This window comes from Candidatus Villigracilis affinis, from assembly GCF_016705895.1.
GTDB lineage: Bacteria > Chloroflexota > Anaerolineae > Anaerolineales > Villigracilaceae > Villigracilis > Villigracilis affinis.
In genome coordinates this window covers 112,931-167,656 of the sequence record NZ_JADJKT010000027.1, presented here as the reverse complement: position 1 = coordinate 167,656, position 54,726 = coordinate 112,931, and the positions used below count along the sequence as shown (strand labels likewise).

The 54,726-nt window shown below is 51.3% G+C and carries 47 protein-coding genes and 1 other annotated feature (1 of these 48 running past the window's edge); of the genes, 30 read left to right on the top strand and 17 right to left on the bottom strand.

The genetic code is table 11. The features are described from left to right. The coding region (locus tag IPI86_RS13250) for a hypothetical protein (protein WP_345298485.1) at positions 1–905 on the top strand (905 nt) is incomplete at its 5' end. A gap of 713 nt (positions 906–1,618) precedes the next feature. After that, a complete protein-coding gene (locus IPI86_RS13245) occupies positions 1,619–2,380 on the top strand; it encodes a tryptophan-rich sensory protein (RefSeq protein ID WP_345298484.1) in 762 nt (253 codons plus the stop codon). Positions 2,381–2,463: 83 nt separating this feature from the next. On the opposite strand, the gene IPI86_RS13240 is transcribed toward IPI86_RS13245, so the two are convergent. Then, positions 2,464–3,444 carry a fasciclin domain-containing protein gene (locus IPI86_RS13240; protein ID WP_345298483.1) on the bottom strand — a complete coding sequence of 327 codons (981 nt, stop codon included), beginning with the start codon at positions 3,442–3,444 and terminating at the stop codon, positions 2,464–2,466. A gap of 375 nt (positions 3,445–3,819) precedes the next feature. Between IPI86_RS13240 and IPI86_RS13235 the strand changes: the two genes are divergently transcribed. The 3 genes from IPI86_RS13235 (at position 3,820) to IPI86_RS13225 (ending at position 6,776) form a co-directional block, all read left to right on the top strand. Further along, positions 3,820–4,599, top strand: a complete 780-nt coding sequence (locus IPI86_RS13235; RefSeq protein ID WP_345298482.1) for a hypothetical protein — start codon at positions 3,820–3,822, stop codon at positions 4,597–4,599. Beyond that, positions 4,592–5,299 (top strand): hypothetical protein, encoded by a 708-nt coding sequence (locus IPI86_RS13230; protein ID WP_345298481.1) that lies wholly within the window; start codon positions 4,592–4,594, stop codon positions 5,297–5,299. The genes IPI86_RS13235 and IPI86_RS13230 overlap by 8 nt, the downstream gene beginning before the upstream one ends. Positions 5,300–5,528: 229 nt before the next feature. After that, positions 5,529–6,776, top strand: coding sequence for a hypothetical protein (locus tag IPI86_RS13225; RefSeq protein ID WP_345298480.1), 1,248 nt, complete (start codon positions 5,529–5,531; stop codon positions 6,774–6,776). Here the strand turns inward: IPI86_RS13225 and IPI86_RS13220 are convergent. Both IPI86_RS13220 and IPI86_RS13215 read right to left on the bottom strand, forming a co-directional pair. After that, complete coding sequence (locus tag IPI86_RS13220) at positions 6,773–7,585, bottom strand: hypothetical protein (protein WP_345298479.1); 813 nt, start codon at positions 7,583–7,585, stop codon at positions 6,773–6,775. The two genes, IPI86_RS13225 and IPI86_RS13220, sit on opposite strands and share 4 nt — an antisense overlap. Positions 7,586–7,704: 119 nt before the next feature. Beyond that, on the bottom strand, positions 7,705–9,786 hold the full coding sequence (locus tag IPI86_RS13215; RefSeq protein ID WP_345298478.1) for a right-handed parallel beta-helix repeat-containing protein: 2,082 nt from the start codon (positions 9,784–9,786) through the stop codon (positions 7,705–7,707). Positions 9,787–10,040: 254 nt separating this feature from the next. On the opposite strand from IPI86_RS13215, the gene IPI86_RS13210 reads away from it, so the two are divergent. The 3 genes from IPI86_RS13210 (at position 10,041) to IPI86_RS13200 (ending at position 11,712) form a co-directional block, all read left to right on the top strand. Then, a complete protein-coding gene (locus IPI86_RS13210) occupies positions 10,041–10,565 on the top strand; it encodes a hypothetical protein (RefSeq protein ID WP_345298477.1) in 525 nt (174 codons plus the stop codon). A gap of 105 nt (positions 10,566–10,670) precedes the next feature. Then, a complete protein-coding gene (locus IPI86_RS13205; protein ID WP_345298476.1) occupies positions 10,671–11,075 on the top strand; it encodes a hypothetical protein in 405 nt (134 codons plus the stop codon). Positions 11,076–11,217: 142 nt separating this feature from the next. Continuing rightward, positions 11,218–11,712, top strand: coding sequence for a cytochrome b/b6 domain-containing protein (locus tag IPI86_RS13200; RefSeq protein WP_345298475.1), 495 nt, complete (start codon positions 11,218–11,220; stop codon positions 11,710–11,712). Positions 11,713–11,770: 58 nt separating this feature from the next. On the opposite strand, the gene IPI86_RS13195 is transcribed toward IPI86_RS13200, so the two are convergent. From IPI86_RS13195 to IPI86_RS13180, 4 genes are read right to left on the bottom strand one after another with little or no spacing between them, the layout of a single operon-like run. Beyond that, positions 11,771–12,550, bottom strand: coding sequence for a hypothetical protein (locus tag IPI86_RS13195; protein WP_345298474.1), 780 nt, complete (start codon positions 12,548–12,550; stop codon positions 11,771–11,773). Next, positions 12,547–13,164, bottom strand: coding sequence for a CPBP family glutamic-type intramembrane protease (locus IPI86_RS13190; RefSeq protein ID WP_345298473.1), 618 nt, complete (start codon positions 13,162–13,164; stop codon positions 12,547–12,549). Before IPI86_RS13190 ends, IPI86_RS13195 begins: the two co-directional genes overlap by 4 nt. Before the next feature lie 56 nt (positions 13,165–13,220). After that, positions 13,221–14,144: a mevalonate kinase gene (gene mvk / locus IPI86_RS13185; protein ID WP_345298472.1), complete on the bottom strand. Its 924-nt coding sequence runs from the start codon at positions 14,142–14,144 to the stop codon at positions 13,221–13,223. Then, the gene (locus IPI86_RS13180; RefSeq protein ID WP_345298471.1) at positions 14,141–15,013 is read right to left on the bottom strand and encodes a decaprenyl-phosphate phosphoribosyltransferase; all 873 of its coding nucleotides are present in this window, start codon (positions 15,011–15,013) and stop codon (positions 14,141–14,143) included. Before IPI86_RS13180 ends, mvk begins: the two co-directional genes overlap by 4 nt. 74 nt (positions 15,014–15,087) lie before the next feature. On the opposite strand from IPI86_RS13180, the gene IPI86_RS13175 reads away from it, so the two are divergent. Next, positions 15,088–15,924: a TlyA family RNA methyltransferase gene (locus IPI86_RS13175; RefSeq protein WP_345298470.1), complete on the top strand. Its 837-nt coding sequence runs from the start codon at positions 15,088–15,090 to the stop codon at positions 15,922–15,924. Positions 15,925–15,985: 61 nt separating this feature from the next. After that, complete coding sequence (locus tag IPI86_RS13170; RefSeq protein WP_345298469.1) at positions 15,986–16,408, top strand: zf-TFIIB domain-containing protein; 423 nt, start codon at positions 15,986–15,988, stop codon at positions 16,406–16,408. A 3-nt stretch (positions 16,409–16,411) separates the two neighbouring features. Here the strand turns inward: IPI86_RS13170 and IPI86_RS13165 are convergent, their stop codons facing one another. Both IPI86_RS13165 and IPI86_RS13160 read right to left on the bottom strand, forming a co-directional pair. Continuing rightward, positions 16,412–17,566: a glycosyltransferase family 87 protein gene (locus IPI86_RS13165; RefSeq protein ID WP_345298468.1), complete on the bottom strand. Its 1,155-nt coding sequence runs from the start codon at positions 17,564–17,566 to the stop codon at positions 16,412–16,414. Positions 17,567–17,633: 67 nt separating this feature from the next. After that, positions 17,634–20,537 carry a cation-translocating P-type ATPase gene (locus IPI86_RS13160; protein ID WP_345298467.1) on the bottom strand — a complete coding sequence of 968 codons (2,904 nt, stop codon included), beginning with the start codon at positions 20,535–20,537 and terminating at the stop codon, positions 17,634–17,636. A 276-nt stretch (positions 20,538–20,813) separates the two neighbouring features. On the opposite strand from IPI86_RS13160, the gene IPI86_RS13155 reads away from it, so the two are divergent. The 5 genes from IPI86_RS13155 to IPI86_RS13135 all read left to right on the top strand — a co-directional run bounded on the left by IPI86_RS13155 (position 20,814) and on the right by IPI86_RS13135 (position 26,235). Next, positions 20,814–21,422, top strand: coding sequence for a hypothetical protein (locus IPI86_RS13155; protein ID WP_345298466.1), 609 nt, complete (start codon positions 20,814–20,816; stop codon positions 21,420–21,422). Between the two features lie 8 nt (positions 21,423–21,430). After that, positions 21,431–22,579, top strand: coding sequence for an MFS transporter (locus tag IPI86_RS13150; RefSeq protein ID WP_345298465.1), 1,149 nt, complete (start codon positions 21,431–21,433; stop codon positions 22,577–22,579). A 19-nt stretch (positions 22,580–22,598) separates the two neighbouring features. Then, entirely contained in the window at positions 22,599–23,132 is a 534-nt protein-coding gene (locus IPI86_RS13145; RefSeq protein ID WP_345298464.1) for a GNAT family N-acetyltransferase, read from the top strand. A gap of 167 nt (positions 23,133–23,299) precedes the next feature. Further along, positions 23,300–25,309 (top strand): ribosomal protection-like ABC-F family protein, encoded by a 2,010-nt coding sequence (abc-f, locus tag IPI86_RS13140; RefSeq protein WP_345298463.1) that lies wholly within the window; start codon positions 23,300–23,302, stop codon positions 25,307–25,309. 29 nt (positions 25,310–25,338) lie between these two features. Continuing rightward, positions 25,339–26,235 (top strand): cyclase family protein, encoded by an 897-nt coding sequence (locus IPI86_RS13135; protein ID WP_345298462.1) that lies wholly within the window; start codon positions 25,339–25,341, stop codon positions 26,233–26,235. 91 nt (positions 26,236–26,326) lie between these two features. Here IPI86_RS13135 and IPI86_RS13130 read toward each other — a convergent pair whose 3' ends face one another. Next, the gene (locus IPI86_RS13130; protein ID WP_345298461.1) at positions 26,327–26,731 is read right to left on the bottom strand and encodes a DUF4332 domain-containing protein; all 405 of its coding nucleotides are present in this window, start codon (positions 26,729–26,731) and stop codon (positions 26,327–26,329) included. 234 nt (positions 26,732–26,965) lie between these two features. Here IPI86_RS13130 and IPI86_RS13125 point away from each other — a divergent pair, with 234 nt between their 5' ends. The 4 genes from IPI86_RS13125 (at position 26,966) to IPI86_RS13110 (ending at position 29,153) form a co-directional block, all read left to right on the top strand. Then, entirely contained in the window at positions 26,966–27,277 is a 312-nt protein-coding gene (locus tag IPI86_RS13125; protein ID WP_345298460.1) for a YciI family protein, read from the top strand. 9 nt (positions 27,278–27,286) lie between these two features. Continuing rightward, positions 27,287–27,778 (top strand): hypothetical protein, encoded by a 492-nt coding sequence (locus tag IPI86_RS13120; protein ID WP_345298459.1) that lies wholly within the window; start codon positions 27,287–27,289, stop codon positions 27,776–27,778. Continuing rightward, on the top strand, positions 27,775–28,095 hold the full coding sequence (locus IPI86_RS13115) for a hypothetical protein (protein WP_345298458.1): 321 nt from the start codon (positions 27,775–27,777) through the stop codon (positions 28,093–28,095). Before IPI86_RS13120 ends, IPI86_RS13115 begins: the two co-directional genes overlap by 4 nt. 164 nt (positions 28,096–28,259) lie before the next feature. Next, complete coding sequence (locus IPI86_RS13110; RefSeq protein ID WP_345298457.1) at positions 28,260–29,153, top strand: GAF domain-containing protein; 894 nt, start codon at positions 28,260–28,262, stop codon at positions 29,151–29,153. A gap of 4 nt (positions 29,154–29,157) precedes the next feature. Here IPI86_RS13110 and IPI86_RS13105 read toward each other — a convergent pair whose 3' ends face one another. Beyond that, a complete protein-coding gene (locus IPI86_RS13105) occupies positions 29,158–29,898 on the bottom strand; it encodes a VIT1/CCC1 transporter family protein (protein WP_345298456.1) in 741 nt (246 codons plus the stop codon). 150 nt (positions 29,899–30,048) lie between these two features. On the opposite strand from IPI86_RS13105, the gene IPI86_RS13100 reads away from it, so the two are divergent. The 7 genes from IPI86_RS13100 to IPI86_RS13070 all read left to right on the top strand — a co-directional run bounded on the left by IPI86_RS13100 (position 30,049) and on the right by IPI86_RS13070 (position 36,917). Beyond that, positions 30,049–30,801 (top strand): hypothetical protein, encoded by a 753-nt coding sequence (locus IPI86_RS13100; protein WP_345298455.1) that lies wholly within the window; start codon positions 30,049–30,051, stop codon positions 30,799–30,801. A gap of 193 nt (positions 30,802–30,994) precedes the next feature. Further along, a complete protein-coding gene (locus IPI86_RS13095) occupies positions 30,995–31,927 on the top strand; it encodes a hypothetical protein (protein WP_345298454.1) in 933 nt (310 codons plus the stop codon). Between the two features lie 28 nt (positions 31,928–31,955). Continuing rightward, positions 31,956–32,207 (top strand) — a binding site (T-box leader). 110 nt (positions 32,208–32,317) lie between these two features. After that, positions 32,318–33,376 carry a phenylalanine--tRNA ligase subunit alpha gene (pheS, locus tag IPI86_RS13090; protein ID WP_345298453.1) on the top strand — a complete coding sequence of 353 codons (1,059 nt, stop codon included), beginning with the start codon at positions 32,318–32,320 and terminating at the stop codon, positions 33,374–33,376. A gap of 38 nt (positions 33,377–33,414) precedes the next feature. Next, positions 33,415–33,747 carry a four helix bundle protein gene (locus IPI86_RS13085; RefSeq protein WP_345298452.1) on the top strand — a complete coding sequence of 111 codons (333 nt, stop codon included), beginning with the start codon at positions 33,415–33,417 and terminating at the stop codon, positions 33,745–33,747. A gap of 169 nt (positions 33,748–33,916) precedes the next feature. Beyond that, positions 33,917–34,588, top strand: a complete 672-nt coding sequence (locus IPI86_RS13080; protein ID WP_345298451.1) for a hypothetical protein — start codon at positions 33,917–33,919, stop codon at positions 34,586–34,588. Positions 34,589–34,682: 94 nt separating this feature from the next. After that, on the top strand, positions 34,683–36,536 hold the full coding sequence (locus IPI86_RS13075) for a phenylalanine--tRNA ligase subunit beta (RefSeq protein WP_345298450.1): 1,854 nt from the start codon (positions 34,683–34,685) through the stop codon (positions 36,534–36,536). Between the two features lie 87 nt (positions 36,537–36,623). Next, entirely contained in the window at positions 36,624–36,917 is a 294-nt protein-coding gene (locus IPI86_RS13070; RefSeq protein WP_345298449.1) for a hypothetical protein, read from the top strand. A gap of 53 nt (positions 36,918–36,970) precedes the next feature. On the opposite strand, the gene IPI86_RS13065 is transcribed toward IPI86_RS13070, so the two are convergent. From IPI86_RS13065 to IPI86_RS13040, 6 genes are all read right to left on the bottom strand, one after another. After that, positions 36,971–37,600 (bottom strand): NBR1-Ig-like domain-containing protein, encoded by a 630-nt coding sequence (locus IPI86_RS13065; RefSeq protein WP_345298448.1) that lies wholly within the window; start codon positions 37,598–37,600, stop codon positions 36,971–36,973. Between the two features lie 20 nt (positions 37,601–37,620). Then, the gene (locus IPI86_RS13060) at positions 37,621–38,265 is read right to left on the bottom strand and encodes an NBR1-Ig-like domain-containing protein (RefSeq protein ID WP_345298447.1); all 645 of its coding nucleotides are present in this window, start codon (positions 38,263–38,265) and stop codon (positions 37,621–37,623) included. A gap of 33 nt (positions 38,266–38,298) precedes the next feature. Continuing rightward, the gene (ablA, locus tag IPI86_RS13055) at positions 38,299–39,630 is read right to left on the bottom strand and encodes a lysine 2,3-aminomutase (protein ID WP_345298446.1); all 1,332 of its coding nucleotides are present in this window, start codon (positions 39,628–39,630) and stop codon (positions 38,299–38,301) included. A 330-nt stretch (positions 39,631–39,960) separates the two neighbouring features. Next, positions 39,961–44,205 (bottom strand): DNA-directed RNA polymerase subunit beta', encoded by a 4,245-nt coding sequence (gene rpoC, locus IPI86_RS13050; RefSeq protein ID WP_345298445.1) that lies wholly within the window; start codon positions 44,203–44,205, stop codon positions 39,961–39,963. 209 nt (positions 44,206–44,414) lie between these two features. Further along, positions 44,415–47,567 (bottom strand): transglycosylase domain-containing protein, encoded by a 3,153-nt coding sequence (locus IPI86_RS13045; RefSeq protein ID WP_345298444.1) that lies wholly within the window; start codon positions 47,565–47,567, stop codon positions 44,415–44,417. Positions 47,568–47,681: 114 nt separating this feature from the next. Beyond that, positions 47,682–48,131 (bottom strand): MaoC/PaaZ C-terminal domain-containing protein, encoded by a 450-nt coding sequence (locus tag IPI86_RS13040; protein ID WP_345298443.1) that lies wholly within the window; start codon positions 48,129–48,131, stop codon positions 47,682–47,684. 113 nt (positions 48,132–48,244) lie between these two features. Between IPI86_RS13040 and IPI86_RS13035 the strand changes: the two genes are divergently transcribed. The 4 genes from IPI86_RS13035 to IPI86_RS13020 form a co-directional block, all read left to right on the top strand. Beyond that, on the top strand, positions 48,245–50,629 hold the full coding sequence (locus IPI86_RS13035) for a hypothetical protein (RefSeq protein WP_345298442.1): 2,385 nt from the start codon (positions 48,245–48,247) through the stop codon (positions 50,627–50,629). A 129-nt stretch (positions 50,630–50,758) separates the two neighbouring features. Beyond that, positions 50,759–52,444 (top strand): sugar phosphorylase, encoded by a 1,686-nt coding sequence (locus IPI86_RS13030; protein WP_345298441.1) that lies wholly within the window; start codon positions 50,759–50,761, stop codon positions 52,442–52,444. A gap of 33 nt (positions 52,445–52,477) precedes the next feature. Then, a complete protein-coding gene (locus IPI86_RS13025) occupies positions 52,478–53,821 on the top strand; it encodes a glycosyltransferase family 4 protein (RefSeq protein WP_345298440.1) in 1,344 nt (447 codons plus the stop codon). Next, positions 53,818–54,726, top strand: the 5' portion of a protein-coding gene (locus tag IPI86_RS13020; protein WP_345298439.1) for a glycosyltransferase family 4 protein. The gene runs 306 nt beyond the window's last position; 909 of the gene's 1,215 nt are visible here — the first part of the coding sequence; the start codon lies at positions 53,818–53,820; the stop codon falls past the right edge of the window. The genes IPI86_RS13025 and IPI86_RS13020 overlap by 4 nt, the downstream gene beginning before the upstream one ends.

Here is a 54,726-nt window from a genome sequence, read left to right as displayed (position 1 = left end):
CAATGATTTTCCCGAATTTACAGGAAGATGTATACCAAAATTATTCTCGGGGAGATTTGGTTTGTCTAGAAAGTCACTTGCAGGTTCGTGAATTAATAAATGGATTAAAAGAACGACGAGGGTCTACAGAGAAGGCTTATTCTTATCCATTACTTGGTGAAATAGGCATATTTTTTGATTTGCCCTTATTTTCAAGGAATTACTTCACTACAGGCGCAATTATTACTCACCCAGTATTCAATCAAGATAAAGTTGATGTAGCACTTATTGCTCAATTCGTATATGAGGCGTTTATTCTTCTGATACCATACGAGAGGCAAGATATCAATTACGCAACTGACAAGTTTAGAATCAAAATAGATCCATTAAAGAAAGATGGAAAGTTTATAGCAATTTATGATCAAACATATGGAAGTTTACGTTTGACTAGCAGAGTCTTGGAAGAAGATGTCTTGAATCGAATTCTTGTAGAAGCAAAAAATGTTGCTTCAAAACAGGAACTTATAGATGTCAATCAACAAACATTAGATGCGTTTGATTTGCTAATAAAGGCAACCAATAAATCTAAAAACAATCTATCCTTGGGCCAAAAAATTATCCCTTTGCTTGGAAGCAATTATAAACGAGTGATTCTTCCTAAAAGTAAAGGCGTTCTTCTCACTATGAATAACGAGGAATTTACTATTGAAAGAGTTTTCTTGACTCTTGATGGTCTTAAGTATGAAGGAAAAACACCTCACCAACGTTCCGAAAAATTAATGCCAGCAATAGAGCATGTTAAGGAACTACCAGGTGAAAGCAAAGTCGGATATTACAATTTAACAACAGGAATTATTGAGAAATTAACAAAGAAACAGATAGAAGCAATTGAGAAGGAATACAAAGAGAATACTATAGTTGAGTAGAAGAATCGAAAACAGCCCGCAATGGTAGGATGTAGTATGACCTCTTCCCGATCAAGATAATTTTTGAGCTGGGCGATTGACCTCTCCCTGATTAGCGTCATAATCGGCATGTTGACTTGTCCCTCTCCTAAAGGAGAGGGTATTTTTTGTCTTCTTTTCTGCGTGATAAGGTTGAGCTTTCCTAGCCAACGCTTCGTTTGAGGAAGGTTCCAGCCTCTCCCCTTTAGGCGAGACGGGAGAGGGGTTAAAATAACGCCATGAACAAAAAATTCTCGGGAGACAACTTCGGCGGTTTTTTGAAAAGGAAAAAGCTTAAGGGGGCTCCCCCGCTCCGGCAATCGCCGTGGGGTGAAAGTCAATAGGGAGGAACAATTTTACCCTTCCACGCAACGTGACGGGACAAGTTGAAAATCGAAAAATGGAGGTTAATTGGCTGGCATTTAGAGTAAGACAATATGCTCCCTGAAGAGGGATTTTGATTGTGGTCTGTGCCCCCTCCGCCTTCGGCACCTCCCCCAAATGGGACAATAAAAAGTATTCAAAAAATTGTATGTATTCCATCGTCCCATTTGGGGGAGGACGGTGGGGGTCGAGTCTGCGCCAATCCAGGCGATTTTTGGGCTGAGTGATTGTCCCCGCTTATGATAGCAATTGACAGTAAGAAGTCGTATGATGAACCTATCCCTGTCGCAAATATCATTATGGAGAACATCATGAACAAAGACACACTTCGTCAACTTGCCAATGCACTGTCCGTTGTCATCGCACTGACCGTCAACATCCTCGCCAGCACCCTGCCGCTCAACGGGCAGAACACAGGCGAGATCTCAGACCGCTTTCAAGTCTACTTCGTCCCTGCGGGGTACGTCTTCGCCATTTGGGGCATCATCTACATCGGCTGGATCGCATTCAGCATTTATCAATTTCGAGCCGACCAAAAGGAAAGTCCGCGCCTGCGCAAGCTCGGATATTTATTTGCCCTGAGCGGCATCTTCAACGCGGCCTGGCTTTTCTGCTGGCATTACAACCTGTTCGGCTTGAGTGTGCTTGTCATGCTCACCCTGCTCGGTCTGCTCATCGCCAGTTATCTCAAACTCAACGTCGGGCGCACACCTGTCAGCGCCGCTGAAAAATGGAGCGTGGATGTTCCTTTCAGCGTCTACCTCGGCTGGATCTCCGTCGCCACAGTCGCCAACGTCACCGACTATCTTTACTTCATCAACTGGAATGGATTTGGACTCGCGCCGCAGGCTTGGGCGGTTGTCATGCTGGTTGTTGCGTGTCTGCTTGGTCTGCTCATGACGGTCACACGCAGGGACAGCGGATACGTCTTCGTGTTGGTTTGGTCCTTCGCTGGGATCGCTCAAAAGCAGTCCGATACGGCTCTGGTGGCGAATAGCGCCTGGGTCGCAACCGTGTTCGTGCTTGGGCTGGCGATCTACAGCATTATTCAACGGCGGCGCGCGAAGGCATAACCAAAACAATTCAGGAATCAAAAGGACGGGCGATTTGCCCGTCCTTTCTTTTTACACTCAATCTAGGAGGAGAGAGATGCTTCTTATTGAGGCGGGAGAAGAACCGCGTCAATTACGTGGATCACACCATTGGAGGCTTCGATGTCAGTAATGATGACTTGCACGGTGTCGTTCAGGAAAACCTTGCCATCCTTGACGGTGATGGTGACATCCTTGCCAAGTACAGTGGTGGCGCCGGAAAGAGTAACTACATCCGCGGCCATGACCTTGCCAGAAACGACATGATAGAGCAGGATGTCGGTCAGCGCCTGCTTGCTTTCGGGCAGGAGCAATGTGTCAAGGGTGCCAGCGGGTAATGCAGCGAAGGCATCGTCCGTGGGAGCGAAAACTGTGAAGGGACCATCGCCGCTCAAAGTCTCGACCAGATCGGCGGCTGTCAGAGCAGCTACCAGGGTGGTGAAGCGGCCGTCAGCGACAGCGATGTCCACGATGGTGTTCTTTTCTTCCATCGCAGCTTCATCGGCTGGAGGCAGGAGGACCGCATCGATCACATGGATCACGCCATTGGAAGTGGCTATATCAGTAATAATCACTTGCGCATCGTTGATGTAGACATTGCCCATATCAACTTTGACGGTAACATCCTTGCCAAGCACGGTGGTGGCGCTGGTCAGAGCGGTCACATCAGCAGCCATGACGTTGCCTGAAACGACATGATAAAGCAGAATGTCGGTCAGAGCCTGCTTGTTTTCGGGCAGGAGCAAGCTATCGAGTGTGCCAGCGGGTAAAGCGGCGAAAGCATCATCGGTGGGGGCGAATACGGTGAAAGGACCTTCGCCCTTGAGCGTATCCACCAATTCAGCGGCTTGGACTGCGGCCACAAGTGTTGTGAAGCGGCCATCCGCGACAGCGGTGTCTACGATATCGCTGAGCATCGGCTCAGGGGTGGCGGTTGGCTCAGGCATCGGTGTAGCCGTGGGAGCGGGAGTGGCAGCGGGCGCACAGGCGGCTAAAGCCAGAGAAGCAACTACGAGTAAGACTGCGAACATTGAAAAACGTTTCATTTTTTTCTCCATTTCTAAGGTTGTTATATGTTTGCACAGGTTTTGCACATATATTGTTCGTATTTTACGTGTTTTGTACAGGTTGTCAATATACTAGAATATTCTCTAATAAATTACTTAATCTAGCCAGTGTTTTTGGATACGATCACGAGGGTTTGATGAGAACGCTATAATATTGCTATTAATCTTCCGAAGAAAACAAATTTAGAATGTCGTATTTGCCTACAGGGTTTTGACTTCTTTTAGCCAACATTTCGTTTGAGGAAGGTTCTAGCCTCTCCCCTTTAGAGAACATCGTACCCGAAGCGAAGATGAGAGGGGTAAAATAACAAACGTGACAATCAAGTTGTCAAATCCGACCAACTGGAGTTCGCCATGCTTGAATACGTCAACCTCGATCTGGCTTTAGGGCAAGAGGAATATAAAAAAAGATTAAGGCCATTACAGCAGCGCCTGTATGAATTGGAGCACGCCGTCTTCGACGCGAAAGTTCCAGTCATCATTGTGTTCGAGGGCTGGGCCGCCACAGGCAAGGGACGGCTGATCAGTCTGCTCGCCGAGCGATTGGATCCGCGCGGCTTCCGCGTCGTCCCGATCACGCCGCCGCGCACTGCCGAGCTGCGCTACCCGTGGATGTGGCGCTTCTGGCTCAAGATCCCTGCCCGCGGGCAAATGGTCGCGTTCGACACATCATGGTATCGCAGGGTCTTGATCGACCGCCTGAACAAGACGATCAACAAGGATGAACTGCGCGCCTCCTATCAGGACATCGCCGAGTTCGAAGAAATGCTGGCCGCAGATGGAACGGTCATCCTGAAATTCTGGCTGCACATCGGCGAAGAGGATCAGAAGAAACGCATCAAGAAATTGCGCAAGGATAAGTTGACCGCCTGGCAGGTGGGAGAGGAAGATGAACTGCAAAACAAGCGCTATGAAAAATACGCAGGCTATGTCGAAGACATGATCGCGCGTACCGATTCGCCTCATGCCCCCTGGACGATTGTTGAAGCAACCGATCGATATTACATGCGCATCAAGGTTTTTGAAACGATCATCGCTTCGCTCGAAGCGCGTCTGGGGCTACCTTCATCAGCGGGGACGAAAGCCAAACGTCCGCGTGCAACAAAGGAAATGAAAGGAGCCGTCAATGCTTGAGCGACTTGATCTTACATTGGCACTTGAGCGTGATGAATATGACAAGCAGCTCAAGGCTTTACAGGCTGAGTTGCATGAACTGGCCTTTCAAGTCTACGCACAGAAGCGGCCCGTGGTCATTGTCTTTGAAGGCATGGATGCCTCAGGCAAAGGCGGCTCGATCAAACGCCTGACCGAACGCATCGATCCGCGCGGCTATGTGGTCTGGCCCATCGCCGCGCCATCGGGCGAAGAAAAAGAACGTCATTACCTGTATCGTTTTTGGCGGCGATTGCCCGAGCAGGGACAGATCGCCATCTTTGACCGTTCATGGTACGGGCGCGTACTGGTCGAGCGGCTGGAAGGATTTTGCACCGAAGCGGATTGGCGCCGCGCCTATAGCGAGATCAATCAGTTCGAGCGTCAACTCACCGACTCTGGCACGATCGTCTTCAAATTCTGGATGCACATCAGCAAGCAGGAACAACTACGCCGCTTCCGCGAACGCACGAAGACAAATTACAAAACATGGAAGATCACAGATGAAGATTGGCGCAATCGCGGCAAATGGGAGGATTACATTATCGCCGCAGAAGAGATGCTGTTGAAGACCAGCACCCCCGATTCTCCCTGGACGCTGGTGGAAGCCAACGACAAATATTTTGCGCGCATCAAGTCCCTGCGCACGGTTGCGGAGAAATTGCGGCGGGCGTTGAAGTGAAAAGCCAATAGCGCCATCATCATAAATTCAGTTCAATCCTCTCCATTTAGGCACACATCCTGAAGGAGAGGGTATCTTGTTTCTGGTCCGCGACCCCAGCGCGGTGAGGCAATTTTCCGTCTCTAGGCCCAATTCCCTGCTGAAACCCAACGGCCAGATATGGGCCTCCGCCGAAGCACAACCCGCAGCATGGGGTTACTATATAAAACCATTTTACAGGTAGGCAGGTATGAAACTTCTTCGCATTACTACGTTCGTTGGTGGTCTGGTCATTCTCCTCGTTGCATTCGGCTTTATCTATCGGCATCCCTTCGCCACATCCATCTGGCCCTGGGAAGATGGCCGCTACTCCTACTTATTCGTCGGCTCCATCCTGGCTGCTGTCAGCGCCGCCATGCTCTGGGTCGGCTGGACGGGCGAATTCGGCGCACTGCCCGCAGGTTCGCTCAATGTCTTCGTCATCGCCCTCACCACTTCCATTTACTTTTTCAAACTCGCATCACAAGGACGTGCAGGCATGACTCTCTTTGGCGTATTAGGTATCTTCTCAGCCATTGCCAGTCTCGCCACATTCTTCTGGAGTTTGAGGATTCCGCTCAAAGAGACTCGTCCCATGCCCAAGCCTGTCAAAGTCTCGTTTTGGATATTCATCGCTTCTCTCTTCGCTGCGGGCGGGTCGCTGATTCTAGGAGCACCCATCTTCCCCTGGAAATTAAACCCCGATTCATCCGTCGTCTTTGGCTGCATCTTCCTTGGTGACGCCTTCTACTTCCTCTATGGCATGTTCCGACCCAACTGGCACAATGCCCTCGGTCAACTGCTCAGTTTCCTCGCCTACGACCTTGTACTCATTGTCCCATTTGTGGGATTACTCAACACCGTGGAACCTGACCGCCTCATAAGTCTCATCATATATACAGCCGTCCTCATCTACAGCGGCGGGCTGGCAGCTGTATTACCTATTTATCAACCCACAAACCCGTTTCGGCTCGCAAACTATATAAGTGCTGATAACAAACAAAAAGTTTTATTCTTCACACCCGCCCAGCCTGAAAAGCTGATTGGTTATACTCTCACGCAGGAGAACATTATGAACACAAAACTACTTATGACATCCAGCGCTCTCGTCCTCGGGCTGGCTGGGATACTCTTTTTGTTCATGCCTGACCTAGTCTTGTCGGCGCAGGGAGTGACCGACACGGGCGTAATGTCCACGCTGGTGCAGTTGATGGGCACGTTGTACTTCGCCTTTGCATTAATGAATTGGACGGCAAAGGATGGCATCATCGGCGGCATTTACGCGCGGCCCGTGTCACTGGGAAATTTCGCTCACTTTTTTGCAGGGGCGCTGCTGTTGGTGAAGGTTCAATTCTCCAGTGAATTCAATGGGTTGATATTTGCCGTGATGATTGTGTATGTGGTTTATGCCGCCAGCTTTTATTGGCTTGTATTTCGGGCCACGGGGATCAAGAGCTAACGGGCTTTCCGTCTTCGGCTTTCCATGCTGATGTAGAAGACAAAGATCGCGATCAACATGATGCCCATCAAGGCGGTGTACCAGTTAAAGATGCCCGTGCTGAAATCGGCGGGGTTCATGGCTGCAGCGACAAAGATCAGGCTGTAGGCAATGAAGATGCCTTCGAGGATGGCGCGCCAAGCCGTCCAGCGTGGGTCGAGGGAGATTGCCCATGCGCCGGTGCCGATCACGGAGAGCCATCCGCACAGCACGCGCGCGGTGAGCGGGGATAATGTCCACGGCCAGATGGGGATGAGTAGATTCGGGAAGATAAAACCCAGTAGAACAAAGACCAGCACTAGGGTCCCAAAGATGCGGGTGACCAGTCGGGCAATCGGTGAAACGTTCAGGTCTGATTCCTCAGGCAGATTCGAATCGGTCCGCCTGTTATAGATCCAAAGTGCGGGAATTAAAAACGGGGAAATGATGTAAAGGATCAGCCATGCCATAAAGGGGATCGTGCCGAGCGAAAAACGGTCCCAATGCAGCAGGGTGGCGACGAGCATCGCAATGGTGAAAACGGTAACAGCGGGGAACACGGCCTGCACACGATGCCAGCGCTTGCCAAAGGCGGTCTGCGCGAGGATCCATGCGCCGCCAAGATACGCCGAGCCGAAATACATCGAAGACATGTGCGGTTTAATGGCCCAGGCAAATAACTCGCCTGTGCGGTCTGGCAGAAAAAACAGAATCCCGAACGCAGCAACTAAAAACAGAACAACAACGGCTGTGATCACACGAGTTAATGGAAGGATCGAATCGTTTTTCATGGCGGCATCTTCTCCATTTTCAAATGATAAATTTCAGCGATGTTACCATGCCTGCAATCAAACTCGCCCACGAAAATTATCTTCGTGAGCGAGTTTTAGTTTTTCAAAGCAGGTGATTGTTATCGCACGATCACCGCATCAAACGAAACGGTGGCGTTAATGGTAGTCAGCGGAACAAAGACCAGTTTCAATGTATGGTTTCCTGGTTCGAGCTGGCCAGGATAATCCCAGCGAAACTGGAAGGCAACCGCAGATGACCTTTCATCGATCGTCCCAACCAAAATATCATCCACATAAACATCCATCTTTCCATAGGAAGGGTCGGCCTTGTAGACAACGCTAAAGGATTGTCCCGTGAAAGCAAAGGTCAAAAAAGTATCTCTCCGGGCTGTCTGCTTAAGAGAACCATTATAGGCTCGCGGTTTATACACATCCCTCCAACCATCAGAGTATACGAACGCACTATCCTTATCGTCGTAGGTCGTTTCAAAGGCGGGCGGTATGGATGTCGATGTAAAAGTAGGCACGACTGGAATGAGGGACGCCGTGGGAGTAGGAGATACAGGCAAAGCAGATGCGGTCGGACTCGGCGGAGGCAGGGTCGCTGTCTTTGTGGCAGTCGGCAACACTGGAGCAGGGGATGCCGTTCGCGTGACCGTGGCTGGAATGACAGTCGGCGTAAAGGTCAACGTGGGAGCCAGCCGGGTTGGTGTGGGGCTGGCCGCTCGTGTGGACGTAGCACTCGGCGCGATCGAAGTATTGGTTGGCGCAATTGCACTACAAGGGAAAGCGCCCATATAGGTTCCGCCAACGCCGCCCGTACAGGCTGGAGAATTCGGCTGTAAACGGAAATCACCTGCGGCGGAATTTACGAACAAGGGGCTGGCAAAAACGCCATGTACATCCAAACCCATCGACTGCCATTGCGGGGTGGTTTTGTTGGTGAAAGTACTGTCTATTCTTTGCACAAATTTTGCGCCATCGTACAAGTTGTAATCACTCGTGAAGCCCGATAACCCAGCGGATGAACTTGTAAACAGAAAAGAGACATTCTTGCTTGAAAGGATGTTGTTTTTCACCTCCCAATCACGGGAGTAATACTCGCCGTACTTAGCCAGAGCAATGGCTCCGTAATAGCCAGTCCCTGTCTGCGGATACTGGATGGTGTTGTTCACGATCCTGCCGCCCGCAGCGCCATAGACGTAAATGCCATTGGAGGTGACGTTATAGATCAAATTATTCCTGACCGTGATATTGGAATAGGTGTTGCGATATTCCGCATCGGCGTAGAAATCAGGTCCAAGACCGTAGTTTTCGATCAACATTCCAAACTGAACGTTGTAGATCACATTGCCTTCGAATGTCGAATCGAATGCATTTTCGATCTGGATTCCCATGCCTGCATCATGAATAATATTATTCCTTACATTACAACGGGTCACCGGATGCCCGGCGCCGTCGCAGTCGATGTGACCATCAACGATGGTGTTCCCTTCGATCAAAATGTTATCGGTATATTGCATCGACCAGATGCTGCGGACCTTATAGCCATGGATGAAGTTATTGCGGTAGGTATTGTCATAGCTCGTGGCGTACCAATCAGTGATCCCGTTGTTCCAGATGTTCTTCCCGTTGAATTCGCAATTTTCAACCAGATTATTATGGCCGTAAAACTTTACGTCCCCTTCCACGTAGCAATTCCGCAGAATAAAGCCGTTATTGCCGAGGGTCTTATCGTTCTTGCTCCACACGGTTCCCTGGCCAAAATATAGCGTCGCCTGACTGGTGACAACAGCAGAGATGAAGCGCAGCCCGTCAAAGGTATAGTAATGGGTATGGTTGCTTGTTCCCAACGTTTGGGCATTCCCAGAATTGACCGTACAAGCCCCAACCGCTGAACACTTGACCGTAATAGGCAAAGATACAGTACCGCTGGTCTTCAGCGTCAGGGATTCGTTATATGTCCCTGCTGTGACCAGACAGGTATCGCCCGCTACGACAATATTCAGGCATTTTTGGATCGTCCTAAAAGGGGAAGAGGAAACCCCGGTCCCCGCATCATTTCCGCTTGTTGAAACGTAATAGATCTTCGCGACCGCCCCCGGGATGGGTGCCGATGAAGCACCAACAGCGGCGTAACTCCCCAATATCATTGCCAATAATACGAACCCTGTCCAAAATCTGACAACCAATCTATTCATTATTTTCTCCTCATGAAACATTCCAGGAGCAATGTGTCTCTCAGCCTTGTAATTTTGCATTCCTGTTTTTAAATTTTGATGTTGCGTGAATTTTTGCAACTCTTGGGCGTTTTGCCTATATGGAGATTAACATAGCCACCATTCAGGCACATACTCCTTGAATAGGAATTGAGTACTGGGCAACCCCACACTTATGCAAACCTAAAAACAGGCATTACAAATAAGCAAGATGCTTTTGTAATGCCTGTCTATAAATGGCCCAAAAACGCGTCCAAGTTGAAATAAAAACCGGTGTGAATCACAAACGCTGCAAAATAAAAATTCTCCCACCTGAGCGTGGACAAAACCCGACATTGAACACTCAGCCAAAATTTGGTACTATATATATGACAAAATTTATCCGAATTAGACTGCACAATCCACGCTCTCGGCGGGTAATTTCCACTCGTACGGCTCACACACAATTTATTGGTATAAGAGGAGATGAAATTATGTTTGCAAGAATGGTCAGATCACACGTACTTCCCGGTAAAACAGACAAAGCCTTAGCCATCTGGAGAGACAAGATAGTACCTATTATGAAGGAGGCAAGAGGGTTTAACGGCGCCTACGTCATCGGAGATCGTGAAACTGGGCAGGGCATTACCATCACATTTTGGGAAACGGAAGCCGACGCCATTACAATGAACTCTTCATTTGGGACAGTTATCGTTTTTTTTGAAGGGCTGCTTGAAGGGCCGCCCGAACTAAGTCAACTGGAGGTTCTATTACAGGTCTGAAATAAGAAAACTCCCCCTGGGCTTGAAAGCATTTGCATTGCGCCCCACAGAAATGTATACTGATATTGGGTCGTGTCTGCCTTTCAATCAACATCAGGAGGTTCCATGGAAAAGCTTATCGGCTTGTGGATCGATCGAAAGAAAGCGTTGATCCTGATCATCGAAGAAAAGAAGGAGCAACTAAAGCAAATTCAATCTAATTTGGAAAAAAACACCCGTTTTCGAGGGGGCGCCCGTGCAAAGCAACCCTACAGCGCACAATTCTTCACGGCAGAGGACCAAATAGACAGACGCCTGGGGGAACATCTGAAAAAATATTACGGCGAGGTTGTCGCCAACATCCGTGACGCCGCATCCATTTTGATCATGGGGCCGGGCGAAGCCAAATTTGAGTTTGAAAAACGCCTGATCCATGAGCGGATCGGTCAGAAGGTGGCAGTGATCGAAGCCGCCGATAAATTGACAGAGCGTCAGTTCGCAGCAAAAGTTCGAAAGTATTTCAAAGAATAGCCTGTAAACAGATTTTCAAAAAGATTTCCATCCACGGATGGAAATCTTTTTCTTTCAGCGCCATGAAAACATGGGGCAGCTGGACTGTCATTTTGAATTCATCTACTCAATATATAATTTCATAAAAGGAGCAAAAAAGAAAATGAATACCCCTACACGTTATCATCCACTATCAGTCGCATTACACTGGCTCACGGTCTTGTTGATATTCGGAGCAGGTTTCCTCTCGGAAGAAGGCGGAAGGTCTCCGATCAATATCCACATGATCATTGGCAGCATGCTGCTGATCGTATTACTCATCCGCATTGTGGTGCGATTTGCCACTAAACAACCCGCACAAGCCGATACCGGGAATGCGCTCCTGAACAAACTGGGCGAGTTGATGCACTATGGCCTGTATCTTGCGGCATTTTTCATCCTCGGCATGGGTGCCTTGATCGCGAACAAAAGAAATTTGTTTGCAGTTGCAATGGGCAGCGGGTCAGTGGCTGGCAAAGCTGGTTCTCTTGGCGAGATTCACCAACTTGGCTGGTTTCTCGTCATCCTGCTGGTACTGGGTCACGTTGGCGCGGCGCTTTATCACCAATTCATTCTCAAGGATAACTTGTTAAACAGAATGTGGTTTGGAAAGCAGTAAAAGGGATGGCAGGTACAAAAACTCCGAAGCGGAAACTTCGGAGTTTTGTTTTGAAAATCTATTCAAATGCACGGATATGTCTTTGCCGCAGGATCAACAGGGATAAACCCTGAACGATCAACGTCGCAAGGATGGCCGCCCCAAACGACACCGCGAGGCTGGTCTGCTCGATCAATAAACCGAGCACGAGATAAAACCCCGCGAACGAAAAGAGACCAAGGATCAAGCCGTTTAAAACATTCACTGCACCCGCATGGCCTTGATGACGATGCGAAAAGATCGTCAAAATGCTGACGTACAACGGAATCGTGGTCAGCAGCCCCGTCAGGCGTGAGCCGATATAGGGCGCGATGCCTGTGATGAGCAAAATAAAACTCGTCCCGATCAAAATACGCGATGGGATATCCCACCCACTCGGGTTCGAAACAGACGGCACGGCCTGTTCCTTTGGCATCAGCCTCAAGCCGATAAAAATAACAGCAACGACAAGAAAGAAAAGCGGAATAAAGGGAATGGTGACGTTTTGTAAAAAAGCAGTCATGCCAGTAAAAACAAAAATACCAGAGAGGATCGAAACCAGCCAATTAAATCTTTTTGATACCCAGGCATATGTGAGGCTGAATGCGATGAGGGAAAAGCCGCCGCTTAACGTGCCGCGAATCGAATCAAAAACGAAGGCACGGTCGTGGCTGAGAGCCAGGAAAAAAGCCACAGGTCCCGAGGTAAGCGGAAGCCCCACCAGCCATCCACTCACCGCCGCGCCCCATCGCCGCCCCGCCAAGCTTGCCGATCCGATGATGACCGGCGCAAGGATCAATTTCAAAACCAAAATATTCATAATGCTGAAATCCAGTAGATCGTCGTGAGAATCGTAAAATCGGCGGCCATGTGACCCAGCGAAGCGGCAAGCAAGCCGCCATCTTCGCGGGAGATCTGCCTCCACAGCCAGCCTGCAGAGACCAGGATCATAACAGCAAACAAAATGAAAATCGGTCGCACCCTGCCCCACAAGATCATCGAATGATAGCCCGCAAATACGACATCACCAATATACAAGTTGAGCATGTCATTACCAAGCACGCCGCGCCAGAAATATTCCTCAACAAATGGATTGATCAGCGAAAAATAAGCGATAAACCACGGCCACGATGCAAGCGTCAACCCCATCGACAAAAGCTGCGCAGGCAGGTCATCCGCCACATCAAACACAGGCCAGAGAAAATACAAACCGATCCCGCTGGTACTGCAAAAAAGGACGCTTGCCGCGATCCATTTTGGAGATCGGCTTTTGAAAAGTGTGTTCACGGGCAGGCTGGGACGCAAAACCCAAACCGTAAACAAGATCACGATGTGAAATCCGACTAGGGCTGCCCAGGCATTGTTGAACCAAAACAATCCCGCTCCTATTGCAAGATAAGGAAGAACGGGGGCAAAGCTTTTATATTGGTTCATGTCTGTTATGCCTTTTGAATGGAATCATATGTCCCCATAGGTGAGGATGTCCCCGCTTAACTTACTTCAGTGATGATCGTGCGCTTTGCGCCTGCAGACATTAAAGCCGCCGCCACAGACTCCGCTTTGGCAGGATCCACTAAAGCGATCATATTACCCCCACGTCCGCCGCCGCTCATTTTGGCGCCGAGTGCGCCAGCCTTGCGAGCCGCTTCAACAAGGGAATCCAATTCGGGGGAAGAGACTGTCAGTTCCTGCAAATATTCATGATTGTGATCCATCAGCTCGCCGAGCATCTCGGTTCGTCCGCTTTCGATGGAGCGCCTGCCGATCAACGCGATCTGCGCGATCTCGTTGAAGATGTTCTCCAGATTGAACTGGTCGCGGATCCACAGTCGGCGCACATCGCCTACGGATTCTTTCGTGGGGGCTGCAATGCCTGTATCGCCGATGACAATGGTGAACGGATTGCCTGTCTTGAAGGTTTCAACAGGCCGATCTTTCATAAAATAGACAGGCTTGCCATAAGTGATGACGGTGTTATCGATCCCCGAAGGCGTACCGTGATGAATCTTCTCGATCTCGTAGGTAAGTGCATTCACTTCATCATCCGTCATGGGACGGGAAAGGGAAGCCGACAACGCGCGGATCAAAGCCACAGACACCGCCGCGCCAGAGCCAAGCCCCGCCGCAACAGGGATGGTGGAGGAAATGCTGATATCCAAATTGGGCAGCGGGGAAATGCCAAAGCGCTGAATCACTTTCAGGATAACCGAAGCAATTGCATGGTCAGGCGGAAGCGAATTCAATTCGGCGTGCAGGTCAATGATCGGGGCATGAATCCAAATCCCTGCGCGGGGAGAATCCGAAACCTCGGCATCCACATGGACTTGAGTAACGGGCACAGCCAGTGCAGGGCGGCCATATACCACGGCGTGTTCGCCAAAAAGAATGATCTTGCCGGGCGCGGATGCTTTCATGAAAGATAAAAGATCGCCAACACGGTCAACCCCCAAAGAACCATCGCCAGTTGAAATGGACGGTCGGAGAGCAGCACTTCTTCCGGTGCGCCGCCCGCATGCTTCACTTCAATGAGATACATGTAGCGGAAGATGGCATACACCACAAAAGGAATGGTCAGCATCATGCTGTGATTCTCGGGCAGGTTGGGCGCGGAAAAAGTGTAAAGCGAGTAAGCCACAATGGTGGCGCCCGAAACGATCATGATGTATTGGTCGAGCAATGGCAGGGTGTAGCCATCGAGCACTTTGCGATGTGAACCCGCTCCGTGTGCGAGCAATGCAAGTTCGGCGCGGCGTTTGCCGAAACCGAGGAAGAGCGAGAGCAGGGTCATCACCACGTACAGCCAGGGCGAGAATCTTTCCACGTCGATAAGGGTGACACCTGCGCCCACACGCAGAACAAAACCTGCTGAAATGATCAGCACATCGAGAATCGGAACATGTTTGAGCCACTTCGAGTATGCGAGGTTGATGACGAAATATCCGCCAATCACGGCAAGCAGCGACGGTGTGAGCAGGTATGCGAGCACAAAGGTGATAATCACAAATAGGATGGCGGCAGTGATCGCAACACCCACAGGGAGTTTGCCAGAAGCAATGGGGCGATTCTTCTTTTCAGGATGCTGGCGGTCAGCCTCCACATCGGCGAGATCGTTGATGATGTAAACACAGGAAGAGATGAGGCTGAAAAGCGCAAAACCTGCCAGCGTGCGCAGGAATGCTTCAGGCTTGAACAATTGTTTATCTGCAACAAGTGCGGCGAAGATGAAAATGTTTTTTGTCACCCACTGCCGCGGGCGCATGGTTTTTATGAGGGCGGTTAACATGGGGCTATTTTACCTTATGTAAGGCACGGTAATATCTCGTCCTATCGCGCCCATACTCGCAGTAAAATAGACCCATGCCCAAAATTCGATTGGATGTTTTGCTCGTGGAACGCGGATTGGCCGAATCGCGCGCAAAAGCGCAAGCCCTCATTATGGCTGGACAGGTGCGAGTGAACGATCAAGTCGCCCTGAAACCTGCCACAGCGATAGACACAAAATCAGCGCTGACGGTGGATACCGGTCCACGCTTTGTTTCGCGCGGCGGCGAAAAACTGGATGCGGCACTGGAGAAATTCGGAATCGACGTGAAAGATTTCATCTGTGCAGATGTCGGCGCATCCACTGGCGGATTCACTGATTGCCTGCTGCAACGCGGAGCAACCAAAGTCTACGCCATTGACGTGGGCAAGGGCATCCTGCATTGGAAATTGCGAAACTACGCCCGCGTGGTCGTCATGGAGGAAACCAATGCGCGCCACGTCGAGTCACTGCCTGAGGCGGTGTCTTTGGTGACGGTGGATGCTTCATTTATTTCGTTGAAGATATTGCTGCCAGTAATCAAGAAGTGGTTTGACTTCTCACTTCTCACTTCTCACTCAAATGAAGTAAAAAGTAAAAAGGGAGAAGTTTTGGCCCTCATCAAACCCCAATTCGAGGCAGGGAAAAAAGATGTGGCCCGCGGCGATGGCGTTATCCGCGACCCTGAGATTCACAGACAGGTTTTATTGGATGTGCTGACGTTCGCGAAGCAGGAAGGCTTCAGTTTGCGCGGGTTGATTAAATCGCCATTACTGGGGCCAAAGGGAAACGCAGAGTTTTTGGTCTGGCTCGATTTTCAGGAAAATGGAAGATCGGTTGAAGAATTGGTGGATGAAGCAATGGCAGAAAGTACATCGCACCTTACTGAATAATGCTCCCAACAGCGGCTTTAGCAAAATAGACACACATCGCCTTATATGCTGGAGAAAATAAATGAACTGTCCAAAATGCAATACTGAACTTGCAAAAAAATATTACAAAGGCATGATCGAGGTGGACTCATGCCCCAACTGCCGCGGCATGTGGCTGGATTTCAACGAACTGGACAAGCTCGAAGATGCAGCCTTCGATGATGATGCCCACAAGGGTTCGCTGATCCATCATCAGGCTAAAACGGAATTCCCCTGTCCGCATTGCGGCACAGCCCTGGATGAATTCCAATATCGGTTGTATGACTTGAAGCTGGATTATTGCGTTGAGAACAGTCACGGCTTCTGGCTGGACGCAGGGGAAGATGAGCGCGTTATCGCGGCCATGCAAAAACGCTCAACCGAGGTCAAACGAAAACTGGATGCCGAAAGCGAGTGGAAGCAAGCGCTCAAAGGAATGCATTCTTTTTTGACGAAGAAAAAATAAGAATTACACTTTCCCGTCCTGCACCTTTGCAAGGTCGGGCGAGAAAAACGCTGCCAAAGCCAGCGTGCCAACGAACCACAGCGGCACCCACCAAAAAGATTGATTCTGACTCCCCGCTTGCATTTGCACCAGCGCCATGCCATACCATGCGATGGCATATGAAGCCAGTAAAAATATTCTCGATCTCCAACCCGCCTTCACAAATGAAAACATCCAGAGCGGCAGGAGCAGGACAAAATCCCAACTCCAAACATAAGGTGTGATGAGCGTTGTCAGCGCAAGGCTCCACAACATGGCAAGGAAGGGCGGTAAATTCTTCCACAAAAAAAGGGCGGATATCAACCCACCTACCGCAATCACCATCCAGATCACTGTTCCCCACACGCCCAACGTTTGCCGCAAAATCGAAAACAGCGAAGGATGCAGCCAGGTGTAATTTTTCGCCATGCTTGTCAACCAGTCGGGAATCCATGCGGGGTGGGCGATGAACAAGGGCAGGCTCATCAACAGGGCCATGAGCAGGGTCTGTGCGCCGAAAAGAAACATTCCCTTGAATCCGCGCTGGCGGAATTGGAACACGGCCAGCCCAAACACGGCGAGGATTCCCAATTGCGGCTTGGCAAGTGCCAGCGCAAGGAAAAACGCCGAAGGCCAGTTGCCATATTTTCCGATCCAATGCGCCGAAAGCATCAGGCACAACAGGATGGTGATGGAAAATTGCCCGAGGTTGAAATGATTCAAGACAAAGGGAAAGAAGAAACACAACAAGGCCAGCGCCGCCGTGTTGTACAGCGAACGGCCTTTTCCCTGCACCAGAAAAACGACCATGCAGATCTCAATAACATTGAAAATGAACCAGGTTTGCAGTGCGGTTTCTTCAGAAAGCCAGCCGAGCGGAAAAAAAAATCCGACCGCCATGGGAAACCAGACAGCGGGCAAAACAGGATTCAAACTGGCGGTATCATACGGGCTTTGTCCATGCACGAGCAGATATACAGGCCCCCAAAGTTCGTTGTAAAAATCCATGCGTGGAAGGATCAACGGCTGAAATAAAACAGAAATGACCACAGCGATCAACCCCAGCGCAAGAATGGAAGCGAAGGTATGAAATGTCCTTTTCTGCTCAGGTGTTAATGGTTCACCCTGGAATTTGAACATGGCCGAATCATACTTCACTTTTTAATCAAAAAGTCCTCCCCGATCTTTTCGAGGAGGACTTTGTTTTTTACGCCTTGCTTCTTCGCAAAATAAATTTCGTGATCTCTTCGGCCACCGCAGGCATCAGCGCAAGCCCAAGCACCAATCCCCACTCACGTCCGCTGAGGAAGTGAGTATTGAAGATGGGCTGAAGGAAAGGCACTGCGCACACGATCAGCAGCAGCGCAATGGAAAGCCCCACGGCATACTGCATGTACTTGTTCGAGAAGAATCCGATCTGGAAAATGGAGGCACGTTCCGAGCGGACGGTATAAGCACGGAACAATTCAGCCAGCGACAACGTGACAAAGGCCATCGTCTCCGCGGTTTGGACATCCACGCCGCGCCAATCATGCGCGAGGACAAAGGACAACACGTTCGCCCCTGACGGGAGGACTGCTCCTGCTTCGAGATGCCACACCAACCCCATGACAAACGCTCCAAGCACGGCACTCGTCTGCGCGATGGTCTGCACGACAATACCGACTCCCATTGAGCGGTTGACGATGGGTTCGTTCTTGGCTCGCGGCTTCTGATCCATGATGTCAGGATCACCCTTTTCCATGGCGAGAGCCAGCGCGGGTGCGCCATCGGTGATGAGGTTGAGCCAGAGCAATTGGATCGCAGTCAACGGCGCGGGCAGGCCAGCCAATGTCGCAAGGAAGATGATCATGATCTCAGCCACATTGGACGAGAGCAGGAAGAACACGAATTTGCGAATGTTGCTATAGATGATGCGGCCCTGTTCCACAGCCGAAACAATGCTGGCATAGTTATCATCGGTGAGAACCATGTCTGCGGTTTCCTTGGCGACATCCGTGCCCGTGATCCCCATCGACACGCCGATGTCGGCGCGTTTGATGGCAGGAGCATCGTTCACACCGTCACCGGTCATGGCTACGATTTCATCATTCGCCTGCAAGGCATCCACGATGCGCATCTTGTGTTCGGGGGAAACACGGGCAAAGACATCGGTATCTTCGATGATGTTCTTGAGTTCGGTGTCGTCGATCTTGTCAAGCTCGGCGCCTGTCATTACTTTTTTACCGGGGCGCAGCAATCCAATTGACTCAGCGATGGCTTTGGCTGTATTCGGGAAGTCACCTGTGATCATCACCGTGCGGATGCCCGCATGGCGAGCTTTTGCGAGCGCGGGTTTCACTTCGGTGCGCGGCGGATCGATCATGCCCAACAGGCCGACGAAGACCAGGTCTTTTTCAAGTTCATGGGTCTTAAGGTCTTCAGGGTTGTTGGGAACATCTTTATCGAGACGATAGGCAAAGCCAAGCACGCGCAGGGCGTCTTTGGTCATCGAATCATTTGCAGCAAGGATGCGGTCCTTGGCTTCCTTTGTCATTTCGCGCGGCTTATCATCCATGCCTTGATATTTGGTGCAGAGTTCCAGCACGATATCAGGCGCGCCTTTGACGGCGATCACATCCCAATCCTTGTGTTTTTCATCGTAGAACGGAGATGGGTCGGTTGATTTGGGATCACGCACATCATGAATGGTGATCATGCGCTTGCGGTCTGAATCGAAAGGCACTTCATTCTCGCGCGGATAAGCGTCATCGATATCCACGTGAATGGCACCGGCCTTGGCAGCTGCCACTAAAAGCGCACCCTCTGTCGGGTCTCCAACGATGCGGTAGGTTTTTTGCGATTCGTTTTCGCCTGTCGTTTCGATGGTCGAGTCGTTGTTCAAGATTCCAAGCCACAGCGCGGAAAGGATCGCAGGATATTTCGTCACATCCACTTTTTTGCCGTCGATCTGGAATTCGCCGTTCGGCGCATACCCGGTCCCCGTCACATGCACAAATTGATCGTCGGCCCACACGCGGGTGACGGTCATTTCATTTTGGGTCAGGGTTCCAGTTTTGTCGGAACAAATTATCGTGGCCGAACCAAGCGTCTCAACGGAAGACAGTTTTCGGATGAGTGCGTGGCGCGTTACCATTTCCCGCATGCCCAAGGCAAGCGAGATCGTCACAACAGCGGGGAGTCCCTCCGGCACGGCGGCAATCGCAAGGCTGATGGCGATGATGAAGACTTCGGTAATCTCCGAGGCATATTCCTTGAGATATTCCAACGGTGCAGAGAATAACCCGCCAATCTCGGTGTAGTTTATGAGCGCAACAATGAAAACAACCGCCACGAGGATCAACGAACCGATGCTCAACGACCTGCCAAGCTGGTCGAGCCTTCGTTGAAGCGGAGTCTCCTCTGTTTCAACATTTTGAAGCATGGTAGCGATCAAGCCAAGCTGAGTATGCATGCCTGTGCTGGTGACCACACCGCGTCCGCGCCCATAATTGACGACCGTTCCCATGAAGGCGGTGTTCTTTCTATCGCCAAGCGGAACATTCTTTTCAAGCACGGTCGCCGCGTTCTTTTGCACAGGAAGCGATTCACCTGTAAGCGAAGCCTCTTCCACACGCAGGTTGACAGCTTCGAGCAGGCGCAAATCTGCGGGAATAAAATTCCCCGATTCGAGGAAAACGATATCGCCCGGCACAAGGTTGTAGGATGGAACCGCACTGCGCACGCCATCGCGTATCACTTGCGCATCGGGCGCGGCAAGTTTCTTGAGCGCGGCCAACGCCTGCTCCGCGCGCTGTTCCTGCACAATGCCAAGCACGGCGTTCAAAACAACGATCGCCATGATCGCGGCAGCTTCCACGTAATCACCCAGCAGGGCCGAGATCACAGAAGCCACGATCAACAGAATCACAACGAAATTATTTAACTGCGCCCACAATAGGGCAAGGAAACCTGGCCGCGGCGCTTCACGCAATTGATTGGGGCCATAATGCGCGAGACGTTTTTCCACCTCTTCAGAAGACAATCCCATCTCCTGAACTTCAAGGTGCTTCAAAACTTCATCCGCTTGCAGCGAGTGCCACTCCCGTTCCTTCATCTGATCAAGTGCCATTTGGAAACTCCTGAAATAAATGTTTTTTTCCAAGCCTCAAAATTGGGGTACCCGTAAAATTAAAACGAGACCACCACAGCCTCCGTGATGGTCTCGCCAACGTCTTCCAACGTATGAAATGCCGATGGCGCGCAGTGCGTACCAATGGAATGACGACAATTCATCCTGTGGGGAAACAGGCGGCTACTCCCCAAACGCTATGAGTGTATCCACATGCAAATGGATTGTCAAGCGGTGCGGCGTCCAAAAGGTGTTTGGATGGGATACAATTCGCACATGACCAAATTCAAATCCCCCATCATTTTGTTTTTCCTCACAGTCATTGTGATCGCACTGTTCACCATTCTCGGTCCGGAAGAAAAGTCACTCGGGTCGAATGTGCGGATCGTCTACCTGCATGGAGCCTGGGTGCTGACCGCTGAGATCGCCTTCGCCGCCGCGGCTCTCGCTGGACTTTTGGGATTGGTCCTGCGAAAGGACATTTTCCACGCCTGGAGCGCCGCCCTCGGACGAACAGGCATCATCTTTTGGATCACCTATCTGCCGCTTTCGTTATTCGCCATGCAATCCAACTGGAACGGATTGTTCCTCGCCGAACCGCGTTTCCGCCTCGCCATGATCTTTGCCGTGACAGGCATTCTGCTTCAGGCTGGCTTGTGGCTGTTCAATATTTCATGGCTCACCTCGCTTGGCAATATCATTTTCATCGTTGTCCTGCGCGTGATCTTTTCCACTGCCGAAAACATCATGCATCCGCCTCCATCCCCGATCTTCAACTCAGGAAATTACGTCATCATCGGCTTCTTCGTCGGATTAAATCTGCTGGCCTGGCTGGCGGCGTATTTCCTGACGCGTTTTTTTATGACCCTAAAATCAAATAGCTGAAGTTCAACTTGCGAATTCGATTTCAACTCGCCACATTCGTGTTCCTCCGCACCATCCTGAATACCGCTCACAGGATGGTGTATCCATTTTTATCTGTATTTGCGCGCGGCCTCGGCGTGGACATTGCGTCGATGTCGCTATTAATGACAGTGCGTTCCCTGATCGGGTCGGCAAGTCCGCTTTTCGCGCCCATCGCTGATCGCCGCGGACGCAGGTTCGGCATGCTGATGGGCCTGTCGATTTTCACCGCAGGCATGGGCATCGTCGCCATCCACCCATCCTACTGGACTCTCGCTGTCGCGCTCATTCTATCTGTACTTGGAAAATATATGTTTGACCCTGCCATGCAGGCTTATTTCGGCGACCGTATTCCCTACGGTCAACGCGGCACGGCACTGGCAGTGACTGAAATGGCATGGTCCATGGCATTCATTATTGGCGTGCCAGTGATGGGATTCGTCATCTCAAAATACACCTGGTCGGCACCCTTCCCCATTCTCGCTGCACTTGGTGTCATCGCCTTCATCATTATCTGGCGCATGATCCCTCACGAAGATGAACATCACGAACCCGTTGCAAACTCGCGGGATGGATATCGCGCCGTGTTCAAATCGATCCCTGCGCTGGCGGGAATTTCTGTTGCCATGTGGGCCAGCGCGGGCAATGAATTGGTCAACGTGATCTTCGGTGTCTGGCTCGAAGATTCATTTGGACTGAAGATCGCCGCGCTTGCAGGAGCCTCCGCCGTCATCGGCATTTCGGAATTAAGCGGCGAGGGATTGGTCGCCTTCACCACTGACAGACTCGGAAAACCGCTCGCGCTGACCATTGGGCTGGTCGGCAATGCCCTAGCCTCGATCCTGCTCCCGATCATTGGAACAACCCAGGTCGGCGCGTTGATCGGGCTCTTCTTCTTCTACATCACCTTTGAATATATTATGGTCAGCCACATTCCCATGATGACAGAGCTTGTCCCGTCGGCGCGCGCCACAATGCTTTCATTGAATGTGACAGGTCATGCCGTTGGCCGCGCCCTCGGCGCATTCCTCGCCGCCATCATCTACCAGAGATTTGGATTTGTTTTTGTTGCGCTTCTTGCCGTTGTTTTTAACATCGCTGGCCTGCTGGCCTTGAGGCAGATGCAAAAGCAAAGCTAAGCCGATCAAAGGAACCGCCATGAAACCACCCGAGATCATCTCCACCGAACGACTCATCCTCCGCAAACCCCGCATGGACGATGCGCCCGCAGTATTTGAAGGCTGGGCAAAATATCCTGAAGTTACCCGCTTTCTCACCTGGCGTCCGCACACAAGCGTGGAACAGACTCATGCGTTGATGAAAAGATCCATCGATGCGTGGGATGGGGAAGTGAATTTCCGCTATCTGCTTGAGGTCAAAGAAAACAGCGCCCTGGCAGGGATGATCGAATTGCGGATGGAGCCTTTCAAAATGAGCTTTGGATACACGGGCGCATTTGCTCAATGGGGCCAGGGATACATGACCGAAGCCGTACGTGCCTCCATTGATTGGGCTTTTCGACAGCCGACGATCCACCGTGTGTACGCCACAACCGATGTTGAGAATATCCCCTCGCGGCGGGTGATGGAAAAGGCAGGGATGCAATGTGAAGGGATCCTACGTAAAGACAGTATGCACCCAAATATCAGCAGTGAGCCGCGCGACAGTTATATTTTTGCGATTGTGAAGTAGCCTGGAGCGCGGATTGTAGTCCGTAACCTGTCTTATACCGCGCCTCTGCGGTAAAAATTGGTTTGCTGGTTTAATTTGTAAAGCACAAAAGTCTGCAATCCTAAAGGGCAACAAGCAATCCCTTTCGCTTATAATACGGGGCGTTCAAATCTGGAAACTGGAAAGACATGTCACTCATAACAGTAAGTTCACTTGCAAAATCATACGGCCCCACTGATATTTTCAGCGGGGTATCCTTCTCAGTCGTCAAAGGCGCACGCATGGCCATTGTTGGCCCCAACGGAATCGGCAAGACCTCGCTCATGCGCATCCTCGTCGGCGCTGACGAACCCACCTCGGGAACCGTATCCCGCACCCGTGGAGTCCGAATCGGGTATTTGTCGCAGGAAGCAGATTTCAAAATGACAGGCACCATCTGGTCGGCTTGCGAATCCGTTTTCGATCATTTCAAAGCAGAGCAGGAGGAATTGCATCGCCTTGAAGGGTTGATGTCGGACCCTGACCAACTCGAAGAAGTGATGGGACGCTACGGAAAATTACAGGAAGATTTCGAGCGGCGCGGCGGCTACACCTACACCACAAAAATCCGCACGGTCTTAACCGGTTTGGGATTCAGCGAAGCCGATTATCAACTTGACCTCGATCATCTTTCCGGCGGACAGCGCACCCGCGGATTTTTAGCGCGCCTCCTGCTTGAAGACCCCGACCTGCTCCTGCTCGATGAACCCACCAATCATTTGGATATCGCCGCCGTCGAATGGCTCGAAGGATATTTGAGTCAATGGGAAGGCGCGGCCATCATCATTTCGCATGACCGTTTCTTTTTGGATAAAGCCAGCAACGCCATTCTGGAAATGTTCCCCGGCGCAACAGAAATGTATCGCGGCAATTACAGCGCGTATCTGAAACAACGCGCCGAACGCATGGCTCGCCGTCAGGAAGTGTTCGACAGCGAAAAAGAAAAACTGCAAAAGGAAATGGAATACATCCGCAAAAATGTTGCGGGGCAAAATGTATTGCAAGCCAAGGGCAAGCTCAAACGGATTTCACGTTTGATTCAAGCCATCGAACAGATCGGCATGGAAGCCGCGCTCAAGCAAAAGTGGATCGAGACCGCAAGCGAAGTCGCTGTCACTACTTCCATCCTGAGTGTGGAGGAAGCGGGCCGCCGCATCAACGCGCTGCAATCCCCTGTGCGCCAATTGCCCAATTTGCACTTGCGCCTCGCACAGGCCGCGCGCTCCGGCGATATGGTCATCCGCACTGAAAAACTTGAAGTGGGATTTTCGGATAAATTTTTATTCCGTTCACCAAATATTGATTTACGACGCGGCGACTGTGCCGCATTAATCGGACCGAACGGCGCTGGCAAATCGACTTTTCTCAAAACGATCCTCGGTCAGATCCCGCCGTTGGCTGGTACGGTGACTCTGGGAGAGAGTCTGCACATTGGGTATTTTGCCCAGGCCCACGAAAGCCTTGACCCGAAGAAAAGCGTCATCGATGAGATCATCGGCGTGACAAACTGGCTCCCGCAGAGAGCGCGTGAGTATCTCGGCAAATATCTCTTCTCCGGTGATGATGCCTTCAAAATGGTATCCATGCTCTCCGGCGGTGAACGCGGACGTCTCGCGCTGGCCAAACTCGCCTTGCAAGATACGAATTTATTATTACTCGACGAACCCACCAACCATTTGGATATCCCCTCGCAGGAAATCCTCGAAGCTGTGCTCGATGATTACGAAGGCACGATCCTGCTCGTCACGCATGACCGCTATCTTGTGGATGCCATCGCCACCCAAATTTGGGAGATTGACACAGACGAATCGCATCTCATCATCTTCAAGGGTATTTACTCTCAATTGAAAGAAGAACGAGAAAAAGATTTAGCCCGCCGTGCCGCTGCACAAGCAGAACGCGAAGAGACCGAGTCTCACAAGAAAGAGACCCCGAAGGCGAAATCTGCGAATACGAAAGAAGACAGAAAAAAGAATGCAAAGCGGCAGGAACTGGAAAATAAGATCGCCGCACTCGAAGCGAAATTAAGCGAGATCGGCGAAAAACTGGCACACCCACCCAAAGATGCGGGAGTGGTCATCCAATTGGCGAAGGATTACGATCAAGTCCAAAAAGAAATGGATGAAAAACTGGCGGAGTGGGAAGCTTTGCAGAGATAAACCACCTTTTATTATTAGGAGTACCTCACATGTCTAAACGCGTAAAATTCGATTTTGAAATTGACTTTACCAACGGCGGCGGCATTCAGGGACAGGATTTTCGCCTGGATATTGACGGGGATGATATTGAAGATAAAACTCTCGCGGATTACATTGTGCAGGATATGCGCCTTCTGATGGTGGGAGAAGTGCGCATTTTGAACAAAGAGATCATCACCGAAAAGCATAAGCGCCAGGCAATCAACGCACAAATTGACCCATCTTACATTGATTTGAGCCATGTTATTCACGATGGGCTGGTCACCTACAAAGGATTACCTGCGCCCATCATCTGTGATTATTTGAGCCGTGAAGCTTCACGCGAAAGATATGCCGCAGGCACCGAGTTTCAGATTGGCAAGATCGAAATGGTGACGAATACCGGCACCTATGTGGATTGTCCGTTTCATCGGTATGAGGATGGCAAGGATTTATCCGAGGTCGATCTGGAAAAGTTTGTCGACCTTGAGGGCATCGTCATCCGCGCGGACTACCGCATGGGGTTGGCGGTCACGGCGGAAGCATTCAAAGGAAGGGAATTGCGCGGACGGGCGGTTCTCGTCCACACAGGGTGGGATGAACATTGGGCAACAGACAAGTATTATGAAAACCACCCCTTCCTCACCGAAGACGCGGCTATTTATCTGAAACAATGTGGGGTCAAACTCGTAGGCATTGACTCAATGAATATTGACGATACACGCGGCAACGCAAGACCTGTCCATTCGACATTATTGCGTGAGGAAATTTTGATCGCCGAGCATTTGTGCAATCTGGCAAATGTCCCAGATGAAGGCTTCACGTTTACGGCTGTTCCACCGAAGTTCAAAGGCGCGGGCACGTTTCCCGTCCGCGCGTTTGCGAGGGTGAAAAAAGCCGTTTCATAACAAATTCCTGCACGAAATCTGTTGAGTGTGAGGTAGTAACAAAATTAAAACAAAAAGGCTTTCGATGTTTTAGCATCGAAAGCCTTTTTGTTTAGTACTCTACAGCCCGTTTCAGTGATTTTGCGTTCTTAACCCAGGCCTTCACGTTACCCAACCCGGGCATTTGATTGACGATGTTTTTCTTCAGGTTCGCTTTGGTCATCAATTCAAGCAGGACTTCGGGTTTGCGGTTGGCAAGTTCCATTACTGTGTCTACGCCTGCGGCTTCGAGCAAATCTGAGTATTGTGACCCGATGCCTTTCACGCGGAATAGATCCGCGCGATTGACCCATTCGAGGATGGTCTTCGTTGTGAAGCCAGTCGCATTTGCAAGTTCCTGGCGTCCTTTTTTCGTACCACCCATTTTCAAAAGTGCACTGGTGGAACGAACTCCAGCTTTATTAAGTTTGGCGGCATTCGCGCTGCCAATCCCCTCAATATCTTTTATTGTAGCCATTTAATTCTCCTTTAAATAAAAGTATAGCACCTATAATCATAAAAAGAATAATTCATTTTACAAAAACCCTGCCAGAACAGAAAGTGCAAAATTCACTGCGTGTCTTTATGCCTTATTGTCTTTTTTATTTTTTCATAAAACGAGTTGTCCACTCAAACATTCGGGGAGGATGGTTTCAAGACAAACAGATATAATCTCCTTCTGAAAACCAACCGCGCAAAAAGGATATCTTCCATGCAACAATGGCTTTATCAACTCAAGCCTGCCCGCCTCGAAATGCTGACCGACGGACCGACACCCGAAGAGGCGGAGATCGTCTCTCGTCATTTTGCCCATTTGCAAGACCTCACCCAAAAGGGTGTGATGATCCTGATGGGACGCACGCAGAATAACGACGAGTCTGCTTTTGGGATTTGCATTTTTGAAGCAGAGGATGAATCAGCGGCGAGAATGATCATGGAGTCCGATCCAGCCGTCGGCGCGGGGGTGATGCGCGCGGTTTTGTATCCGTATAAGATCGCCTTGATGAGAGGCCAAACAGATTAAAGGAGTCCCATGGCAACAATCATTTTTAATGGAAAAAGCTACAATAGCCTCGAGGAAATGCCCGAGAAAGAACGGAAAGCCTACGATCAAATGATGGATATCTTTGCGGATAAGAACGGTAATGGCATCCCCGATTTTATGGAAGGCGACATGGTGCAGAAGGTGCTGGCGGCCAATTCCACGAGCCTCAACATCAGCGGGGTAACATATCACAACCTCGATGAGCTTCCGCCAGAATTGCGCCAGAGCGTGGACAAGGCTTTTCAAGTGATAACGAAATTGGGGATCATCCCCGGTGTGCCTGCCGAATTGCAAATGCAAACCCCGCAAGCAAGCCGTGAGCCTGCGGTTCAGTCCCAGCCTTTTGTTTCGCGTGAATATGCGCCTGCGATCCAGGAAGAAAGTGGAAGGAGTATCTTCCCGATGGTGCTCGGCGGGATCATTTTGTTCTTCTGCCTTGCGGCTGGGGTGATCAGCATTTTCTTTTTCATGACGCGATGAAGCTTGTTCTCATTTACACCTTGATCGCCGGGGTCGTCGCAGCAGTCACTGCGCCGATCCCGGGCACCTCCCTGCTGCTGACCGCGCTGGAAATCTACATGCTTGTTCATCTGGCAAAGGTGCATGAATATAAACTGGGATTCAAGGAAATCGGATATACCGCCGCCGCCATCTACGGGCTTTCCACCCTGCTGCAGGATGTGGCATTGGAACTCCTCACCTTTGTCCCCGTCATCGGCTGGGGTGCGGAAGTGCTCGTAGCGGTGCTTTTCGTTTTCTTTTTGGGAACGCTGGCGGATTTATATTTCAAAAGATAGAAATCGTTTCTTTACCAACTGTTAACCCACTTTTCAAATCAAATTAAGACCCCCACCATACAATTCTCTCACCGCCAATGAGAGAATCCCTGACCGTTCCCCACTACTACAATGTGTTTCCCACCGGGCATATCCCCATTCCTGTTTGTATTGGGGATATGCCCATGTCTGATTATGCCGTTCCTCAAAATGTTTTTGCAGAAACCGTTGCGACGCATATGCAGCGCAACAATCTGATTCCCGGGGTAATCGTTCTAAAAAGTGACAGGTCGATCGGGGTCATTCCCCGTCACAAAATGTTTGAACGACTCGGCAAAAGATATGGTGTGGAATTGTTCCTCAGAAAACCAATTGGCGAATTGGAATCGGAACTGGAGGTAACTCCTTTCATCCTGAAACATCACCTGCCGATCAATGTAGCCGTCAAACTCGCGCTCAGCCGTTCTGAAGGCAATATTTACGACCCCATTGTCGTTGAATATGAAGATGGGAGTCTGTCCCTGCTCGACATGTACGTGCTGCTTCTCACCCAATCACAGCTGTCAACGAATCTGAGCGGCATTATCAGTTCGCTCAACAACATCGAGACCATCCTTGCCAACGGAATGGCAGGAGCCAGCACACTGAACCTGATTCTCGAAAGCATGGGGTTGGTGGTGCCGTATCATCACGCGCGAATAATCATGCAGCATCAACATGATATCAGCGCCCTCGCCAGCCTGAAAGACACCGTCCAAGCCGCCCACGAACCGCTGGAAAGAAACGATGTTTATCGCTCGATCCTCAGCATCAAACAGCCATTAAGCCTGGAGGACGTACGCGTTGTCCCCACCTGGACTGGCGCGGATGCACCATCCATCACCCGCTCGTGGATGGGCATCCCCCTCTCGAATCAAAACGGGACCGTTGGACTGGTGACACTTTCAAGATTCACCTACTCCCCTTTTACAAGCAATGAAAAGGAACTTGGGCTGGTGTTCACCCGATACATCAGCGCCCTGCTGGCGGATCTGGCCAACAGGGCGAAAAAGACACGTTCGTATGAAAAGTTGCTTTAGTATTCTACGGCAAAGGCGGGACCTTGAGAATGAATCCCACTAAATAACCTGCCAGCGCACTGACGGTTCCAATGACCGCCATTTCAATTCCGCTTTTCATGGGCTTCCCCACGGTCACTTTTGCCTTATAGGCTCCGATGCCAAACAGCACCAACGCAGTGACCAGGACGGACAGCCACATACTCAGCGAAACAGACCAAACCATAAAGGGGAACAGCGGCACAAGCGAGCCGAGAATCGCCGAAATACCGACCACGATGGCGGCGCGCACCGCAGTCTTGCGGTCTACGGGGGCGAGGTTATGTTCCTCGGCCATCATCACAGCCACCCATACATCCTGATTCGCGGTGATCGTATTCACGATATGATCGAGCAATTCTCCTTTAAATCCCTTGCTTGCATAAATATCGCGGATCTCTTTTATCTCAAGATTGGGAGCTTCCAAAATATGCCGATATTCGCGTTCACGTTCGCTTTGATACAGGTCGGCATCTGCCAGAGTGGTGGTATACGCCACAGCACCCATCGAGATGGATTCTGCAAAGGTGGTGGCAAGTCCAGCCACGAGGACAATACGCGCATCATTTGTCGCCGCAGCAATACCGAGCACCACACCAAGGACGTTGACCAACCCATCCTGAGCGCCTAGAATAAAGTCTGAGAGACCCGAGGCTCGTTTATGCGGGTCAGTTTGGGTATGATGTAAAACTTCGTTAATAATTTTGTCGTGTAGTATGGGATCCATGCAACCATCATACTTTCACACATCGTCCTTGATAATTGACAAATGTCACAACTTTTCTCCAAGTCTCGTATAGTCTAAACCAATGGGTCATTGTGGCTTTATCGTGCGCTGTTTATATTTTGACATGATTACAAAAGGAGAAGTCATTTAATGAATAAGCGCACTCTCATCTCAAGTTTCGTTTTGTTGCTTTCCATGCTTGCATGCAATCTCCCGACTGGGAACCCTCCCCCCACGCAGACCCCCATCGTTCAAGTCATTACCGCCACACCGATGGACACTCCCATTCCAACCTTCACATTGATTCCCACCGAAACATCGCTGCCCACTTTTACTCCTACGCCAACCATTCCCATTGCATGGCCTTTGGATAAAGGTGTCAACTGCCGTTATGGCCCCAGCACCGATTGGGTTGCCACCAGTTCATTGCTCGTCGGTCAAAACGCAACAATACAGGGCAAGAACGGAGACGCAACCTGGTGGTATGTTACTGTTCCCGAAGACCCCGGTAATCCCTGCTGGATCTCGGCCAGTGTGACGGTGACCGCGGGCAATCTCGCGAATCTCCCAGTGATCAAGTCACCAAACGCTTCTGTGACCGGGGTCGACGTAAAAGTTGACCCGAAGGATATCAACCTGCCGGGTTGTCTTGGTCCACTGCAGCCGATCAAGATCAACGGCAGCATCACCGTCAACGGCCCAACTAAAGTGGATTGGTATTTCGAAACCCAACAAGGCGGCTCCATGGGAACCTACACTTTGGAATTCGATAAAGCCGACACGAAAAAAGTTGACGCCAATTTCACTCCCAGCCCCGCCGCAGGAGATTTCTGGGTAAAACTGATCACGGTTACACCCAACGGGAAAGTTGCCGAAACAAAATACAAGATCAGTTGTCCGTAAACCTCCCTTTGTATCTTCGCTAAAACGAACTCATCCCAGAATTGATCTTCTGAGGGTGAGTTCGTTTTAAGAACTGATGTTACGCACGCTGATCCAAGAGCAAGGGCTGAAATCAAGGCCATTGCTACGCTCAGGGCGACCTGATTATTTTTTTAATCAGCAACTTTTCCCATGCGGAATCTGTATTGATTCCATGAAGACATTCAAAAACATCCTGCTCGTTCTTGCCACAGGTTACATCTTCGTCTTTTTTTCAGAGCATCTTTTTTGGGCGCGCATCCGCCCCGAAGACACACTCAAAGGTTGGGTCAGCGCATGGATCGCCTACTCGCTCATGGCCTACATCTTTCTCGTCCTCGTTGCGCAATTCAAGATCAAATCCATCTGGCCGCTGTTTCTTGCGGGTGCGGCATTCGGCTGGCTGGCTGAAGGTCTCATCGTGCAAACGACCTACGAAATGCTGCCCCTCTCGATCTCATTTACTGGACTCGCGTGGCACGCACCCATCACGGTCTGGATCGGATGGTACGCGATTCAACGATCATTATCAACCAACGCCTCTTTCTCGACCTTGAAACTGGCCGCCATCATCGGGGCATGTTCGGCCCTTTGGGCGATCAACTGGTGGCTTGAGCCCGATGGAGGAGTCGCGTCTATTGCAGAGTACGCGAAATTCTCATTCGTCACAACCACCCTGGTCATCATTGCATATTGGCTGGCAAACTGGAGCGCATCCGCGCCGTTTCAACCCAAACGCTGGGTGACAATCCTGATCTCGTCGCTGTTTGTCCTCTATTTTATTTTTGTCACTGTACCCGCCGCCCCCATCGCCGTCATCATCCTACCCATTCTGCTTGGACTGGTCTATTTCGGCTTGAGAAATTTTCTCAAAAAAGAAAGCGATGGGTCACTGCTCGATCAATTCGCAGCCCCGATCCCCGCCTGGAAATTTCTCAGCCTGTTTACACTGCCTGTTGTAAATGTCATCTTGTATGCGCTTGCCCTATCGCTCAACCTGCAATGGCAGACAAACTGGATTCTGTATCTCATCACCACCCCGCTGGGATTTATCCTGTTCTTCATGAGTCTTTACAAGTCCACCCGCCCGCACTTGACAGAAGCCTGATTCCGCAGATAATTACGGGCAACCAATCAAAAAGGCTGTGACAGAGGAAAGTAAACTGACGGAAGTTGCCAGAGACGTGCAAAGCAAGCGGTGAAATTGCACCCGACGAAAATCAGTTGAAGTTCCCTCTTGAGCCGTTCAGGTGAATGAATTCTAGTAGTCTGAACCGTATTCTCCACGTTAGCGGAGAGGCTGATGTTAGTCAGCGCAAAGCGCATCGTCCTAAACAGGATGGTGAATTTGGGTGGTACCACGGGAAACTTCTCCTCCCGTCCCATTGTGGACGGGAGGTTTTTGTTTGTAAAGAGCAGGGAGTAGACGAATAGAGAGTAGATGAGTAGTTACTAGTCTCCATTCTCTAATCTCTACCATCTAGTTTTGGAGGCATATATGCAAGACAAATTAAACGAAATCGAAAAAGCCGCATTGGAGTCACTGGCTGTTGTGGATGATCCCGCCGCTGTTGAGGCATGGCGCGTGACCCACTTGGGTCGCAGTTCGGAATTGATGGGAGTCTTTTCCAGCTTGGGCAAACTCTCAAAGGAAGAGCGACCCGTTGTCGGCGCGGCGGCGAACCGTGTGAAGGTGGCGCTGGAAGCCGCTTTGGAGGAAAAAGCCGCAGCGGTGAAAAATGCCGCGTTGGCGAAATCCCTCGCCGAAGAAAAATTGGATGTGACCCTGCCCGGGCGCGCGAAGAATATCGGGCGGCTGCATCCATCCACACAGCAGTTGCGGCGTGTGCTGGCGATTTTGGCGGAGATGGGTTTTCAGGTGTTCACTTCGCGCGAAGTGGAAACCGATGACATGAATTTTCAGATGCTGAATTTCCCGCTGCATCACCCTGCGCGCGATATGCAGGATACGTTTTTTGTAGAAGCGGAAAACCGCGGTGATAATCCGATTTTGATGCGCACACATACATCGCCGGGACAAATCCACGCGATGCGTAAATTCGCTGCGACCAATCCGAGCGACCCGCCGCCGATCCGCATTGCGCTGCCGGGTATGTGTTTCCGCTATGAGCAGATCACGGCGCGGTCTGAAGTGCAGTTCAATCAGGTGGAAGGACTCGCGGTTGGCAAGAACATCACCTTCGCGGATCTGAAAGGCACGATCGCAGACTTTGTGCGCCGCATGTTCGGTGAAGGCGCGCGGCTGCGCTTCCGTGCTTCGTACTTCCCGTTCACGGAACCCTCCGCCGAAATAGATGTGGAATGTTTCGTGTGCGGTGGCAAGGGCTGCCAGGTCTGCAAGAATTCGGGCTGGCTTGAAATCCTCGGCTGCGGTATGGTTCACCCGAATGTGTTGATGAACGGCGGCTACGACCCGAAGGTCTACTCTGGCTTCGCCTGGGGTATGGGACCTGAACGTCAGTTGATGCTGAGAAACAAAGTCGGCGACATCCGTTACTTCTGGGGTAACGATGTGAGATTTTTGGAACAATTCTAGGTGATAAGAGATTAGAGAAAAGAGAGTAGAGAATAGTTATGAGCGTGGACGGATTGAAGCGGTTGAAAGTCTGGGAAAAAGCAAAGGATTTTGCTGTAAAAATTTACAAGCAGGTCTTGCCTTTACTTCCTCAAGAAGAAAAGTGGAGTCTGAACCAGCAAATACGCCGCTCATCAACAAGCATCTCAGCCAATATTGCTGAAGGACATGGACGGTTCTATTACCAGGATAACGTCCGCTTTTGTTACAACGCCCGCGGCTCTCTGGAAGAAACTCTCAGTCACTTGATCGTCTGTTTTGAAGCAGGATTGATCGCCGAAACGGTATACAAAGAATTGGAAAGTGAAGGCGAAGAGATCGAAAAATGTTGAATGGCTATATTGCTTTTCTCAAGAAGAGCAAACAAGGCGAAAACGAACCCGGTGCAAATCACAAAGTTCGTGAAGAAGCCGAACCCTACAACATCGAAACTTCTGAAACCTAGCCCTTCACTACTCTCTGATCATCTACTCTCTATTCATCTCCACAAGGAGTTACATTATGAAAATACCTTTATCTTGGTTAAAAGATTTCATCGATTTGAGCGGACTGTCTGTTGAGGACATTGCCCGTAAGTTGACCCTCGCCGGCATGGAAGTGGACGAGATTCTCTACGTCGGCTTGCCCATGCCTGTTTACAAGGAAGGCGAGAAGCACGAGTTCAAGACCAACGGCATCGGCTGGGATCGCGAGAAACTGGTCGTGGCGGAAATTCGTGAAGTGAAAGCGCATCCGAATGCTGATAAGTTGACTCTGCTCGACCTGTATGATGGTCAGCAGGATCAGGTGGTTCTCACAGGCGCGCCAAACATCTTCCATTTGAAGGGCGCAGGCAAATTGGAGAAGCCCATCAAGGTGGCTTACGCAAAAGAAGGCACGACGCTCTATGACGGTCACGCCGATGGTCAGGTGCTGATGACACTCAAGCGCGCCAAGATCCGCGGCGTGGACTCGTACTCGATGGTCTGCTCCGAAAAAGAATTGGGCATCACCGAAGAAAGCGACGGCATTATCATCCTCGACGATGATGCGCCCGTGGGCATGCCGCTCGCTGATTACCTGGGCGATGCCGTGCTGGATATTTCCATCCTGCCGAACATGGCACGCAATGCCAATGTGATTGGGATTGCGCGTGAATTGGCGGCGATGCTCGGGCGGAGAGTTGAAAGTTGAAAGTTCAAGTCACTCAACCTAAACCTTCAACCTTCAACCTATAACCGATCTGGTTGAAATTGAGATCAGCGACCCCGAACTCAATCCGCGTTTCGTGGCGGGATTGATCCGCAATGTGGAGATCAAGCCCAGCCCGTATCAAATTCAGCGCAGACTCAAACTCGCGGGCGTACGCCCGATCAACAACGTGGTCGATGCGACCAACTACGCCATGCTCGAACTCGGCGAACCGTTGCACGCCTTTGATTACGATGTGTTGAAAGCACGCGCTGGCGACAAGAAGATCAAGATCAGCACCCGCGCCGCAAAAGATGGCGAGAAACTCACCACGCTGGATGGAAATACGCGCACGCTCACTTCAATGAACGTACTCGTCTGCGATGAGCAAGGTCCGCTCTCGCTTGCGGGTGTGATGGGCGGCTCGGAAAGCGAAGTGTATGACGCCTCCAAAGAATTGTTGGACGCAGTCAGCAACGAAGCCAAGCCCGATGAAAAAATGCAACAGGGCAAGATCAGCATTCGCGGCACAAGCACCGTCAACGTTCTGCTTGAAGGCGCGGCGTGGAACTTCATCAACATCCGCCGCACGGCGAAACAACATAACCTTCCCTCCGAAGCCTCGTTCCGTTTTTCGCGCGGCGTGCATCCTGCACTCGCAGAAGGCGGCGTCAGTCTCGGCTTGAAATACATGGCCGAATGGGCTGGCGGCACCATCGCCCCCGGCCTCGTGGATACCTATCCCCTCCCGCCGAAAGATGCAGTCGTTGATGTAACCTCGAACGATGTCAAACGCTGGCTCGGCATCGACCTCACACACGCGCAAATTGCCGAACTGCTTTCGCGCCTCGAATTCAAATGCGAAGTGTCGAATGATAAAGTCCGCGTCACCTCGCCCAATCACCGCATGGATATCGGCGAAGGTGTCGTCGGCATTGCCGATGTGCTCGAAGAAGTGGCGCGCAGTTACGGCTACGACAACATCCCCACCACCACCATGTCTGATGCGCTTCCGCCGCAGGTTGGCAATCCCATTCACGAGTGGGAGGAACATCTCCGCGATCTGCTCGTCGCGCTTGGTTTGCAGGAAGTCGTTTCCTATCGCATGACCTCGCCCGAAAAAGAAGCGCGCATCGCAAAACATGCCGATTACGTCCGCATGGCGAATCCCATCACGCCCGATAAAAGCGTGCTGCGCCGCAGTTTGATCGCATCGGTGCTCGACTCGCTCGAAAAGAATATCCGCTACAGCGAAGCCTTCTCCTTCTTTGAAGTCGGTTCGGTCTTCGAACCGATCAAGAACGAACTGCCGAACGAACCGCGCAAACTTGCCATTGCGATGACAGGTCTGCGCGAAGCGACCGCGTGGGATGTGAAGGACTCTCCCAAACTTGACTTCTTCGATTTGAAGGGACGCATCGAACTCATGTTGAGCGGGCTGCGCCTCACAAACATTTCCTACACTGCAACAGACGCCTACTCTCACCTACACCCGGGCAAAGCCGCTGAAATCAAAGTAAACGGACAGGTCGTAGGCGCATTCGGTGAACTGCATCCGCTGGTGAAGGAACAATACGAGTTGGGCGACTCTGCCGTCCTCGTCGCTGAATTCGATTTGGAAACTCTCCGCGCTGTGGCTCCGACCTACGGAATCAAGACCATCCCTGAGACTCCGTCCATTTATGAAGACATCGCTCTCATCGTGGATGAATCAGTGCTGGCTGAATCTGTCGAAGCATTGATCAGGCAAACGGGAGGAAGAAGCGTGACCAACGTCCGCCTCTTCGATCTGTATCGCGATGAAAAGATCGGCGCGGGCAAAAAGTCACTGGCGTATAGTCTCACCTATCAGGCTGGCGACAAAACGATGACCGACGCCGAGGCTGCCGCCATCCGCAACAAGATCGTCAAGCGGCTGGAAAAGGAAGTCGGCGCGAAGCTGAGAAGTTAGTACCAATGGGATGCAAAATTTACTTGCATCCCATTTTTATTGAATGTATACTGCTAATGAAATCAATCAACTCATGAGGAGAAAATTATGAACAACAAGAATACTGGCATGATCGCCACCATCGCCACCGCTTTGATCTGCGGATGCTGTGCGTTATTCACCTGCGTTATGGGCATTGGTGGTCTCACAGGAAACGGGACAATGTCATTAGGAAACAGCACCCAACCCATGCCGCCCGCCGTGGGCGCGGTTTTTCTGTGCCTTTCCTTCATTATGATCATTATCCCTGTGGCAGTCGGTTTCTTTACCCTTCGCAAGAAACCCGAAACCATTGCCGAAGAAACCCCTGCCAGCAACGAACCCCTTCCCCCTGCTTCTTAAATCTGAAAAACATAAAAAAATCCTCCGAGTTTTCACTCGGAGGATTTTTAGTTTTAGGGCACAATGATCTTCAATTTCATGGAGCAGAATTCGGTCTTCCCGACCTTGATCCTCCATGTGGTGGTGTAGGTGCCTGGGTCCATCGGGGCCCACATCTCGACAAATATATCCGCCTTCTCACCGGTTGGAATGGAGGTGGGCATGTCGTACACCGCCAATTTGTGGAACTTGGTGCCGCTCACGAAGCGATAGTCCGCCGTGTTCACGCCCCAAGTCTCGGTGCCGATATTCTTGACTTGCCAGCGTGCCTGAAATGCCAGCCCGGGCACAAAACTGGTGTCGTCTGCCGGGCTTTGTGACAGAATCTGACAGTCATAGGGCTCGTCGGATTTTTCCGGTGTCGGCGTAAGCGATGGTACAGTAGGCGTTGCGAGCACGAAGATGAAAGTGTTCGTCGGAGAAGGGGTCTCCGAGGGCGCCCTTGTAAAGGTCGGTGCCACGGTCGCGGTCGGCAACAGTACAAAGGTCTGTGTTGCCGCCGCGCCCGCTGTTTCGGCGATGATCGTATTGACCTGCAAAAGGTCAAAGGTTGGAGGAGCATAGGGAGTGGCCAGTGGCGCACATGCAAGCAGCAACACAGTGATAAAAAGTATTGCCAGTGTCCGCTGATTCCGCTTGAGCATGAAATCCTCCGATTGGATTTTTATTTTACAAAGATCGCAACGTACGGGAAGCAGATCTGGCCCTGTACGACCCAAGTCATGACCTGGAAACCGGGTTCGTCGGGCGCAACCGCGTCAAAAACCACGCTGAACTGGTCGCCGGGGGCCATGGAGGGCAATTGCACTGTTCCAGCGCCGGTCATCTTGGGGCCGCTCCAATATTTGAGGTCATACCCGGCGGGCCATGTCTTTGTGCCGGTATTGAGAATAGTCCATTTAATATCAAACTCCTGCCCGTGAAGGAATTCCTGGTTGTCGTACGGACGCTGATGAATGATGTCGCAGGAATACTCCGCCTTGGGGGGAGCACCGCCGCCACCGGATGAACGTACAGTGGGGGTCGTCACAACGAACGGCGTCACAGTGGGAAGAGAAAACAATGTGGCCGTGGCGGTGGGAGTGAGTGTGGCTTGCGCTTCCATGGTCTGAGCGACAAAAGTGCTGACTTGATTCTGCGCTTCGACTGTTTGGGCAACGGCCGTCCCAATATCCGACTGCACGTCCTGTGAGCTCTGTGTGTTTTGAACCTGCTGGGATTGCTGGTTCGATGCCGTGGCAGGCAAACATGCGCTGAGGGACAGCGCCAGTATTACCAGAGTGATCATCGCTCGATTTGATTTTTTCATTATTTTCTCCTTCGCAAACTTTTATGGGATCCTTTAGTCTGTTTCGCCAGATCCAATGCCAAGCGGCTTCCACTTGTTTTCGTCGCGCAAACGATGCTGACCACCGCCACGATTATGAAGCTCGTCGAACCCTTCAGGCTTGATGAACAACTGCTCACCGTCGAGCATGCCGGTCAGCCCGGTCTGACCGGGTTCGGGGCGCTTGTTCTGACAGAATTTGCAGGTCTTCGGGTCGTGCGACTTGTATTCGGTCGGCTCTTCGTAGGTGGTCACATAGCCTTCATAGTTGCGGACGATGACCTTATGGTCAGACATGCTCAACATGTAATTTGGCATGACAGGAATCTTACCACCGCCGCCGGGCGCATCCACGATGAATTGTGGGACGGCGTAACCGGAGGTATGTCCGCGCAAGGCTTCGATGATCTCGATTCCTTTGGCAACGGGCGTACGGAAGTGCCCGGCGCCTTCAACGAGGTCACATTGATACAGGTAGTAGGGGCGCACGCGGATGCGGGTAAGTTTCTGAACCAATTCGCGCTGCAGGTGGGCGCAATCGTTCACGCCAGCCAGAAGCACGGACTGGTTTCCAAGCGGGATGCCTGCACGACTTAAACGATCACAAGCCTCGGCAAGTTCCAGCGAAATCTCATTTGGGTGGTTGACATGGATGTTCAACCACAGGGGGTGGAACTTGGCGAGCATATCGCACAGTTCCTGGGTGATGCGCATCGGCATGAAAACAGGCACGCGTGAACCGATGCGGATAATCTCGATATGCGGAATCTCACGCAAACGGGTGAGCAATTCCTCCAAAACCTTGGGAGCCAGCACAAGCGGATCCCCGCCGGAGAGGAGAACATCGCGCACCTGCGGAGTGTTCTTGAGGTACTCGATCTGCATCTCGAATTCCTGGCGGTTGAAGGTCTGGCCGGGGTCGCCGACGATGCGCGAGCGTGTGCAATAGCGGCAGTACGATGCGCACTGGGTCGTTACCAGCATGAGAACCCTGTCAGGATACCGGTGAACCAGCCCGGGCACGGGAGAGTGGCGGTCCTCCGCAAGAGAGTCCTCCATCATGGAAGTAAAGGCGTTCAATTCCTCAGAAACAGGAATGATCTGTTTGCGGGTTGGGTCATCCGGGTCATTCGGATCGATCAGGGAAATAAAGTAGGGGGTCACATCCACGCGGAACAGGCCTTGCGTTTGCAGGGCTTTGCGCTCGGAGTCGGTGAGCGGAAGGACTTTTTCGATGTCTTCAGCTGTGTTGAGACGATGGCTTAACTGCCAGCGCCAGTCATTCCATTTTTCGTCGGGGATATCGGCATAGATCGGTGCACGTTTTGACACAATAGGGGTGGGCATTTTTTCCTCCAGAAAGTTAATAAGATTTTTAAAAGTTAATACGGGTAATAACGCGTTGCTGCGCGTGGAGGGTCATGGTCGGGGCGAAAAAATCCTGCAAATTTCAGGTACATCATTCTCCGCTGGCGGCATAAATCGTCAAGTTTTTGAAATAAACCACAGATATATCGTGATTCCAGTTCAGTTATTTATGCGACGCTCTATAACATTGTAAAAGCAAACGGAAAGCGGGTCAATGTCGGTATTTCAATGCGAGCCCTTTTTGCTTAAAAAAACTCGCCCGCGAAAATATTTTTCGCGGGCGAGCCTTATTTTATGGAAAGAAATAGACTAGATACTGCCCATATCCGGCATGTTTGACCATTGTGTGGCGTTCTGTGTGCTCTCCGCATCCGCGAAGCGGCCGTGGATAAAGCCGGTGCCCGCAGGGATGAGCTTGCCAATGATCACGTTTTCCTTCAAGCCAAAGAGCGGATCCGTGGTGGAACCGATGGCCGCACTTGCCAACACCTTGATGGTGTGCTGGAAGGAGGAAGCCGAGAGGAAGGAATCAGTGCTGAGTGAGGCTTTCGTTACACCAAGCAAAATCTCCTGGAAACGGGCGGCTTGTTTGCCGTCAGCCAGCAAGGCTTCGTTGATCTTGCGGATCTCAAGGCGGTCAACAGCGTCACCAGGCAAGTACTTGGTATCGCCTGGGCGAGTCACCTGAACCTTGCTCAACATCTTGCGGATGATGACTTCGAAATGCTTATCGTGGATGTTCTGACCCTGTGAACGATACACCTTCTGAACCTCGGTCATGAGATACATCTGGCAGGCATCACGTCCCTGGATCTTGAGCACACGATGGGGGTTGAGCGAACCTTCCGTAAGCGGCTGACCAGCTTCCACGCGTGCGCCGTCCTTAACGAGAAGGCGAGAGGTGGTGGGAATGTCTTCAATGACCTCTTCGCGTTGTTCGTAGGAGACAATGATCTTGTGCTCCTTTTTCTCCACGGCCACACGCCCGGCGTGCTGGGCGATAATGGTCGCCTTTTCCTTGTTGGCGAGGACATCACCGATTTGAACTTCAGTCTCATCCTTGGCGACGAACTTCCAGTCTTCAGGGATGACGTATTCGTCATGAACCATTTCAGCATGCTCGATACGTACTTCGCGCATGTCGGCATATTTTTCAGACTGGCGGACATGCACCATGCCGCTGATCTCAGCCACAACCGCTTCACCCTTCGGCATCTTGCGGGCTTCGAAGATTTCCTCCACGCGCGGCAGACCTGTTGTGATGTCTGCGCTGGTGGCGGCCACACCGCCTGTGTGGAATGTGCGCAATGTCAGCTGTGTACCAGGCTCACCAATGGACTGGGCGGCCACAATACCAACTGCAGCGCCAAGTTCAACCAGTTCACCACGGGCAAGGTCAATGCCGTAACATTTCGAGCAGATACCGTGAGTGAGCTGACAAGTCATGGGTGAGCGAAGTTTCACTTCGGTCACGCCTGCGCCAGCGATTTTGCGGGCAAGGTCATGGGTGATGACATCGTTGTACTCAGCGAGTACCTCACCAGTCTTCGGGTCAAGGATTCGATCCGCAACAAGACGGCTGTAAATACGGCTGGTAATGGACTGGCCGGCAACGTCATCTGACTTGCGGATCCAAATACCTTCGTGCGTGCCGCAGTCGTGTTCATTAATGATGATGTCCTGTGCAATATCCACAAGACGACGGGTGAGGTAACCTGCATCAGCGGTGCGGAGGGCTGTATCAGCAAGACCTTTACGCGCGCCGTGTGTTGAGATGAAGTATTCCTGCGAAGTAAGACCTTCGCGGAAGTTGGAACGGATCGGCATCGGGATGATGCGTCCGGATGGGTCAGCCATCAAACCGCGCATACCAGCCAGCTGGGAAATGGTGGAGAAACCACCTTTTGTCGCACCGGAAGTGGCCATGATGGAAAGATTACCATCCGGATCCATGTGCTTCCTTACGGCAACACCCACACGCTCGGTGATTTCCTGCCAGATCTGGATCTCACGTTCATTCTTTTCCTGTTCCGTGAGCAGACCGCGGCGGAAGTCGCGCAATACCACTTCAACTGACTTGAGCGCTTCTTCGATAATGCCCTTGCGTTCCGGCGGAATGGAAATATCCGCAACCGCCAGCGTGGTGCCAGAACGGGTTGCATATTCAAAGCCAATGCTCTTGACGGCATCAGCCACATTGGTGGTGACTTCCTGTCCGCATAATTCGTACACTTCAGCGATCAGGTCCTTCACACCGCCCTTATCCAGTTTTTCATTCACAAACTGAACCTGTTCGGGCAAAACGCGATTGAATAACACGCGACCCACAGTCGTGTTGACGATACGAATTTCGGATTCAGGCAGACGGTCACCCTTATCGTCGTACCACGTCCTCGTGCGGAACTTGATTTCGGTGTGAATTTCAACCTGACCAAGAGCATAGGCGAGTTCCACCTCGTCGATGTCTGCAAATGCGCGGCCATCGCCACGGTGAACGGCTTTCTTTTCCATGGTCAGGTAATACACACCCAACACCATGTCCTTGGACGGGGAAATGATCGGCTCACCGTCAGCGGGCTTGAGCAGATTCTTGGAAGCAAGCATCAGATCGCGTGCTTCCTGTACAGCCTTCTGTGAAAGCGGAACATGCACAGCCATTTGATCGCCGTCAAAGTCCGCGTTGAAAGCGGTGGTGACGAGTGGATGTAATTGAATTGCAGAGCCTTCGATGAGGATCGGCTCGAATGCCTGGATACCAAGACGATGCAGTGTCGGAGCACGATTAAGCATGACAGGGCGATCACCAATCACGCTCTCGAGCGCTTCCCAGACCTCGGGCCTGTTACGCTCGATCAAGCGGCGTGCACCTTTGACATTCGCCGCATAGTTATTCTGCACAAGGCGGGCAATCACAAACGGACGATACAGTTCAAGCGCCATGCTCTTGGGCAGACCGCACTGATTCAGTTTCAACTGCGGACCCACCACGATCACGGAACGACCGGAATAATCCACGCGCTTGCCGAGCAAGTTGCGGCGGAAGCGACCCTTCTTGCCTTTGAGCATATCGCTCAATGACTTGAGTTCGCGGCGTCCACGGCGGGAAAGGGCCTTGCCGCGCTGGCTGTTGTCGATGAGGCTGTCAACAGCCTCCTGCAACATGCGTTTCTCGTTGCGGATGATGACATCCGGAGCGCCGAGTTCGAGCAATCTCTTCAAACGGTTGTTACGGTTGATTACACGGCGATACAGGTCGTTGAGATCGGAGGTCGCAAAGCGGCCGCCATCCAACTGAACCATCGGGCGCAGATCGGGAGGGATCACGGGCAGAACGGTCAGGATCATCCACGCAGGGCTGTTGCCAGAGCGGCGGAACGCTTCCACAACTTTCAAACGGGTTGTGGACTTCTTGCGCTTCTGCTTGCTCTTGGTGGTGCGGACCTCATGCCAGAGTTCCTCAGAAAGTTTATCGAGGTCGAGGCGTTCGAGAATATCGAAGAAGGCTTCGGCACCCATGTCGGCACGGAAGACCTGCCCCCAACGCTGCTTCAATTCACGGTAGCGGATTTCGCTGAGGAATGTGAAGGGACGAAGTTCCAACAGTTCATCACGCAAGCGCGAAGAGCTATTTGAAGTGTCGGTGGTCTCATTCTCCAACTCACTGCGCAGAGCTTCCATTTCCTGATCTGCCTGAGCCTTGATGGCAGCAGACTGGGTCTTGAGTTCTTCAACTTCGCGCTGCTTCTTATCCTTCAATTCATTTTCAAGAGTTTCCAGTTTCTTCTGGACACTCTTTTGAATCATGGTGATGTGCTTGCTGGCGACCTTGTCGTTGGCGTCGATGATCTTCTCGCCGGTAAGTTCGAAGATAACGGCCTTCTTCGCAGGTTCACCCATCTGGGCTTGAAGCTGTTTCTCGAGTTTCTGACCCTCTTTGATCATCGGGTCCATTTGCTCGGCAATGCCTTCGTCGTAACCCTGCTCAAGCGCAACAAGCTTCTGCTTAAGTTCGGTGATCTTTTGGTCGCGCTTGGTCTTGATCTCGGCAATTTTGGCGTTTACGCCAGCGGCCTGCTCACGCTCAGAAACGGTAATTTCGTCTTCGAGGCGCTGCAAGGCTTTCTTGCGGGCTTCCTCGTCCACGTAGGTGACAACGTATTGGGCAAAATACAACACACGGTCAAGGTTGCGGCGTGATACATCGAGCAGCATACCCATTTGCGACGGGATACGGCGTGTGTACCAGATGTGTGCAACCGGTGTGGCGAGCGTGATGTGTCCCATGCGCTCACGGCGAACTGCGGAACGGGTTACTTCAACGCCGCATTTTTCGCATGTAATACCTTTGTAACGGGGGTTTTTGTATTTGCCGCAATAACACTGCCAATCACGGGTGGGGCCAAAGATGGCTTCACAGAACAATCCATCCTTCTCTGGACGCAGACGACGATAGTTAATTGTTTCTGGTTTGAGAACCTCACCATACGACCAGGACATAATTGTCTGTGGGGAGGCAAGGCTGATACGAAGTGCGGTTAATCCCTTAGTTTCCACTGAGTACTCTCCTCAAATAAATAGAGATCATTTCGGGCATCTCTGCAAGTATGTAGCTGTCTTAACGCAGAGACAAACAAAGGCAAGCGCTTCGAGAGTATTTTCTCAAGCGCTTGCTGTATGTGACTCGGTTTTTACATCCAACAGAGCAATTATATGCGTGCGGGGTACCCGCGTCAAGGGTGTTAATCAGTGAAGAGTCTCTGACTTTAAGGCCCCGGGGTTGGGGTTTCGGTCGGCGTCTCGGTGGGAGTCTCTGTTGGAGGAGAGTCTGTCGGCGTATCTGATGGGACCGGAGTATTAGTGCTTGTAGGCGGGACAATGATAATGATCGGCGTTGGGGTCCTGGTTGGGAAGGTAGGAATGATGAAGATGGTGGGGACCGGAGTCGCTGTCAGTGTAGGAACCTGCACCGTTGGAATGGGCAGGCTGAGGTTAAGAATGACGCGCTTTTCCACCTCCGCCTTCTCGCCAAATAAAGTCAGCCTTAAAGTAACGGGACCATTCGGCACGTTGGATAGATCCCAGGAATACAGGGAGCCGTTTTTGACGGGCGTATTGCTCTCGATCAAAACGGACCATGAGCCGGGTTCAGCGCCTTGACCATAATCCAAGACCCAGGTTCTAAATCCGCCATCTGCAGCAGCTGAGCCCTTGACATTCAAGATGGGAGTGGTGATGGTCTCGCCATCACTAAAATTAAGTTCGATGATGGGCTGTGGATCGCTCGCGCTGCACTCGCGCTCGGGTGCATAGATGGGGTTGCGCGGCAAATCGTGGTTTTCGAGCCAGTCACGGCCGGGATTGGTTTCAAGCCAGTCACGCGCCCACTTGTCTGTGACGTTCATGACCACAGCCTCATCTTTTGGCCCTTTGCAGGCATCGGAAGATTGCAGGCCAGTCCACAAGTCAATGCGGATGCGGCGGACAAGGTCCTGACCCGGCTGAAGCGGTGGCTGGTCTGAGGCGAAGACCTCAGTGTATTGCGCACCGCACATGTTGCCGGGCTCGGTGCCTGAAAGTTTGCAGACGATCCGATCCATAACTCCCGACGGGCGATTGAACGGAGTGGGTGCGCCATTGGTGAGGTAGGGAACAGCAAACTCCATGAAGTTATGCCAAATGGGAGCTGCACCACTCAAGCCTGTTGAATTGATCATGGGAGTGTAATCAGCATTGCCGATCCACACGCCAGTGACAAGATCGGGAGTGTAACCGATGGTCCAGTTATCACGGATATCGTTGGTGGTACCTGTCTTCGCCGCAACCGGGAAGGACAAATTCAACAACGAGTTGGGACCAAACATCAGCGAGCGGGATTCGTTATCTGAGAGAATAGACGAAATAAGATATGCGTGTTCCGCACGGATGACCTGCTCCCCTTCGGCGGGTTTGTATTCGTAAACGATATTGCCGGCATAATCGGTGATTTTGAGGATGGCAACGGGAGGCATGCGTTTGCCGCTGTTGGCAAAAACGGAATACGCGGAGGTCATATCGATCAGGCTGACATCACCGCCACCGAGCGTAAGGGAGAGGCCATAGTCATTGCGCGTGAGCGAAGTAAGGCCAAGCCTTTCCGCCATGGCGATCATCCCGTCTTTTTCAGGTGTGTTGGGATCGTCGTAAATTCCAACATACTCCAATGCTTTGACAGCGGGGATATTGAACGAATTTGAAAGCGCGATACGCACTGTCATTGCGCCATGGAATTTTCCATCGTAGTTTCGCGGCTCGTAAGGCGGATTCGCCCCATCTGGGAACTGTGTGGGCACATCCCAAATCAGCGTAGATGGAGTCCAGCCTTTTTCAAAGGCGGCGACATAGGTGATCGGCTTGATGGACGAGCCCGGCTGGCGCGTTGGGCTGATCGCCATGTTGATCTGCCCTGAGATCTCGACATTGTTGAAGTCAGGCGAACCAACCATGGCAAGCACCTCACCCGTGGATGGGCGAATGGCAACCAATGCACCGTTGTGGGTATTGTTATCCACAAGGCTGGAGATCTGGTCTGAGACATATTGCTGGGCTCGATCCTGCAAGGCCGCATCGAGTGTGGTGTACACCACAAAACCAGAGCGATAAATAGTCTGCGCATCGTATTGCGCCTCCAACTGCGAGCGGACAAAATTAACCCAATGCGGATATTTCGCATCGAAGGATGGCACGCGGAAGGAATAAACTTTCATCTCGTCTGCGGCTTGCGTGGCGGCAAGCGGGTCAACACAGACCGGAGTATCGCTGTTGCTGACCTTGATACATTCCTGGTCCGTGCTCTGCTCGAACATGAGCACCAAGACCTGCTGCTGGCGGATCAATGTGATCTCTGCATTGGTGTAGATATCATAAATAGCAGGCGATTGCGGCAATCCTGCCAGAAAGGCGGCCTCGCCCAGGGTCAAATCTTTTGCGGATTTACCGAAGTATGTTTCGGCAGCGGCTTCCACCCCATAAGCGAGGTTGCCGTAATAAATCTCATTCAAGTACAACTCGATGATCTCATCCTTAGTGTAACGGCGGGTAATTTCCGCCGCGAGGATGATCTCGCGCGCCTTGCGTGTCACCGTGCGTTGACTGCGTTCTTCGGGAGAAAGGATCAACGCGCGCGCCAATTGCTGGGTAATAGTGGATGCGCCGCCACCCTGTCCGCCTGTGACATAGTTTTGCCACAAGGCGCGGATAATGGCGATCGGGTCGAAACCGGGATTGGTATAGAACTCCTTGTCTTCAGTGGCAATGGTAGCAGCGACAAGGTTGGGAGAAATATTAGCAAGCGGAATGTAGTTACGACGCCCCGCGCTTGGGTCTAGAATCTCGTACAGTACCTGCCCATTGCGATCAAGGATGCGGGTGGTCTCGAATTTTGAGGCACGGTCACGCAAATCGCCCACATCGGGAAGCGTGCTGGCAATGGAAGAATACTGATAAACAAGATACGACCCCAAGCATAACCCAATGATAACAACGACAAACGCCGAAGCGATCAACCCGCGCAGAAAACAACCCCAACCACCGCGCCAATTGATGGGCGAAAAGTTGAATTGCGAAGTCTTTTGGCGGGGAGTCTGAGTAGTCTGTGGAGCTTGTTGTGATGTCCCTTGTGTCTGCTGCGTCCCTTGCGATTGCTGCTGCGGGATGCGCTGCGAAGTTGGTTCATACGCGGCGCGGCTGACTCGCGTACCCTCCACATCCACCTCAGTGACGCGGCGCGGCAAGGGCATGTTGTCCTTATCCAATGATGGGCGGTAGAGTGGAGTGGTGTTTCCTGAAGTTGGGTCGATCGGCGCAGGTGTACGCTCCCCTCTTGTATCTTCTTCCGATTTGATAATTCGGCGTAATCGGTCGTTGTCTTCGTTACTCATGATTTACACATCCGCAGACACTTGCACCGCACTGTGCTTGGCGCAGTACAAGTGTTGCGCAGATTTCACAAACTATTGATTTTTCAATCTGTGAAATCTGCGGATAAAAAGCTTTTATTTTGGCTTGCTCAGCACCAGCAAGTTCAACGAACCGCGCTGACAAATATCATCATTTTGGTTTTTCACAGCAATGGACGAGATCAAGGCGCCGCCGCCGATACGCGGCAGGGCTTTCGTTTCGGTCACGGTCAATTCGGCGTAGATCGTATCGCCAATGTAAAAGGGTTTGACGAACTTCCACTCGGTGATCTCGCGGAAGGCGAGGACAGTGCCTTCCAGCAATCCCGTCCGCATGATCAAGCCTGTGGCGAGTGACAGGCCCAAAAGTCCATGAGCGATGCGCTGACCGAATTGAGTCGTCGCCGCAAAAGCCGCATCCGTATGGATCTGATTGAAGTCGCCCGTAAGACCGGCAAAGTTGAAAATATCACCTTCACTGACCGTGCGCCCAACCGTATTGAATTTTTGCCCGACAGAAAATTCCTCAAAATAAAGTCCAGCCATCGTTCATCTCCTCGTTTTAGCAATTATTGATTACCTGCAAACTTGTAACCTGCCAACCTGTAACCAAATTATACCCGTTTGACCTCTCGCCATTTCGCCCGTACAATTGCGCCATGCGTGATTGGTCTTTAAGCCCCGGCGACCCGCTCTATCTCACTCTGGCAGCGGACGCCCGCCTGTGCAAACCAGACTACGTCAACGACCACATCTGGGAGGTGGAACTCGGAGCAAACGACCCCGAACGTGCCGCCATCTCTCTCTATACCACCTTCGGTCTGCGCGCCCGTTCGATGCGCCTTTCGCTGCGATTTACCGAAAATAACGTTGCAGTTACAGACCCTAACACCTTTTTCACCAAACCGTCGCTGCGCCGCTTCTTTCCTAACTTCCTGACCCTCGATTTTGTTCCCCTCGAAAACCTGCATGTTTCAACCGAATTCTGGGTTCCCGAATCGCACGCTGTGGCGGGGCGGGTGATCCTCACCAACAAAAGCAACGCCGTGCGCCAGATCAAGCTCGAAGTCTGCGCCGCGCTCGCGCCTCTCGATGGTCAATCCATCATCCCCACCCAACAACAACTCGTCAATATTCTGGCAGGACAAACCAGCGGAATCGCACCCGTCATCTTTATGACTGGCGGTCCCAAACATGGCCCCGGCCCGCTGCCCTCGCTCATGCTGGACCTGGAGCTTGGTCCCGGTGCCACGCGGCAGATCACCTTCGCTGAGGCAGCGCTCGACACCGTCGCCATGTCGTTCGAACTGGCCCGTCACAGCGCCGCCCGCCCGTGGGAAGCGGAACGCGCCCGCATCGAATTGCTTGACGCTTCACAAGTCTTAGACATCCGCACCGGCGACCCCGATTGGGATGCCGCATTTGCGTTCAGTCAAAAAGCCGCGCACGGATTATTCTTCAGCGGCAGCGAACATTTGCCAAATCCATCTTTTGTCAACGCCCGCCACGTGGATAATGGCTTCTCACGCAAAGGTGACGGTGGAGATTATCCGCCCTCGTGGAATGGACAATCCCCGCTGGAGGCGTACTACATCTCCAGCATTTTGCACGGCGCGCCGCACATCGCAAAAAATCTTCTGCTCAATTTTCTTTCCACGCAGGATGAAGACGGCGAATTGGATAACAAACCCGGCCTCGGCGCCCAACGCGGAAAACTGATCGCCGCCCCGATACTCGTCAGCCTTGCATGGAAATATTATCAAGCCACACAAGATGAGGCCTTTCTTGCAGAATCCTTCCCGAAGCTAATTAAATTCTTCTGGGCATGGTTCTCCTCCGCGCACGACCGCAACCGCGATGGCGCCCCCGAATGGGATCACATCCTGCAAACGGGTTTCGATGACAATCCCGTCTTCGATGTCTGGCATCCGTGGTCTCAGGGGCTGGATATTTCACTCGTCCACAGCCCATCTTTGGAAGCGATGTTGTATCGTGAAGCACAATCCATCGTGAAGATCGCAAAGCAGCTCGGCAAACCCGAAGAAGAAACCATGCTTGTGCTGGCACAGGCAGAGACGCTCAAGAAATCCATTATCGCAAGCTGGAACGCGAATCAAAGTTTTTATTCCTATCGCGACCGCGAAACAGGTTTGGTTTCGACAGGCCAGATCATCGCCAAGAAAAAAGGAAACGGCAACGCACGCCCGAAAGTGGAATTCGAAGCTGGAGTCCGCTTGTTAGTGGAGATCCAGACCAAAAGTCCAGCTGCGAAGCGCCCCGAAGTGGAGATCAGCGAATACTTCACCAAAACCAAAGGCGAAGTCGAAACCATTTTGGGTCATCAATTCCAATGGCGCACGGGCGGGCTGGTTGCCACCACGCAAAAGTTATTTACGCGCGTGGGCCGTGTCAGTGTGACAGGCCTTGATGAAAAAGACAAGGTGCTTGTAAAACTAATCGACACCACCGGCGAAGACCTGACGCTGGCATTGCCGCTCTGGGCGGGCATCCCCGAAACGCAGCAGGCAAATGCATTGATCGGACGAAACTTGATGACTGCGGACCGATTCGATCGGCCGTTTGGATTTCCATCGCTCGCGGTCTCACCCAACCCGGATGCTGATACCGTTTCGATGAGCGTGACCCTCCCCTGGAATCAGTTGATCGGCGAAGGACTGCTCGCATACGGATTCCGCGCCGAAGCCACACGCCTCACCGCGCACCTGATGAATGGCGTGATCCAAAACCTGAAACAGAATCGATCCTTCTACAATCGCTATCACGCCGAAAAAGGGACGGGTATCGGCGAACGCAACTCATTGCATGGCTTCGCGCCTGTGGGGTTATTCATGCAAACACTGGGCGTGACGATCCTCTCCCCTGTCAAAGTAAAACTCGAAGGCAAAAATCTCTTCCCCTGGCCTGTGACGATCAAATATAAAGGTCTCACCATCTCACGCGGATTGGAGCAAACGGTTGTAACCTTCTCAAACGGGGAAAGCGTGATCGTAAAAGAAGAACAAGCCTGTATTGTTGAGATGTAAACTCAAATATAAAACGACTGTCAATGTGATAGTCGTTTTCGTTTTACAGGGATTTAATCTTAAGCCCCAAAAATCATGGTATAAAAATTTACGAGGATTCAAGTTTTCTTCACCAGCCACAAACGTCTGATGACAAAAAAACTGCTTGACCATCTCACTTTTTTATACGGGGAAAATGAATCAACGCGCCTGCTCGAACGCACAAAAAATTTACTGAGCAAATATCGTCCGCGCATCAAATCGCGCAATAGCGAATTAAGTGAGCAAGACTCGATCCTCATCACTTACGGCGACCAGATTCAAGCATCAAACGAAAAGCCGTTGCAAACGCTCAGGAAGTTTTGCGAAATATATTTGACCGATACTATCAGCGGAATCCACATCCTGCCCTTCTATCCGTGGACATCTGATGATGGATTTTCGGTTGTGGATTACCGCCAGATCGATCCCGCGCTTGGCAATTGGGACGATGTGTCAGCTATGCAGAACTTTAGGCTGATGTTTGACGGCGTGATCAATCACATTTCGTCGCAAAGTGAATGGTTTCAGGGATTCCTGCACGACGATTCGAATTACCGCGATTATTTCATCACTGTCGAAGGCGATCCAAATCTTTCCCAGGTTGTCCGTCCACGGGCGCTGCCATTGTTGACAACATTCAAAACGGCATCGGGCGAGAAAAAAGTTTGGACAACCTTCAGCGAAGACCAGATCGATCTCAATTTCAAAAATTCCGAAGTGCTGTTGGAAATCCTTGATGTTTTACTCATGTATATCGAACATGGCGCAACCTTTATCCGCCTTGATGCGATTGCCTATTTGTGGAAGGAAATCGGCACGACCTGCATTCACCTGCCGCAAACGCATCATGTGATCCAATTTCTGCGAGCTACATTGACTGAAATCGCTCCGCATGTCCATCTCATCACTGAGACGAATGTTCCGCATGTGGATAACATCTCCTATTTCGGGGATGGGACAAATGAAGCGCAGCTCGTCTACAACTTCGCCCTGCCGCCGTTGACCTTGCACACCTTCCACACAGGCGATGCGTGTGTACTGTCGAATTGGGCAAAGACCCTGACCCTGCCTTCCGATAAAACAACCTTTTTCAACTTCCTCGCATCACATGATGGCATTGGAATAAACCCCGCACGCGGCATTCTCTCAAACGAGGAAATCAACGCGTTGATCAACAAAACCCTCGAACACGGCGGTTTGATCTCCTACAAGCACAACGCGGACGGTACGCATAGCCCGTACGAGATGAATATTAATTATTTCGATGCGCTTTCCAACCCAAATGCGAATGAGCCGATTAGTTTACAGATCAATCGTTTCATCGCTGCGCAAGCCATCATGCTCTCGTTCATCGGCATGCCCGGGATTTATTTTCACAGCCTGTTCGGTTCGCGTGGATGGTCTGAAGGCGTAAAACAAACGGGCCGCAACCGCACGATCAACCGCGAGAAGTTGCAATTAGGCGAACTGCAAAATGAACTCGCAGACGAGAACTCTCTGCGCTCAAGAGTCTTCACAAAGTATTCTCAACTATTGAAAGCCAGAAGCAGTACATCCGCGTTTCATCCACATGGAACACAAACCATTATGGATGTTCACCCGTCCGTTTTTGCAATTGAACGCGTTTCACCTGACGGCATATCACGCGTGTTGTGTTTGCACAATGTCTGCGATCAAATCGTTTCATTTTCTACAGAACACAAATCGGCAGTTGATCTTTTTACGGGTCAGGCGATTCAGGTTTCCAATTTCACACTTCAACCCTATCAAGTGGAGTGGTTGAAAATAAATTAAGTTTCACGCAACACAAAAATTAGAGGTAATCCCATGACAAACCCATCTCATCACATCGGTTTCATTTCCACCCGTTTCGCAGGCACCGACGGTGTTTCGTTGGAAACGCAAAAGTGGGCAACGGTGTTCGAAAGGCTTGGGCATCAATGCTTCTATTTCGCTGGCGAATGCGATCGAAACAGCGACCAGTCTCAGGTCACGCCAGAGGCGTTTTATCGTCATCCTGAAATTGACAAAATAAATCAGCAGGCGTATTCGGGCAGTTGGACGGTCACAAAGAAGGCGCGTTCCGAACATCCTGAAATCGCGGCGCTGCAAAAGGATTTTTTCTCGATCTATGTGCGCCCGCCGCAAATGACGCGCCGCGTCAATGAATTGAAGGAACACATCAAAACGGAGTTGTATAAATTTGCGCGCCGATTTGAAGTGGAGATTCTGGTGATCGAAAATGCAGTGACGATCCCGCTTAATCTGCCGCTGGGTCTTGCCATCACAGAGTTCATCGCCGAGACGGGGTATCCGACCATCGCGCATCATCATGATTTCCATTGGGAACGTCAGCGTTTTCAAGTCAACTGTGTGGGTGATTATCTTGCGGCGGCGTTTCCTCCAACACTGCCATCGATTAGACATGTGGTAATTAATTCACTGCAAGCGCAGCAGATCGCTTCACGTTATGGAGTGACTTCGCGCGTGATTCCAAACGTGATGGATTTCGACTCTCCGCCGCCCGCGCCCGATGCCTACACCCAAAACATTCGCGCAGATTTTGGCATTGAGCAGGGCGAATATTTTTTCCTGCAACCCACGCGCGTCATTCAACGTAAGGGCATCGAACACGCCGTTGAACTGGTACGCAGGCTGGGCGTGCCCGCAAAACTTGTCATCTCGCATGCTTCGGGTGATGAAGGCTCAGATTACGAACAGCGTGTGCGCGAATACGCCCGCCTGTTGGATGTGACCATTCGTTTTGAAGCGGACCAGGTACAAGACGAACGTGGATTAACGATTGACGGCAAAAGAATCTACACACTCGGTGATGTGTATCCGCATGCGGATTTGGTTACGTACCCATCGAGTATCGAAGGATTTGGCAATGCGTTTTTGGAAGCCGTGTATTATCGCCGCCCGATTCTGGTCAACAATTATTCTATTTACGAAGTGGATATCAAACCGAAGGGATTTCGTGCCGTGTGGTTCGATGGATTTATCAGCATAGACACGTTGAAGAAGGTGCGTGAAATCCTGTTGAATCCCGCAGAAGCGCAGGCATGGGCGGAGGAAAATTATCAGCTTGCAAAACGATATTTTTCTTTCACCGTATTGGAGCGGCGGCTGCAATCGATTCTCGCAGATTGTTTGGGACAGCAGGTATGAACATCGCCATTCTGCATTATTCCGTCCCGCCCATTGTCGGCGGCGTGGAAAGTGTGATCGGGCATCATGCGCGATTGATGTCTGCTAATGGACATTCCGTCCGCTTGATTGCGGCACGCGGCGAATCGCTGAACAATAAGATTCTACTAACCGAACTCCCGCTTGCCGATTCGCGTCATGAACGCGTGGCGCACATGAAGGATCAACTTGATCGCGGCGAAGTGACGCCAGACTTTGAGTCGTTGCGCGACGAACTCGTAATTCAACTGCAAACCACTTTGGCAAGTGTGGATATTTTGATCGCGCATAACGTGTGTTCGTTGAATAAAAATCTAGCGCTGACAGCTGCGCTTTATCAACTGCATATTTCCAAAAAACTACCGCGTTTGATCCTCTGGCATCACGACCTCGCATGGACGACTCCGCGCTATCAACCCGAATTACATGATGGCTATCCCTGGGATTTGCTGCGCACCGATTGGGGCGAAACGAGTCATGTGGTCGTTTCGCATTTACGCCGTAGAGAATTATCCACGCTGATGAAGATTCAACCTGATGACATTCAGATCATCCCAAACGGTGTGGATGCGGCGCGTTTTTACAAACTCGAATCACAAACGCAAAGCCTGCTTGAAAAAACAAAACTTCTGGATGCCGCGCCGATCCTCTTGCTGCCTGTCCGCGTGACGCCGCGCAAAAATATAGAACTGGCCTTGCATACGCTGGCAGAATTACGCAAGCAATTTCCAAATGCCGCGCTCGTGGTCACGGGTCCGCTGGGGCCGCACAATGCCGACAACCATAAATATTTTGAGGCGCTTTCCAGTTTGCGCGCCCAACTTGGCTTGCAGCATTCCGCGCACTTCCTCACCGAGCTGACCGACTCTTTTTTGCCCGATGAAGTC

Coding starts and splice junctions, on each gene's coding strand:
- IPI86_RS13155 (WP_345298466.1), top strand. CDS start 20,814: ATGACCAAATTCAAATCCCCCATCATTTTGTTTTTCCTCACAGTCATT.
- IPI86_RS13190 (WP_345298473.1), bottom strand. CDS start 13,164: ATGAACCAATATAAAAGCTTTGCCCCCGTTCTTCCTTATCTTGCAATA.
- IPI86_RS13030 (WP_345298441.1), top strand. CDS start 50,759: ATGACAAAAAAACTGCTTGACCATCTCACTTTTTTATACGGGGAAAAT.
- IPI86_RS13100 (WP_345298455.1), top strand. CDS start 30,049: ATGAATAAGCGCACTCTCATCTCAAGTTTCGTTTTGTTGCTTTCCATG.
- IPI86_RS13135 (WP_345298462.1), top strand. CDS start 25,339: ATGTCTAAACGCGTAAAATTCGATTTTGAAATTGACTTTACCAACGGC.
- IPI86_RS13245 (WP_345298484.1), top strand. CDS start 1,619: ATGAACAAAGACACACTTCGTCAACTTGCCAATGCACTGTCCGTTGTC.
- ablA (WP_345298446.1), bottom strand. CDS start 39,630: ATGCCCACCCCTATTGTGTCAAAACGTGCACCGATCTATGCCGATATC.
- IPI86_RS13040 (WP_345298443.1), bottom strand. CDS start 48,131: ATGGCTGGACTTTATTTTGAGGAATTTTCTGTCGGGCAAAAATTCAAT.
- IPI86_RS13060 (WP_345298447.1), bottom strand. CDS start 38,265: ATGAAAAAATCAAATCGAGCGATGATCACTCTGGTAATACTGGCGCTG.
- IPI86_RS13165 (WP_345298468.1), bottom strand. CDS start 17,566: ATGTTCAAATTCCAGGGTGAACCATTAACACCTGAGCAGAAAAGGACA.
- IPI86_RS13175 (WP_345298470.1), top strand. CDS start 15,088: ATGCCCAAAATTCGATTGGATGTTTTGCTCGTGGAACGCGGATTGGCC.
- IPI86_RS13180 (WP_345298471.1), bottom strand. CDS start 15,013: ATGTTAACCGCCCTCATAAAAACCATGCGCCCGCGGCAGTGGGTGACA.
- IPI86_RS13105 (WP_345298456.1), bottom strand. CDS start 29,898: ATGGATCCCATACTACACGACAAAATTATTAACGAAGTTTTACATCAT.
- IPI86_RS13220 (WP_345298479.1), bottom strand. CDS start 7,585: ATGAAAAACGATTCGATCCTTCCATTAACTCGTGTGATCACAGCCGTT.
- IPI86_RS13045 (WP_345298444.1), bottom strand. CDS start 47,567: ATGAGTAACGAAGACAACGACCGATTACGCCGAATTATCAAATCGGAA.
- IPI86_RS13235 (WP_345298482.1), top strand. CDS start 3,820: ATGCTTGAATACGTCAACCTCGATCTGGCTTTAGGGCAAGAGGAATAT.
- pheS (WP_345298453.1), top strand. CDS start 32,318: ATGCAAGACAAATTAAACGAAATCGAAAAAGCCGCATTGGAGTCACTG.
- IPI86_RS13025 (WP_345298440.1), top strand. CDS start 52,478: ATGACAAACCCATCTCATCACATCGGTTTCATTTCCACCCGTTTCGCA.
- abc-f (WP_345298463.1), top strand. CDS start 23,300: ATGTCACTCATAACAGTAAGTTCACTTGCAAAATCATACGGCCCCACT.
- IPI86_RS13035 (WP_345298442.1), top strand. CDS start 48,245: ATGCGTGATTGGTCTTTAAGCCCCGGCGACCCGCTCTATCTCACTCTG.
- IPI86_RS13145 (WP_345298464.1), top strand. CDS start 22,599: ATGAAACCACCCGAGATCATCTCCACCGAACGACTCATCCTCCGCAAA.
- IPI86_RS13210 (WP_345298477.1), top strand. CDS start 10,041: ATGGCCCAAAAACGCGTCCAAGTTGAAATAAAAACCGGTGTGAATCAC.
- IPI86_RS13205 (WP_345298476.1), top strand. CDS start 10,671: ATGGAAAAGCTTATCGGCTTGTGGATCGATCGAAAGAAAGCGTTGATC.
- IPI86_RS13080 (WP_345298451.1), top strand. CDS start 33,917: ATGAAAATACCTTTATCTTGGTTAAAAGATTTCATCGATTTGAGCGGA.
- IPI86_RS13225 (WP_345298480.1), top strand. CDS start 5,529: ATGAAACTTCTTCGCATTACTACGTTCGTTGGTGGTCTGGTCATTCTC.
- mvk (WP_345298472.1), bottom strand. CDS start 14,144: ATGAAAGCATCCGCGCCCGGCAAGATCATTCTTTTTGGCGAACACGCC.
- IPI86_RS13115 (WP_345298458.1), top strand. CDS start 27,775: ATGAAGCTTGTTCTCATTTACACCTTGATCGCCGGGGTCGTCGCAGCA.
- IPI86_RS13065 (WP_345298448.1), bottom strand. CDS start 37,600: ATGCTCAAGCGGAATCAGCGGACACTGGCAATACTTTTTATCACTGTG.
- IPI86_RS13125 (WP_345298460.1), top strand. CDS start 26,966: ATGCAACAATGGCTTTATCAACTCAAGCCTGCCCGCCTCGAAATGCTG.
- IPI86_RS13195 (WP_345298474.1), bottom strand. CDS start 12,550: ATGAATATTTTGGTTTTGAAATTGATCCTTGCGCCGGTCATCATCGGA.
- IPI86_RS13070 (WP_345298449.1), top strand. CDS start 36,624: ATGAACAACAAGAATACTGGCATGATCGCCACCATCGCCACCGCTTTG.
- IPI86_RS13240 (WP_345298483.1), bottom strand. CDS start 3,444: ATGAAACGTTTTTCAATGTTCGCAGTCTTACTCGTAGTTGCTTCTCTG.
- IPI86_RS13230 (WP_345298481.1), top strand. CDS start 4,592: ATGCTTGAGCGACTTGATCTTACATTGGCACTTGAGCGTGATGAATAT.
- IPI86_RS13085 (WP_345298452.1), top strand. CDS start 33,415: ATGAGCGTGGACGGATTGAAGCGGTTGAAAGTCTGGGAAAAAGCAAAG.
- IPI86_RS13130 (WP_345298461.1), bottom strand. CDS start 26,731: ATGGCTACAATAAAAGATATTGAGGGGATTGGCAGCGCGAATGCCGCC.
- IPI86_RS13120 (WP_345298459.1), top strand. CDS start 27,287: ATGGCAACAATCATTTTTAATGGAAAAAGCTACAATAGCCTCGAGGAA.
- IPI86_RS13160 (WP_345298467.1), bottom strand. CDS start 20,537: ATGGCACTTGATCAGATGAAGGAACGGGAGTGGCACTCGCTGCAAGCG.
- IPI86_RS13095 (WP_345298454.1), top strand. CDS start 30,995: ATGAAGACATTCAAAAACATCCTGCTCGTTCTTGCCACAGGTTACATC.
- IPI86_RS13215 (WP_345298478.1), bottom strand. CDS start 9,786: ATGAATAGATTGGTTGTCAGATTTTGGACAGGGTTCGTATTATTGGCA.
- IPI86_RS13110 (WP_345298457.1), top strand. CDS start 28,260: ATGTCTGATTATGCCGTTCCTCAAAATGTTTTTGCAGAAACCGTTGCG.
- IPI86_RS13200 (WP_345298475.1), top strand. CDS start 11,218: ATGAATACCCCTACACGTTATCATCCACTATCAGTCGCATTACACTGG.
- IPI86_RS13170 (WP_345298469.1), top strand. CDS start 15,986: ATGAACTGTCCAAAATGCAATACTGAACTTGCAAAAAAATATTACAAA.